Origin of the sequence: Mycobacterium sp. E2479 (assembly GCF_001667925.1) — a bacterium.
Lineage (GTDB): Bacteria > Actinomycetota > Actinomycetes > Mycobacteriales > Mycobacteriaceae > Mycobacterium.
Genome location: NZ_LZJR01000071.1, coordinates 1 through 57,671, shown reverse-complemented (window position 1 = coordinate 57,671; position 57,671 = coordinate 1). Strand labels below are relative to the sequence as shown.

The 57,671-nt window shown below is 68.1% G+C and carries 55 protein-coding genes and 1 pseudogene (1 of these 56 running past the window's edge); 34 read left to right on the top strand and 22 right to left on the bottom strand.

From position 1 onward, the window contains the following. Positions 1–723, bottom strand: partial view of an FAD-dependent oxidoreductase gene (locus A5686_RS09060; protein ID WP_231986327.1) — the 5' portion only. 336 nt of this gene lie to the left of the window's left edge; the window shows 723 of its 1,059 coding nt (coding positions 1–723); the start codon lies at positions 721–723; its stop codon lies off the left edge, out of view. Next, positions 720–1,127, bottom strand: coding sequence for a hypothetical protein (locus A5686_RS09055; RefSeq protein ID WP_067933261.1), 408 nt, complete (start codon positions 1,125–1,127; stop codon positions 720–722). Before A5686_RS09055 ends, A5686_RS09060 begins: the two co-directional genes overlap by 4 nt. Positions 1,128–1,224: 97 nt before the next feature. Between A5686_RS09055 and A5686_RS09050 the strand changes: the two genes are divergently transcribed. From A5686_RS09050 to A5686_RS09035, 4 genes are all read left to right on the top strand, one after another. Continuing rightward, positions 1,225–1,776, top strand: a complete 552-nt coding sequence (locus A5686_RS09050; RefSeq protein ID WP_067933259.1) for a TetR/AcrR family transcriptional regulator — start codon at positions 1,225–1,227, stop codon at positions 1,774–1,776. Between the two features lie 97 nt (positions 1,777–1,873). Continuing rightward, on the top strand, positions 1,874–2,311 hold the full coding sequence (locus A5686_RS09045) for a nitroreductase family deazaflavin-dependent oxidoreductase (protein WP_067933257.1): 438 nt from the start codon (positions 1,874–1,876) through the stop codon (positions 2,309–2,311). Between the two features lie 38 nt (positions 2,312–2,349). Then, the gene (ilvA, locus tag A5686_RS09040) at positions 2,350–3,633 is read left to right on the top strand and encodes a threonine ammonia-lyase (protein WP_067933255.1); all 1,284 of its coding nucleotides are present in this window, start codon (positions 2,350–2,352) and stop codon (positions 3,631–3,633) included. Positions 3,634–3,649: 16 nt separating this feature from the next. Further along, positions 3,650–4,567, top strand: coding sequence for a phosphatase PAP2 family protein (locus tag A5686_RS09035; protein ID WP_067933252.1), 918 nt, complete (start codon positions 3,650–3,652; stop codon positions 4,565–4,567). A 13-nt stretch (positions 4,568–4,580) separates the two neighbouring features. Here A5686_RS09035 and A5686_RS09030 read toward each other — a convergent pair whose 3' ends face one another. Further along, a complete protein-coding gene (locus A5686_RS09030) occupies positions 4,581–5,252 on the bottom strand; it encodes a pyridoxamine 5'-phosphate oxidase family protein (protein WP_067933250.1) in 672 nt (223 codons plus the stop codon). Between the two features lie 40 nt (positions 5,253–5,292). On the opposite strand from A5686_RS09030, the gene A5686_RS09025 reads away from it, so the two are divergent. Beyond that, the gene (locus tag A5686_RS09025) at positions 5,293–6,621 is read left to right on the top strand and encodes an aminotransferase class I/II-fold pyridoxal phosphate-dependent enzyme (RefSeq protein WP_067933248.1); all 1,329 of its coding nucleotides are present in this window, start codon (positions 5,293–5,295) and stop codon (positions 6,619–6,621) included. A gap of 7 nt (positions 6,622–6,628) precedes the next feature. On the opposite strand, the gene A5686_RS27585 is transcribed toward A5686_RS09025, so the two are convergent. The 7 genes from A5686_RS27585 to A5686_RS08995 all read right to left on the bottom strand — a co-directional run bounded on the left by A5686_RS27585 (position 6,629) and on the right by A5686_RS08995 (position 17,033). After that, a complete protein-coding gene (locus tag A5686_RS27585) occupies positions 6,629–6,802 on the bottom strand; it encodes a hypothetical protein (protein ID WP_197520524.1) in 174 nt (57 codons plus the stop codon). 55 nt (positions 6,803–6,857) lie between these two features. Further along, positions 6,858–8,588, bottom strand: coding sequence for a malto-oligosyltrehalose trehalohydrolase (gene treZ / locus A5686_RS09020; protein WP_067933247.1), 1,731 nt, complete (start codon positions 8,586–8,588; stop codon positions 6,858–6,860). Beyond that, on the bottom strand, positions 8,581–10,881 hold the full coding sequence (gene treY / locus A5686_RS09015; RefSeq protein ID WP_067933245.1) for a malto-oligosyltrehalose synthase: 2,301 nt from the start codon (positions 10,879–10,881) through the stop codon (positions 8,581–8,583). Before treY ends, treZ begins: the two co-directional genes overlap by 8 nt. A gap of 3 nt (positions 10,882–10,884) precedes the next feature. Continuing rightward, entirely contained in the window at positions 10,885–13,086 is a 2,202-nt protein-coding gene (glgX, locus tag A5686_RS09010; protein WP_067933242.1) for a glycogen debranching protein GlgX, read from the bottom strand. A gap of 62 nt (positions 13,087–13,148) precedes the next feature. Then, on the bottom strand, positions 13,149–15,320 hold the full coding sequence (locus A5686_RS09005) for an acyltransferase family protein (RefSeq protein ID WP_067933240.1): 2,172 nt from the start codon (positions 15,318–15,320) through the stop codon (positions 13,149–13,151). Positions 15,321–15,420: 100 nt separating this feature from the next. Continuing rightward, entirely contained in the window at positions 15,421–16,230 is an 810-nt protein-coding gene (ripD, locus tag A5686_RS09000; RefSeq protein ID WP_067933238.1) for an NlpC/P60 family peptidoglycan-binding protein RipD, read from the bottom strand. 326 nt (positions 16,231–16,556) lie between these two features. Next, entirely contained in the window at positions 16,557–17,033 is a 477-nt protein-coding gene (locus A5686_RS08995; RefSeq protein WP_067933236.1) for a hypothetical protein, read from the bottom strand. Between the two features lie 62 nt (positions 17,034–17,095). Between A5686_RS08995 and A5686_RS08990 the strand changes: the two genes are divergently transcribed. From A5686_RS08990 to A5686_RS08975, 4 genes are all read left to right on the top strand, one after another. Continuing rightward, entirely contained in the window at positions 17,096–18,406 is a 1,311-nt protein-coding gene (locus A5686_RS08990; RefSeq protein ID WP_067933235.1) for an adenosylmethionine--8-amino-7-oxononanoate transaminase, read from the top strand. A gap of 77 nt (positions 18,407–18,483) precedes the next feature. Beyond that, positions 18,484–19,629, top strand: a complete 1,146-nt coding sequence (locus A5686_RS08985) for an 8-amino-7-oxononanoate synthase (protein ID WP_067933233.1) — start codon at positions 18,484–18,486, stop codon at positions 19,627–19,629. A 9-nt stretch (positions 19,630–19,638) separates the two neighbouring features. Next, entirely contained in the window at positions 19,639–20,319 is a 681-nt protein-coding gene (gene bioD, locus A5686_RS08980) for a dethiobiotin synthase (protein WP_067933406.1), read from the top strand. Then, positions 20,319–20,831, top strand: coding sequence for a 2'-5' RNA ligase family protein (locus tag A5686_RS08975; protein ID WP_067933230.1), 513 nt, complete (start codon positions 20,319–20,321; stop codon positions 20,829–20,831). The genes bioD and A5686_RS08975 overlap by 1 nt, the downstream gene beginning before the upstream one ends. Here the strand turns inward: A5686_RS08975 and A5686_RS08970 are convergent. From A5686_RS08970 to A5686_RS08955, 4 genes are all read right to left on the bottom strand, one after another. After that, complete coding sequence (locus tag A5686_RS08970) at positions 20,828–22,192, bottom strand: hypothetical protein (RefSeq protein ID WP_067933228.1); 1,365 nt, start codon at positions 22,190–22,192, stop codon at positions 20,828–20,830. The genes A5686_RS08975 and A5686_RS08970 overlap by 4 nt on opposite strands. Then, positions 22,189–22,551: a hypothetical protein gene (locus tag A5686_RS08965; protein ID WP_067933225.1), complete on the bottom strand. Its 363-nt coding sequence runs from the start codon at positions 22,549–22,551 to the stop codon at positions 22,189–22,191. Before A5686_RS08965 ends, A5686_RS08970 begins: the two co-directional genes overlap by 4 nt. A gap of 4 nt (positions 22,552–22,555) precedes the next feature. Continuing rightward, positions 22,556–24,388: a hypothetical protein gene (locus tag A5686_RS08960; RefSeq protein ID WP_067933405.1), complete on the bottom strand. Its 1,833-nt coding sequence runs from the start codon at positions 24,386–24,388 to the stop codon at positions 22,556–22,558. Between the two features lie 112 nt (positions 24,389–24,500). Beyond that, on the bottom strand, positions 24,501–24,689 hold the full coding sequence (locus A5686_RS08955; protein ID WP_067933224.1) for a hypothetical protein: 189 nt from the start codon (positions 24,687–24,689) through the stop codon (positions 24,501–24,503). Positions 24,690–24,826: 137 nt separating this feature from the next. On the opposite strand from A5686_RS08955, the gene bioB reads away from it, so the two are divergent. Genes bioB through A5686_RS08940 form a run of 3 tightly spaced genes read left to right on the top strand, consistent with a single transcriptional unit; the run spans position 24,827 to position 26,805 of the window. After that, positions 24,827–25,864: a biotin synthase BioB gene (gene bioB, locus A5686_RS08950; RefSeq protein WP_067933222.1), complete on the top strand. Its 1,038-nt coding sequence runs from the start codon at positions 24,827–24,829 to the stop codon at positions 25,862–25,864. Between the two features lie 30 nt (positions 25,865–25,894). After that, positions 25,895–26,122, top strand: coding sequence for a hypothetical protein (locus tag A5686_RS08945; protein WP_067933219.1), 228 nt, complete (start codon positions 25,895–25,897; stop codon positions 26,120–26,122). Further along, the gene (locus tag A5686_RS08940; protein ID WP_067933217.1) at positions 26,119–26,805 is read left to right on the top strand and encodes a DUF2567 domain-containing protein; all 687 of its coding nucleotides are present in this window, start codon (positions 26,119–26,121) and stop codon (positions 26,803–26,805) included. The genes A5686_RS08945 and A5686_RS08940 overlap by 4 nt, the downstream gene beginning before the upstream one ends. Here A5686_RS08940 and A5686_RS08935 read toward each other — a convergent pair. Next, positions 26,771–28,111: a lipase family protein gene (locus A5686_RS08935; protein WP_067933403.1), complete on the bottom strand. Its 1,341-nt coding sequence runs from the start codon at positions 28,109–28,111 to the stop codon at positions 26,771–26,773. The two genes, A5686_RS08940 and A5686_RS08935, sit on opposite strands and share 35 nt — an antisense overlap. A gap of 159 nt (positions 28,112–28,270) precedes the next feature. Further along, on the bottom strand, positions 28,271–28,996 hold the full coding sequence (locus A5686_RS08930; RefSeq protein ID WP_067933215.1) for an NUDIX domain-containing protein: 726 nt from the start codon (positions 28,994–28,996) through the stop codon (positions 28,271–28,273). A gap of 46 nt (positions 28,997–29,042) precedes the next feature. On the opposite strand from A5686_RS08930, the gene nadA reads away from it, so the two are divergent. From nadA to nadC, 3 genes are read left to right on the top strand one after another with little or no spacing between them, the layout of a single operon-like run. Beyond that, the gene (nadA, locus tag A5686_RS08925) at positions 29,043–30,092 is read left to right on the top strand and encodes a quinolinate synthase NadA (protein WP_067933213.1); all 1,050 of its coding nucleotides are present in this window, start codon (positions 29,043–29,045) and stop codon (positions 30,090–30,092) included. Further along, complete coding sequence (locus A5686_RS08920; RefSeq protein ID WP_067933211.1) at positions 30,089–31,669, top strand: L-aspartate oxidase; 1,581 nt, start codon at positions 30,089–30,091, stop codon at positions 31,667–31,669. Before nadA ends, A5686_RS08920 begins: the two co-directional genes overlap by 4 nt. Beyond that, positions 31,666–32,526 (top strand): carboxylating nicotinate-nucleotide diphosphorylase, encoded by an 861-nt coding sequence (gene nadC, locus A5686_RS08915; protein WP_067933209.1) that lies wholly within the window; start codon positions 31,666–31,668, stop codon positions 32,524–32,526. Before A5686_RS08920 ends, nadC begins: the two co-directional genes overlap by 4 nt. Positions 32,527–32,694: 168 nt before the next feature. Here nadC and A5686_RS08910 read toward each other — a convergent pair whose 3' ends face one another. After that, entirely contained in the window at positions 32,695–33,108 is a 414-nt protein-coding gene (locus A5686_RS08910) for a nitroreductase family deazaflavin-dependent oxidoreductase (RefSeq protein ID WP_067933207.1), read from the bottom strand. Positions 33,109–33,203: 95 nt separating this feature from the next. Here A5686_RS08910 and hisD point away from each other — a divergent pair, with 95 nt between their 5' ends. From hisD to A5686_RS08865, 9 genes are all read left to right on the top strand, one after another. Next, positions 33,204–34,550 (top strand): histidinol dehydrogenase, encoded by a 1,347-nt coding sequence (gene hisD / locus A5686_RS08905; protein WP_067933204.1) that lies wholly within the window; start codon positions 33,204–33,206, stop codon positions 34,548–34,550. Beyond that, positions 34,547–35,689 (top strand): histidinol-phosphate transaminase, encoded by a 1,143-nt coding sequence (locus A5686_RS08900; protein ID WP_067933202.1) that lies wholly within the window; start codon positions 34,547–34,549, stop codon positions 35,687–35,689. Before hisD ends, A5686_RS08900 begins: the two co-directional genes overlap by 4 nt. Further along, entirely contained in the window at positions 35,686–36,306 is a 621-nt protein-coding gene (gene hisB / locus A5686_RS08895) for an imidazoleglycerol-phosphate dehydratase HisB (RefSeq protein WP_067933200.1), read from the top strand. Before A5686_RS08900 ends, hisB begins: the two co-directional genes overlap by 4 nt. Further along, positions 36,303–36,926, top strand: coding sequence for an imidazole glycerol phosphate synthase subunit HisH (hisH, locus tag A5686_RS08890; protein WP_067933198.1), 624 nt, complete (start codon positions 36,303–36,305; stop codon positions 36,924–36,926). Before hisB ends, hisH begins: the two co-directional genes overlap by 4 nt. 81 nt (positions 36,927–37,007) lie before the next feature. Continuing rightward, positions 37,008–37,739, top strand: a complete 732-nt coding sequence (gene priA / locus A5686_RS08885; RefSeq protein WP_067933196.1) for a bifunctional 1-(5-phosphoribosyl)-5-((5-phosphoribosylamino)methylideneamino)imidazole-4-carboxamide isomerase/phosphoribosylanthranilate isomerase PriA — start codon at positions 37,008–37,010, stop codon at positions 37,737–37,739. Positions 37,740–37,745: 6 nt separating this feature from the next. Next, positions 37,746–38,546, top strand: coding sequence for an inositol monophosphatase family protein (locus tag A5686_RS08880; RefSeq protein ID WP_067933193.1), 801 nt, complete (start codon positions 37,746–37,748; stop codon positions 38,544–38,546). Position 38,547: 1 nt separating this feature from the next. Then, positions 38,548–39,336: an imidazole glycerol phosphate synthase subunit HisF gene (gene hisF / locus A5686_RS08875; RefSeq protein ID WP_067933192.1), complete on the top strand. Its 789-nt coding sequence runs from the start codon at positions 38,548–38,550 to the stop codon at positions 39,334–39,336. Continuing rightward, on the top strand, positions 39,333–39,680 hold the full coding sequence (hisI, locus tag A5686_RS08870) for a phosphoribosyl-AMP cyclohydrolase (protein ID WP_067933190.1): 348 nt from the start codon (positions 39,333–39,335) through the stop codon (positions 39,678–39,680). Before hisF ends, hisI begins: the two co-directional genes overlap by 4 nt. Before the next feature lie 189 nt (positions 39,681–39,869). After that, entirely contained in the window at positions 39,870–40,961 is a 1,092-nt protein-coding gene (locus A5686_RS08865) for a calcium:proton antiporter (RefSeq protein ID WP_067933188.1), read from the top strand. Between the two features lie 3 nt (positions 40,962–40,964). Here the strand turns inward: A5686_RS08865 and A5686_RS08860 are convergent, their stop codons facing one another. After that, entirely contained in the window at positions 40,965–41,423 is a 459-nt protein-coding gene (locus A5686_RS08860) for a peroxiredoxin (protein WP_067933186.1), read from the bottom strand. A gap of 128 nt (positions 41,424–41,551) precedes the next feature. Here A5686_RS08860 and A5686_RS08855 point away from each other — a divergent pair, with 128 nt between their 5' ends. The 10 genes from A5686_RS08855 to A5686_RS08810 all read left to right on the top strand — a co-directional run bounded on the left by A5686_RS08855 (position 41,552) and on the right by A5686_RS08810 (position 53,021). Then, complete coding sequence (locus A5686_RS08855) at positions 41,552–43,084, top strand: anthranilate synthase component I (protein WP_067933184.1); 1,533 nt, start codon at positions 41,552–41,554, stop codon at positions 43,082–43,084. Beyond that, complete coding sequence (locus A5686_RS08850) at positions 43,077–43,763, top strand: TIGR02234 family membrane protein (protein ID WP_082947544.1); 687 nt, start codon at positions 43,077–43,079, stop codon at positions 43,761–43,763. Before A5686_RS08855 ends, A5686_RS08850 begins: the two co-directional genes overlap by 8 nt. A 111-nt stretch (positions 43,764–43,874) precedes the next feature. Further along, positions 43,875–44,693, top strand: coding sequence for an indole-3-glycerol phosphate synthase TrpC (trpC, locus tag A5686_RS08845; protein ID WP_067933182.1), 819 nt, complete (start codon positions 43,875–43,877; stop codon positions 44,691–44,693). 70 nt (positions 44,694–44,763) lie between these two features. Then, a complete protein-coding gene (gene trpB / locus A5686_RS08840) occupies positions 44,764–46,026 on the top strand; it encodes a tryptophan synthase subunit beta (protein WP_197520529.1) in 1,263 nt (420 codons plus the stop codon). Beyond that, a complete protein-coding gene (gene trpA / locus A5686_RS08835) occupies positions 46,023–46,838 on the top strand; it encodes a tryptophan synthase subunit alpha (protein ID WP_067933177.1) in 816 nt (271 codons plus the stop codon). Before trpB ends, trpA begins: the two co-directional genes overlap by 4 nt. Then, the gene (locus tag A5686_RS08830) at positions 46,835–48,526 is read left to right on the top strand and encodes a prolipoprotein diacylglyceryl transferase (RefSeq protein ID WP_067933175.1); all 1,692 of its coding nucleotides are present in this window, start codon (positions 46,835–46,837) and stop codon (positions 48,524–48,526) included. The genes trpA and A5686_RS08830 overlap by 4 nt, the downstream gene beginning before the upstream one ends. A gap of 178 nt (positions 48,527–48,704) precedes the next feature. Further along, positions 48,705–49,058, top strand: coding sequence for a DUF2752 domain-containing protein (locus A5686_RS08825; RefSeq protein WP_067933399.1), 354 nt, complete (start codon positions 48,705–48,707; stop codon positions 49,056–49,058). 66 nt (positions 49,059–49,124) lie between these two features. Next, complete coding sequence (gene pyk / locus A5686_RS08820; RefSeq protein ID WP_067933173.1) at positions 49,125–50,543, top strand: pyruvate kinase; 1,419 nt, start codon at positions 49,125–49,127, stop codon at positions 50,541–50,543. A gap of 14 nt (positions 50,544–50,557) precedes the next feature. Further along, positions 50,558–51,475: an acyl-CoA thioesterase II gene (locus A5686_RS08815; protein WP_067933170.1), complete on the top strand. Its 918-nt coding sequence runs from the start codon at positions 50,558–50,560 to the stop codon at positions 51,473–51,475. Positions 51,476–51,617: 142 nt separating this feature from the next. Continuing rightward, a complete protein-coding gene (locus tag A5686_RS08810; RefSeq protein ID WP_197520523.1) occupies positions 51,618–53,021 on the top strand; it encodes a bifunctional lysylphosphatidylglycerol flippase/synthetase MprF in 1,404 nt (467 codons plus the stop codon). Here the strand turns inward: A5686_RS08810 and cydC are convergent. The 4 genes and pseudogenes from cydC to A5686_RS08790 all read right to left on the bottom strand — a co-directional run. Further along, positions 52,968–54,734 (bottom strand): thiol reductant ABC exporter subunit CydC, encoded by a 1,767-nt coding sequence (gene cydC / locus A5686_RS08805; RefSeq protein ID WP_082947542.1) that lies wholly within the window; start codon positions 54,732–54,734, stop codon positions 52,968–52,970. The genes A5686_RS08810 and cydC overlap by 54 nt on opposite strands. Next, positions 54,721–56,334 carry a thiol reductant ABC exporter subunit CydD gene (gene cydD, locus A5686_RS08800; protein WP_067933168.1) on the bottom strand — a complete coding sequence of 538 codons (1,614 nt, stop codon included), beginning with the start codon at positions 56,332–56,334 and terminating at the stop codon, positions 54,721–54,723. Before cydD ends, cydC begins: the two co-directional genes overlap by 14 nt. 62 nt (positions 56,335–56,396) lie before the next feature. After that, positions 56,397–57,437, bottom strand: coding sequence for a cytochrome d ubiquinol oxidase subunit II (gene cydB / locus A5686_RS08795; RefSeq protein WP_067933167.1), 1,041 nt, complete (start codon positions 57,435–57,437; stop codon positions 56,397–56,399). Positions 57,438–57,472: 35 nt separating this feature from the next. Further along, positions 57,473–57,671: pseudogene (locus A5686_RS08790) on the bottom strand (cytochrome ubiquinol oxidase subunit I); the annotation flags it as partial.

Sequence of the window (57,671 nt, the reverse complement as noted above, 5' to 3'; positions counted from 1 at the left end):
GGGCAGCTGATGGCCGCGGTCCCATACCAGGGCCCGGTACCACGAGCCGTCCTCGTCGTGGCGGTTATACGGGGCCAAGAACCCCAGCACGTCGCCGGTGGTGCCCACCACCAACCCGCCGGCCGACGGGCCCTGGGCCAGCTTGACGTCGGCCAGCATGAGCGAGGTCAGCACCGTCTTGCCGGGAAACTCGACGCCCAGCAGCGTTCGGACCGTGCTATGCGCGCCATCGGCGCCGATCACGTACCGGGCTCGCCACGCCTGCCGGTGTGCGGGATCGTCGTCATCCTTGGGCCGGGCGGTGACGGTGACGCCGGCGGCATCCTGCTCGAGCGCGACCACCTCGACGCCGCGCCGGATGTCGGCCCCTTCGGCCATCGCGTAGCGGTGCAGTGCCGTATCGACGTTGGTCTGCGGGGTGATCAAGACGAACGGGTAGGCCGAATCGAGGCGGGTCAGGTCGAGGCGGGCCTTGGCGAACAGTGTCACGTCCGGTCCGCGCGAGCCGAGGGCCAGCAGTTCGTCGGCGGCGTCCCGCGCGTCGAGGAGCTCCAGCGTGCGGGGCATGACGGCGAACGCGCGGCTGGTCGGGTTTTCGGCGGACCAGCGCTCCAGGACGGTAACCGACCGTCCGGCGCGGGCCAGGTCCCCGGCGGCGGTCAGGCCCGTGGGGCCGGCTCCCACCACCAGGACGTCGACATCGCGAACAGCGGTTGTACTCATCGGATCGCTCCCTGCGGGTCGGGGTACCAGCGACGGATGTCGCCGGGCGTGGCTTGCGCTGCCTGGTTGAAGACGAAACGGCAGCCGGGCTGGGTGGCGTGCGCGATGTTGACGATCGACTCGAACAGCAGCGTGTTGCCGGCGACCAGGCGAATTCCGGCCCCGATCAGTACCGCGTCATAGCGCTTGGCGCGCAGCCACTCGCCGGCCTTCTCGGCGCCGGCGGCGCCGAAGTCGATCAGGCAGTTGTCGACCCGGTATCCCGCGGCGCGCAATCCCACGACGTTCTCGTCGTTGGCGGCCCGTAGTACGTCCTTCGACAGGCCCGCGAACTGGGCGAACTCCGGTGACGAGTAGTCGATCAGGTCGGGGTCGAGCCCGATCTGGATGACGGTCACGGTCATGTCGGACCTCCTCGACGACACCATTTCAACAACTGTTGAAATCAACGTAAGCCCCGGCTGGTAGCAATGTCAACAGTTGTTGAACTAGAATTTCGGGATGCCCCCCCGCGACGGCAAAGTCACCCGCGCGACGATCCTCAGTGCGGCACGTAACTTGTTCTCCACCCACGGCTTCGAGCGGACCACCATCCGTTCGATCGCGGCGGAGGCCGGCGTCGATCCCGCGCTCGTGATGCACTACTTCGGCAATAAGGCCGGCTTGTTCGCCGCGGTCTCGCGGCTCGATATCACCTTTCCCGACCTCACCGGTCTCGCCCCGGAGCGCATCGCCGACGTGCTGGTGCCGTTTCTCGTCCGGGTGTGGGATCCGGCCGGATCTTTCCTGCCGCTGCTGCGCGCGGCGGCAACCAACCGGGCCGCCGCCGACGCGCTACTGGAAGTGTTCGTCGAAAAGGTGGCCCCGGCCCTGACCACCATCACTCCCGACCGGGCCGCCGAGCGGACCGCGATGGTGGGATCGCAGGTGTTGGGAATCGCCATGGCGCGCAACGTCGTCGGCGTGCCCGCGCTGGTCGCGATGGATGACGCGACACTGACCGAATGGCTACGCCCGGTGCTCGCCCACTACCTCACCGGCTCGGCGCCGTGAAGGCCGGCCGCGACAACTGGCTGGTGATCGCTGGGGCGGGCAAGCCAATGCGGCAAAGCGGCGCGACCGCGAAAATCGCGCGCCTAGAGTTGACGGCATGCCGCTACAAGGGGAGTACCTGCCGAGCCCATGGGATTGGTCTCGCGAGCAAGCCGACAAGTACGCCGAGTCGGGGGGAACCGAAGCCGCCGACATGAAGGGCAAGCCGATCATTCTGCTGACCACCGTCGGCGCCAAGACCGGCAAACTCCGCAAGACGCCCCTGATGCGCGTCGAGCACGACGGCCAGTACGCGGTGGTCGCCTCCCTTGGTGGGGCGCCGAAGCACCCGGTCTGGTACCACAACATCAAGAAGAACCCCCGCGTCGAGCTGCAGGATGGCCCGGTGACCCGCGATTACGACGCCCGCGAGGTCTTCGGCGATGAGAAGGCGACCTGGTGGGAGCGAGCCGTCGAGGCGTGGCCGGAATACGCCGAATATCAGACCAAGACCGACCGCCAGATCCCGGTGTTCGTCCTGACCCCGGTCGACTGAATTCCGGAGTTGGCAGTCTGTCGTGGCACCATTGACCAGTGTCCGCCGAATTGAGCCATCACCCGAGCGTCTCGCCGTTGTCCGCGGCTGAGATCGACGGCGCGGCCAAGCGGATCGCCGCGGTCGTCACGCCGACCCCGCTGGAGTTCAGCGACCGATTGTCGGCGATCACCGGCGCGCAGGTCTACCTCAAGCGCGAGGACCTGCAGATCGTGCGCTCCTACAAGCTGCGCGGCGCTTACAACCTGCTGGTCCAGCTGTCCGAGGCGGAGCTGGCCGCGGGCGTGGTGTGCTCGTCGGCGGGTAACCACGCCCAGGGCTTCGCCTACGCGTGCCGGATGTTGCAGGTGCACGGCCGCGTCTATGTGCCGGCCAAGACGCCCATGCAGAAGCGCGACCGGATCCGCTACCACGGTGGCGACTTCATCGACCTGATCGTGGGTGGCGCCACCTACGACCTCGCCGCCGAGGCGGCGCTGACCGACGTGGAAAGCACCGGCGCCATCCTGGTACCGCCCTATGACGATCTGCGCACCATCGCGGGCCAGGGCACGATCGCGGCGGAATTGCTCGACCAGCTCGACGGTGAGCCGGATCTGGTGGTCGTGCCGGTGGGCGGTGGTGGCTGCATTGCCGGCATCACCACGTATCTGGCCGAGCGGACCGATAACACGTCGGTGCTGGGCGTCGAGCCGGCCGGCGCCGCGGCGATGATGGCCGCGCTGGCGGCGGGGGAGCCGGTGACGCTGGACAACGTCGACCAGTTCGTCGACGGCGCCGCGGTGCGGCGCGCCGGAGACCTGACCTACGCCGCGCTTGCGGCCGCCGGTGACATGGTGTCGATCACCGCGGTGGACGAGGGCGCGGTGTGCACCGCGATGCTCGACCTCTATCAGAACGAGGGCATCATCGCCGAGCCCGCGGGCGCGCTGTCGGTCGCCGGATTGCTGGACGCCGACATCGAGCCCGGTTCGACGGTGGTCTGCCTGGTTTCGGGCGGCAACAACGATGTGTCGCGTTACGGCGAAGTGCTCGAGCGCTCGCTGGTCCACCTCGGCCTCAAGCACTATTTCCTGGTCGACTTCCCGCAGGAGCCCGGCGCGCTGCGCCGCTTCCTCGACACGGTGCTCGGGCCGAACGACGACATCACCTTGTTTGAGTACGTCAAGCGCAACAACCGGGAGACCGGCGAGGCGCTGGTCGGCATCCAATTGGGATCTTCCGCCGACCTGGACGGCCTGCTGGCACGGATGCGCGCCACGGAGTTGCACGTCGAGACCTTGAAACCCGGCTCACCCGCCTACCGCTACCTGCTCTTCTAGCCCGCGGGCGGCGAACATGCAGCAGCCGTTCGGACCCGGTGCCGGCGGTTTCGGGCTGGTTAGCGCCTTCGTCGTAGGTTCGCTCGTACTGCTTGTGTGGGCGGCGATTTGGGTTGCTCGGCGGGGGCCGCGATTACTGGGACTCGGGCAGCGGATTTCCGAAGTTGCCGCGATCAACAAGACCACGGCATGGGTGCGGCGGCGCATCGGCGAGAAGGGGCGGGCGCTGACCGATCGGCTGCCCACGAGCGAACTCGCCAGCGTCGCATTGCTGCTCGGGCTGGTCGTGGTCGTGTCATTGGCGGTCGGTTTCACCGAAGTGCTCGACGACGTGCTCGAGGGCGACGGCATCGCCGGATTCGACCGGCCGATAACTTCGTGGCTTGCGGCCCACCGCGACCTGTGGCTGACCACCGTCCTGCGGGTGGTCACCCTCGCAGGCGGTCCGCTCTTGCTGGCCGCCCTTGCCTTGCCAATCTCCGTTGCCGCGGCCTGGCGGTGCAGGTCGTGGCGGCCCGTGGTGCTCGCTCTCGTTGGTGGCGGTGGCGTTCCACTGGTGCTCTTCACCGCCAAAGCCTTGGTAGGTCGCGAGCGCCCGCCTTTGCCTTTCGCCCTGGTCGACGCGGACGGGTATTCGTTTCCGTCCGGACACGCGACCGGTACCGCCGCGATCATGTTCATCACTGCGTGGATGCTGACGCGCTGGCTGATCTCCTGGTGGAGCGGGCGCGTGATGGTTTGGACCGCGGCAATCGGTGCGGTGTACGTGATCGGGTTCTCCCGCGTGTATCTGGGAGTCCACTACGTCAGCGACGTGGTCTCCGGCTGGCTGCTGGGCATGGCCTGGGCCGGCGCCGTCATCCTCGCCGGATTCTGGTGGGATAACACCAGGCGGGCGCGCGGCCGGGTCGGCCCCCGGCAGCCGGACGCGTGAGCAACCCGGCTGCTCAGGGGCGGCGGTGGCTGAGGTATGGCGGCACCGAAGTGCCGGGGTTGAGGTCGTCGGCCGGCACCGGTGTTCCGGCGGCCAGGCTCAGCGGCACCACGCCCGCCCAGTGAGCCAGCGCAACGTCCTGGGGATCGTCGGCCGGGGGGCCGTTCCGCACCTTCGCCGACACCTCGACGAGGTCGAGGGCGAGCACCCCGGTCGCTGCGAGCTCGCGGGCATTGGGGGACCTGCAATCGTCGGCGCGCCCCGGCGCGATGTGGTCCAGCAGGCAGTGCAACGCCTGCGACTTCTCCGCCGGATCGTCGACGATGCGCGCATCGCCCACCACGACCACGGAACGGAAATTCAGCGAATGGTGCATCGCGGACCGGGCCAGCACCAGGCCGTCGACCAGGGTGGCGGTGACGCAGACGGGCAGACCCACCCCCGCTCGGTTGGCCGCCTTGGCCGCCAGCAACGGGCCGCTGCCAGTCGAACCGTGCAGGTAGAGCGTTTCACCGAACCGGGCATGCGTCGTGGGCAAGACCACTGGCCGCTGCCCGCTCGAGTAGCCCACATGGCAGATCAGCGCCTCGTCGAGGATGGCGTGAATGGTGCGGCGGTCGTAGTGGGCGCGCTCGCGGTACCGGGTGGGGGTAGTGCGTGCCGTCGGCTGATATCCGGTCTCCACGAAATTGCCCTCTACATTGTCCTAGTACATAATTCATTGCGTGCCAGTACAAAGCAGCATAACGGGAAGCGGCGCGGAATCCATAGCCGGCAGCATCGAAGCGGCGATCTCGGCCGGCGCCCTGGCGCCCGGTGACGCGCTCCCGCCGGTTCGCGAGCTGGCCGCCCGGCTCGGCGTGAACGCCAACACCGCCGCCGCGGCCTACCGCCTGCTGCGTCATCGCGGCGCCGTCGAGACCGCCGGCCGGCGCGGCACCCGCGTGCGCCGCCGCCCGGCGACGACTCCGCGCTCACTGCTCGGCCTGGACGTGCCCGCGGGCGTGCGCGACCTGTCGACCGGCAACCCGAACCCGGAGCTGTTACCCATCGCGGGCGCCTCGCCGGCCGGTTCGGGCGCCGGTCGGGTGGTGCTCTACGGCGAGCAAGCCGTCTCGCCGAGGCTGGAGGAGTTCGCCCGGCACGCGCTGGCCGCGGATGGGGTCCCCGCAGATCGCCTGGCCGTGACCAGCGGTGCACTGGACGGCATCGAACGCGCGCTCACCGCGCATCTACGCCCCGGCGATCGCGTCGCCGTGGAGGATCCGGGCTGGGCCAACCTCTTCGATCTCCTTGCCGCACTGGGGCTTTCGGCCGAGCCGGTGCGGGTCGACGACGACGGTCCGCTGACCGACGACCTGGCCCGGGCCTTGCGGAGCGGGGTGCGCGCTGTCGTGCTCACCAACCGCGCGCAAAACCCAACGGGCGCTGCGCTTTCGGCGGATCGTGCCGAGTCGTTGCGTGAGCTGTTGACACAGCGGGCGGGCGACCTGCTGTTGGTCGAAGACGACCACTGCGCGGGCATCGCCGGTGTACCGCTGCACGCCTTGGCCGGCTGCACCGCGCACTGGGCGTTCGTCCGCTCGGCTTCCAAGGCGTACGGCCCCGATCTGCGGGTGGCCGTCCTGGCCGGCGACCACCGTACCGTCGAGCGGGTGCATGGCCGGTTGCGGCTTGGGCCTGGCTGGGTCAGCCATTTCCTGCAGCGGCTCGCCGCCGACTTGTGGTCCGATCAGGCGGCGGCGGTGCTGGTCGCGACGGCCGAACGGCATTACGCCGCCAGCCGTCAACGGCTGTGCAGCGCCTTGGGCGAGCGCGGCCTATCGGCGCACGGGCGTTCCGGGCTCAACGTGTGGGTGCCCGTTCCCGACGAGGCGGTCGCAATTTCCCGGCTGCTCGGCGCGGGCTGGGCGGCCGCGCCGGGCAGCCGGTTCCGGATGACCACGCCGGCGGGCATCCGCATCACGATCTCGGATCTGACCCTCGATGAGATCGATCCGCTCGCCGACGCGGTGGCACGAGCGGTGCATCCCGCCGGCCGCGCGATCGTGTAGCCGCGACTCAAGCGCCCTCGTCGTCGCTGGCACCGGGGCGGGGACCGCTCCATAACGGCTCGCCGCCGGCAGAAGGCGCGATGTCGTGGCGCACGGTGCGCCGGTCCGACGCCGTGTTCGGGGCGCGGTGGCTTGGCTTGCGCAGGCAGATCCGTCGGGGACGGAATTCAGATGGACTCATGGCGACATCATCGGGCGTGGGCCGGCCGGCCGCCAGTCAGTTATCCACAGTCCGCTCAGGTTGACAGGATGGCGAACGAATGACCTTGTAGCACAGTGCTGTCCGCGTCGACGGTTGGCTCGTCCCAAGCAAGGACGACATCACCGCCGACCGGGATCCTGACCTGCTCGCCGCCCAGGTTGCACGTGATGCGCAACCGGCCCCGACGCACGATGATCCAGCGCTCGTCCTCGTTGTAGTCGACCGTCAGGTGGTCCAGCCAGGAGTCGGCCATGTCGGGGTGGCTGCGCCGCAACGCGATCAGGTCCCGATACAGGCGGTGTAGCCGGGCGTGCTCGCCCGTGCCGACCTCGGTCCAGTCCAGTTTCGAGCGGGCGAACGTCTGAGGGTCCTGCGGGTCGGGGATCTCGTCGGCGTCCCAGCCGTGTTCGGCGAACTCGGCCTTGCGTCCTTCGGCGGTGGCGCGGGCCAGCTCCGGTTCGGGGTGCGAGCTGAAGAACTGGAACGGCGTCGAGGCCCCGTATTCCTCACCCATGAAAAGCATGGCGGTGTAGGGGGATCCGAGCGCCAGCGCGGCTTTGACCGCCAGCTGGCCAGCGGTCAGGTTCTGCGACGGACGATCTCCCAGGGCGCGGTTGCCGACCTGATCGTGCGTGCAGGTGTAAGCGACCAGCCGGGTCGCCGGGATCCCGGATTCCTCACTGGTATCCAGCGGCCGCCCATGGCGGCGACGCCGGAACGACGAATAGGTGGCGGCGTGGAAGAAACCCTGGCGCAGCGTCTGCGCCAGGGTGGCCACGCTGCCGAAGTCGTCGTAATAGCCCTGGCGTTCGCCGGACACCGCAGTGTGGATGGCGTGATGAATGTCGTCGGCCCATTGGCCGGTCAGGCCGTAGCCGCCACGGTCGCGCGGGGTGATCAACCGCGGGTCGTTCAGGTCGCTCTCGGCGATCAATGACAGCGGACGCCTCAACTGCTTTGCCAGCCAGTCCGTTTCGGTAGCAAGCTCTTCGAGGATGTGGATCGCGGTGGTGTCCACCAAGGCGTGGACGGCGTCCAGCCGCAACCCGTCGGCGTGGAAGTCGCGCATCCAGCGCAGCGCGCACCCGATGATGTAGCGGCGCACCTCGTCGGAATCGGCGTCGGCGATGTTGATGCCCTCGCCCCACGGGTTGCTGGCCGACGACAGGTAGGGCCCGTAGCGCGGCAGGTAGTTGCCCGAGGGGCCGAGGTGATTGAAGACCGCGTCGATCAGCACTCCCAAACCCTTGGCGTGGCAGGCGTCGACGAAGCGCACCAGCCCGTCGGGGCCGCCGTAGGGCTCGTGCACGCTGTACCACAGCACACCGTCGTATCCCCAACCATGGGTGCCGGCGAAGGAGTTCACTGGCATCAGCTCAACGAAGTCGATGCCGAGATCGACCAGATAGTCCAGCTTCTCGATGGCGCCGTCGAAGGTTCCGGCCTCGGTGAACGTGCCCAGGTGCAGCTCGTAGATCACCGCGCCTTCGACCGAGCGGCCGGCCCACCCGCTGTCGGTCCACGCCGCGGCGACCGGATCCCACAATTGCGAGCGCGCGTGCACTCCCTCGGGCTGCCGCGGTGAGCGCGGGTCGGGCAGCACGGTGGGATCGTCGTCGAGCAGGTAGCCGTAGCGGGCATCCGCCGCGGTATCCACGGTCGTGTGCCACCAGCCGCCGGCCGAACGTTTCATGGCGTGCACCTGGCCCTCGACGTCGAGTTGAACCTGCGCGGGTTTGGGCGCCCAGACCCGGAATTCAGTCATGGTGGCGCTCCAGCAGAACAACGGGCAGGTCGGCGAACAATTGGCCGGTCGACGTCGGACCGTCGGCGATCACCCCGGTAAGGGCGTCCTTCCAGGTCCCATCCGGCAGCGGTAAAACCGTGTTCCCCCAGCCGGTTTCGGCCAGTCGGGCGGTCCAGCGGGTCACCGCCACCACGATGTCCTCGCCGCGGCGGAAGGCTAGGACGTGATCGCTGGCGTCGCCGTTGGCGAGTAGCGGGACGTAGTCGCCGTGCAGGAAGGTGTCCGGATGTTGACGGCGCACGCGTAGCGCGGTGGTGACGACCCGGATCTTCGGATGCTGCAGGTCTTGTAGGGCGGCGCGGCGGGCGGCATAGTCGACGGCGCGGCGGTTGTCCGGGTCGACCAGGCTGTCGTCCCACAGCTCGGTGCCCTGATACACGTCCGGAATCCCGGGCACGGTCAACGCCAGCAGCTTCTGGGCCAGCGCATCGCTGGCGGCGTGCGGATTGAGTTGGGCGACGAGCTCGGTCAGTTGGCCGGCCACCGGGCCGTCGAGCACGGTGTCCAGCCATTGATGCACCGCGCCCTCGAATTCGGCGTCCGGGTCATTCCACGAGGTATGCCAGGCCGCTTCCCGGATGGCCTTCTCGGTGTAGCCGTGCAGCCGTTCCCGCAGCGCGGCGGTGACCTCGCCGTTGACGGGCCATACGCCGAAGATGTTCTGCCACAGGAATTGTCCCGTCGCCGGATCGGGGGAGGGCGCGCCGATCTCCCAGTGGGCGAGGAATTCGGTCCACAGCGAGGGCACCTGTGACAGCACCGAAATGCGGGCCCGCACGTCCTCGCCGCGCTTGGTGTCATGGGTGGTCAGCGTCGTCATGGTCTGCGGCCACAGCCGGGCGCGGGTGGCGGCGCTGTGATGAAATTCGGCCGCACCGACACCGAAGCGCTGTGGTTCGCCGCCCACCTCGTTCAGCGAAACCAGCCGGGCGTCGCGGTAGAACAAGCAGTCCTCGACTGCCTTGGCGGTGACCGCGCCGCAGAGCTGCTGCAGTCGGGTGGCGGGTTCCCCGCCGCGGGCCAGCGCCGCGGCCAGCACCTGCAGCGCCGGGCCGAATTGTGGCGCGGCCGCCTCGGTTTCGGCCAGTGCGGTGGGCAACAGCGCGACCAGGCCGGGGTAGTCGCTGCGATAGACCTCGATGTGGCTGAGCAGCGCTGCCACCGCCTCGGGCAGCTGCGGGTGGTCGGCGCCTGCGGTCGCCACGATGCTGCGGCGCAGGCGGCGCAGCTCACTGGCCAGCGTGTCGGTGGCCGAATGGATTTTCAGTTTCGCCAGCATGTCCGGCATCGCGGAGTAGTCGACGCCGGCGGATTCCACCAGCGCGGTCAGCGCAGGCGCGCCGTTGGGATCGACCAGAACGCCGCCGATTTCACGCAGCACGTCATAGCCGGTGGTGCCGCCCACGGGCAGGGTGGGCTCCAGTGCCTCGTCGACGGCCAGGATCTTCTCGATCACGATCCAGGCTTTCGGGCCGGTCAGTTCGCGCAGCCACGCCAGATACCCGCACGGGTCGGACAGACCATCGGGGTGGTCGATGCGAATGCCGTCGACCAACCCCTCCGCGAACCACCGGCCGACCTCGGCGTGGGTGGCGTCGAAGACCGCGCGATCCTCCTGACGCAGCCCGGCCAGCGAGGTGATCGAGAAGAAGCGCCGGTAGCCGCACACGCCGTTGCGCCAGCCCACCAGCCGGTAGTGCTGGCGATCGTGCACCTCGGGCCCGCCGCCCCCCGCGGTACCGGGCGCGATCGGAAACGCCAGGTCGCCCAGGCGCAACAGGTCCCCGTCGACCGTGAGGTCGGCCGTGTCGTCGTCGGAACCCAGCACCGGCAGCACGATGCGGCCGTCGTCATCGAGGTCCCAGTCGATATCGAAATACGTTGCGTAGGCCGAAGAACGCCCGTTCCGCAGGACATCCCACCACCACGGGTTCTGCTGCGGCTGATCGATGCCCACATGATTGGGCACGATGTCGACGATCAGCCCCATGCCGCGCGTCCTGGCCGCCGCCGACAACCGCGCCAGGCCGTCGGAGCCGCCGAGCTCGGGTGACACCGTCGTGGGGTCGGTGACGTCGTAGCCATGGCTGGACCCCGTGGTCGCGGTCATGATCGGAGACAGGTACAGGTGCGACACCCCGAGGTCGCTCAGGTAGTCGAGCAGGTTTTCCGCGTCTGCGAAGGTGAACGCGAAGCCACTCGATTCACCACGAAGTTGGAGCCGGTAGGTGGAGACGACGGGTAAAGCCATGCGTCACTGCGTCTTACGCAATACCAACAATGAGCGCGAGGGAAGCGACACCTTCTCCTCGGCGGTCACCGGCTGATCGGCCCCTTCTTTCCGGCCGGCGGGTTCGTTGGTGTCGAGTTCCACGGTCCACTCTTTCGCATAGTCGCTGTTCGGCATCACGAACTCCACCGGATCTTCACTCGCGTTGAAACACAACAGGAACGAGTCATCGACCACCCGTTCGCCGCGGGCGTCGGGGGCGGTGATGGCCTCGCCGTTGAGAAACACCGCCACGCACTTGTGGAAGCTCTCACCCCAATCCTCGTGCGTCATCTCCGCCCCGGCCGGCGTCATCCAGGCGATGTCGCGCACTTCGTCGCCGCTGCGGATCGGTTCGCCCTCGAAAAACCGCCGCCGGCGAAACACCGGATGGCGCTTGCGCAGCGTACTCACCTTGCGGGCGAATGCCAGCAGGTCGGCATTCTTGTCGACCAAAGACCAATCCATCCAGGACAATTCGGAGTCCTGGCAGTACACGTTGTTGTTGCCGTTTTGGGTGCGCCCGAACTCGTCGCCGTGGGCGATCATCGGTGTTCCCTGGCTGAGCATCAGGGTCGCCCAGAAGTTGCGCATCTGGCGGCAGCGTAACTCGGTGATGTCGGGATCGTCGGTGGGTCCTTCGACGCCACAGTTCCACGATCGGTTGTGGCTCTCTCCGTCCCGGTTGTCCTCCCCGTTGGCCATGTTGTGTTTCTCGTTGTAGGACACCAGGTCGGCCAGCGTGAATCCGTCGTGTGCGGTGACGAAGTTGATGCTGGCGCTGGGACGGCGACCGGTCGCCTCGTAGAGGTCCGACGACCCGGTCAGCCGGGAAGCGAACTCGCCCAGTGTTGCGGGCTCGCCCCGCCAGTAGTCGCGCACAGTATCGCGATACTTCCCATTCCACTCGGTCCACAAACCCGGGAAATTTCCGACTTGGTAGCCACCCTCGCCGACGTCCCACGGTTCGGCGATCAATTTGACCTGGCTGACGATCGGATCCTGCTGAACCAGATCGAAGAACGCGCTCAGGCGATCTACGTCGTGCAGTTCGCGGGCCAGCGTGGCGGCCAGGTCGAAGCGGAAACCGTCCACGTGCATCTCGGTCACCCAGTAGCGCAGCGAGTCCATGATCAGCTGCAGCACGTGCGGGTGGCGCGCATTCAGGCTGTTGCCGGTGCCGGTGTAGTCCTTGTACAGCCGCAAGTCGGTGTCGACGAGCCGGTAGTACGCGGCGTTGTCGATGCCCCGGAAATTGATGGTCGGTCCGAGGTGGTTGCCCTCGGCGGTGTGGTTGTAGACCACGTCGAGGATCACCTCGATGCCGGCTTCGTGGAAGCTGCGCACCATGGATTTGAACTCGGCGACGCTGGACGTGCGGTTGGCCGCGTACTGATTGTGCGGGGCGAAATATCCGAAAGTGTTGTAGCCCCAGTAGTTTCGCAGACCCAGGTCCAGCAGGCGCGAGTCGTGCATGAACTGGTGCACCGGCATGAGCTCGATGGCCGTGACCCGCAGCGACTTGAGGTGGTCGATGACGGCCGGGTGGGCCAGGCCCGCGTAGGTGCCCCGGAGTTCCTCGGGGATGCTGGGATGGGTCTGGGTCATGCCCTTGACGTGGGCCTCGTAAATGACGGTCTCGTGATATGGGGTGAGCGGTGCGCGGTCGGATCCCCAATCGAAGAACGGGTTGCTCACCACGCTGGTCATCGTGTGGCCCAGCGAATCGACCATGGGGGGAATGCCCGGGTCGGCTCCATCGGCGTTGGGCCCGTCTGGGTCGACCGCCTTCATGTCGTAGGAAAACAGCGCCTGGCCGAAAGTGAAGTCGCCGTGAAAAGCCTTGCCGTACGGGTCGAGCAACAGCTTGCTGGGATCACAGCGGTGACCGGCTGGCGGGTCGAACGGGCCATAGACGCGAAAGCCGTAGCGCTGGCCGGGGTTGATGTTCGGCAGATAGGCGTGCCAGACGAATCCGTCCACCTCTTCCAAGGGAATCCGCGACTCGCTGCCGTGATGGTCGATCAGGCACAACTCGACCTTCTCGGCGATTTCGGAGAACAACGAAAAATTGGTTCCCGCGCCGTCGTAGGAGGCCCCGAGCGGATACGGGTTGCCCGGCCACACGGTGGCGAGTTTGGGTTGGTGGTTACCGCCTGGTTCTGAAGCGGGACTGTTGGTTGACACCCTTTGACCCTATCCGCGCCCCGTTGCGTTCACGCGCGCTGGAGGCCGGGGAGTAGGGCGCGTCACCACCAGCCGGTGGCCTCGGCGATCTGGCGGCCCAATTCGGGGGCCATGGTCCGTACGTAGGTAGGGGACAGGTGGTGGGCGCCGTGATAGATCAAGATATTTCCCTCGACCGGGCGGCACACGTCGGTGCGGCAGATCGCGTCCGTCATGTCGAGCACCTTGAGCTGCGGGAACTGCGTGACGAAGTCGAGCGTCTGGTTGCGGTCGGAGAGCATGTCGGAGCGCTTGATCGCACAAGACTGGGCGGTGCCGCCGCGTTTGGCCAGGCAGTCCGCCGGGTCGAACGGTTGACCGTTTTTGACCAGCCACGGCGTGTCTCGCATGCCGAGAATCGGAATGTTGTTGTCGGACAAGGTTTGCCAGATCCCGATATAGGTGGCAGGCATCACATCGCCGGTCTTGATGTTCCATGGCCGGGTGGTGGTGGTGAAGACGTAGTCGGGCCGGTCGGTGACCAGTTTGGTCATCGTTCGTTGCACCCATTCCCGGCACTGGGGGTAGGGGGCGTTGTTGCCCATGATCAGCGGGACCTGCTCGGTCGACAGCGGGCAGCCCATCTTGAGGTAGGTGACCACCTTGAAGCGGTGCAGCTTGCCCAGGATGTCCAGCGCGGGCAGCCAGTGCTCGGCATGTGACCCACCCGCCAGCGCGATGGTCCGGTTGGCGGCCACATCACCGTAGGTGCAGGTGACCACCGCGGGGTTGACGAAGTCGCTGATGCACCCGTCGCGGGTCGAAACGGGCAGGTCCTGTTTGACCTCTAAGACCGTGGGCCGCATGGGCAACGCGGGGACGCGCACGTGTTCGGTGAGGGCTCGGGCGCCGGGATAGTCCTGCGGGTTGAGGACGCTGAGCTCCTTGCCGGCCGACCGCAAGACCGTGACGTGCTGGCGCCAGGTGAAGGAGGTCGCGGTCAGCGTCACGCCAAGTAGCACGATGGCCGATCCCAGCGCCATCGTCGGCCGGGCCAGCCGCGTCGGCCAGGGAATGGTCGGCGCCGGCGCAGCGGGCTTCGCGGAGGCGCGGTAACGCAGCGGGTCTTCAACGAGCCGGTTGGTCAGATACGCCAGCACACCGGACACCAGCAGCAGCACCGTGCCTTCGAGGAAGCCGGCGTGTTTGTGTCCGCTGTAGGACAGCCAGAAGATGAGCAGCGGCCAGTGCCACAGGTACAGCGCATACGCCATGGCTCCCAACTCGACCAGCGGGCGCGTGGCCAGCAGCCGATTCGGCAGCGGCAGCCCGCCACCCGTTCCGCTTCCGCCTTGCAGGTTGGCCCCGACGAGGATGAGCAGCATGGCGGCGCCGACCGGTACCAGGGCCCACGGGCCGGGGAATTCGTGCACGCCGTCGATCAGCGCCCCGCAGGACAGCACCGCGCCCAGCGCAACCGTCGCCAACGCCGTCCGCAACCACATCGGCCAGCGGACGCGGGTGACCAGCGCGCCAACCAGCGCGCCCAGTAGCAGCTCCCAGCCTCGCGCGAAGCTGTTGTAGTAGGCGGCCGTCTGGTCCTGCTGGTGCGCGACGATCGCGTAGCCGAACGACGCGACCGTCAACGCGGTCAGCACCGCCAAGAACACGGTGCGTAACCGGGCGCCCAACCGGCGCCGGAACAGGTAGGCCAGGCCGGCGATCAACAGCAGGAAGCTGACGTAGAACTGGCCCTGCACCGACATCGACCAAATGTGCTGCAAGGGGCTGACGGCTTCGCCCGCCCGCAGGTAATCGGATGCGGTGTTGGCCAGCTCCCAGTTCTGGTAGTAGCCGAGGCTGGCTAGGCTTTGATCGGCGAACGTCTCCCAGCGGGTCTCCGGTTGAACCAGGATGGTCAGCACCGCGCATCCGGCCAGCACCACGACGAGGGCGGGAAGAAGGCGCCGGGCCAGCCGGATCACCTCGGACACCGGCGACAGTTGCACAGCCGGGTTCAGCGCGGCGCGAATGACCTTGCCGCCGAAGAAGAACCCGGACAGCGCCAAGAACACGTCCACTCCGCCGGAGACCCGGCCGAACCAGATGTGGAAGACGGCGACCAGCGCGATCGCGATGCCGCGCAAGCCGTCGAGGTCGTAGCGATAGAACCTCTCTGACCCCGCCTTGTGCACCCCCGTGGCCCGCGGATCGGCGATGGCGTCCGGCGCAGGAGACGGTGGCGGAGTCTGCATGATCGATAGTCAATTTACCGAAAACCCGCCACCGGCTCCCGACAGCACGGGCGGGGGGAGCAGGTGGCGGGCGTCGGACGGCTGCGACTCGACCGGGAAATTACCTGCCGATGCCGGCGCCCGTCGGCTGCAACGGCGACTGCTGGGTCGGCAGCTGCTGCACGGGAGCTTGCTGCAGCGGTGCCTGCTGAGCTGGTGCCTGCTGTAGCGGTGCCTGCTGGGTGGGCAGCTGCTGTGGCGTTTGCTGGTATGGCGACTGCTGCAGCGGTGCCTGCTGGGTGGGCAGCTGCTGTGGCGTTTGCTGGTATGGCGACTGCTGCAGCGGGGCCTGCTGGGTGGGCGGCTGCTGCGGGGCCGGCTGGGCGGGCAGTTGCTGCGGCGCCTGCTGCGCCGGCGCCTGGGGCACCGGCGCGGACGCACCGAGCACCCGCACCAGGTACGGCGTCATGCCGTTGGCCCGCACCGGCGAGACCTGCACGACGTCGCCGACCTCGAGCATCTGGTTGTTGCCCAGATACATCGCGACGCTCTGCGTGCCCTCGGGCCCATAGAAGATCAGGTCACCCTTGCGGGCTTGCTGCGGCAAGATCTTCTGGCCGACCCGGTAGATCGCGCCGGACGACCGCGGCAGCTTGATGCCGGCGCCGGCGTACGCGTACTGCATCAGGCCGGAGGCGTCGAAACCGACGGTGTTGATGCCGGTGCCGGTGCCGCGGGTGGGGCCGTTGATGCCGCCACCGGCCCAGGAGAACGGCACACCGCGCTGCGACAGACCGCGAGCGATCACCACGTCCGTGGCCTGCTGGTAGTCCATCGACCTGGCGCCCGGGTCGGCGGTCGCGATGGCGGGAACCACCATCGGCGCCCCGAGCAGGGCCAAGCCGATCGCGAAGGCGTAGATGCGTTTCATTTTTCTGGCCTCTCAGGCGCTCAATGAGCTCGGCGCGGTGACTTCGCGCGTCCGCCCCCCGGTTCATGAACCAACCCGTGCCCCCGCGCTGGGACGGACTCGGTCCATGGCACTTGCGAAGTGAATCGGCGGTCAGGGCGCCGTATTCACATCAGTCACACAAGCAACTTTGACAACAAATGGTGTTAACCGCCAGGTCCGCGCGGGATTTTTTGTCGTACCGTGACCGGACGGTGACGGGCGCGCCCAATCCCCTGTGCGCAGTTGTGATTTCGGTCTCAATTGGCCACCAATCCGCATGTCGCCGCCCGCGGGTTAGCGGGCGATCAGAGCCAGTAGCGTTGGCTGAACATGGTCAGCAGCGATCCGGCTATCGAACTGACCATGACCAGCGCCAGCGCCAGCACCGGCCAGAAGGACATGTACCAGCCTTTCAGCAGGGAAACGACCGGCCCGATGACCGCTGCGGTTATGGCCGCGCCGATCCCGCCCCACACCACCGGGTGGATGTACAGGTCGAGCCCATAGGGAACCGGCCCGCACGTCTCGTCCTCGCAGACGTTCGCCAAGAAGCCGAATAGTCGCGTCGGCCAGGTCGTCGCCGTGGCCAGCACCGCGAGCAGGACCAGCAGTGCGACGGTGCACGCGATGTCCCAGGGCGCCACCCGCACGCGAAGCACCCGGGGCGCTTCGTCGTCGTACTCGAGCAGCGGGTCGTCGATGTCCCTCGACCAGCCGGGCCCCGGCGTGGACCCGTCCGCGGGTCCGGGCGCTGCGCTGTTGGGCTGCTGCGGCATGGCCATGCTGTCTCATGCTTCCCGACGTCCCGGTTTTGCGCGAATCGGCTGCTTTACCCTCGATCACTATGCCCGCGGCGAACGCCGGGCTGACGCCCGAGCAGATCAGCGCGATCGACACCGCGCACCTGTGGCATCCCTACAGCACCATCGGCGCCGAAGCCGTCGCCCCGGTGGTGGCGGTGGGCGCCCGCGGCGCCTGGCTCACGCTGATTCGCGACGGCACCGCCATCGAGGCGCTTGACGCCATGAGCTCCTGGTGGACCGCGATCCACGGCCATGGCCACCCTGCGCTGGATGCGGCACTGTCCGCCCAGCTCGGCACGATGAATCACGTCATGTTCGGCGGGCTGACCCACGAGCCCGCGGCGCGTCTGGCCCAGCTGCTGGTCGACATCACCCCAGCGGGACTGGACACGGTGTTCTTCAGCGACTCCGGATCGGTGTCGGTGGAGGTGGCGGTCAAGATGGCGCTGCAGTACTGGCGCAGCCGCGACCGGCCGGGCAAGCACCGGCTGATGACCTGGCGCGGCGGCTACCACGGCGACACCTTCACCCCGATGAGCGTCTGCGACCCCGACGGCGGCATGCACTCGCTGTGGACCGACATCCTGGCCAAACAGGTGTTCGCTCCGCAGGTGCCGCGGCACTACGACGCCGGCTATAGCGCGGCGTTCGAGGAGCAACTGGTCCGCCACTGCACCGAGCTCGCCGCCGTCGTCGTCGAGCCCGTGGTGCAGGGCGCCGGCGGCATGCGCTTCCACGACCCGCAATACCTGCGCGACCTGCGCGACATCTGCCGCCGACACGAGGTGCTGCTGATTTTCGACGAGATCGCCACCGGCTTCGGGCGCACCGGCGAGCTTTTCGCCGCAGACCACGCCGGGGTAAGCCCGGACATCATGTGCGTCGGCAAGGCGCTGACCGGTGGATATCTGAGCCTGGCTGCCACCCTGTGCACGACCGACATCGCCCACACCATCAGCGGCGGCGAGGCCGGAGCGTTGATGCACGGCCCCACGTTCATGGCGAACGCGCTGGCCTGCGCGGTGTCGGTGGCCAGCGTCGAGGTGCTGCTCGGGCAGGACTGGCGCAAGCGGGTGAACGAGATCGGCGCCGGCCTGGCGGCCGGCCTCGAGCCGGCCCGGGCGCTGCCCGGCGTGAGCGACGTACGGGTGCGCGGTGCGATCGGCGTCATCGAATGCGAGCGCCCGGTCGACCTGGCCGTCGCCACCCCGGCGGCGCTGGACAACGGTGTCTGGCTGCGCCCCTTTCGCAACCTCGTCTACGCGATGCCGCCCTACATCTGCACGCCCCACCAGATCGCCCAGATCACCTCGGCGATGGTGCAGGTCGCCCGCCTCGTTGGCCGGCGATGACGGCCCGCCCCCGCAAGCGGGAGGTACCTTAGCGCCCGGCTCCGCCGCGCCGGCGACCGCCACTAGGCTGAACGCCGATGAAGGCACCGATCGAGGTTTCCCCGCTGGCCTGGCTGGAGGCGGTGGAACGGCAGCGCCGCGAGGCCGGGCTCCGCCGCTCGCTGCGGCCGCGTCCCGCCGTCGCCACCGAGCTGGACCTGGCCTCCAATGACTACCTCGGGCTCTCGCAACACCCCGACGTGATCGATGGCGGGGTCGCCGCGCTGCGCATGTGGGGTGCGGGGGCGACCGGGTCCCGGCTGGTCACCGGTGACACCGAGTTGCACCAGCAGTTCGAGGCCGAGCTGGCCGACTACGTCGGCGCCGCATCCGGACTGCTGTTCTCCTCCGGCTACGCGGCCAACCTGGGCGCCGTGGTCGGGCTCTCGGGCCGTGGTTCGCTGCTGGTCTCCGATGACTATTCGCATGCGTCGCTGGTGGATGCCTGCCGACTGTCTCGCGCGCGGGTTGCGGTGACCCCGCATCGTGACGTCGGCGCCGTGGAAGCGGCGCTGCAGGCGCGCGACGAGGAGCGCGCGATCGTCATCACCGAATCGGTGTTCTCCACCGACGGCGCGCTGGCGCCGCTGCGGGAATTGCACGAGGCGTGCCGCCGCCACCGCGCCCTGCTCATTGTCGACGAGGCGCACGGTCTCGGGGTGCGCGGCGGCGGGCGCGGGCTGCTGCACGAGGCCGGGCTGGCCGGTGCGCCCGACGTGGTCATGACCACCACGCTGTCCAAGGCGCTGGGCAGTCAAGGCGGCGCGGTGCTCGGGCCGGCGTCGGTGCGCGCCCATCTCATCGACGCCGCGCGCACGTTCATCTTCGACACCGGCCTGGCCCCGGCGGCGGTGGGCGCCGCGCGGGCCGCGCTGGCGGTGCTGCGGTCCGAGCCCTGGCGACCGGACGCGGTGCTGCGCCACGCCGCCATTTTGGGCGAGGCCTGCGGCGTGCTCGCCGCGCCGCAGTCGGCGGTGGTGTCGGTGATCCTGGGCGACCCCGACGTGGCGGTGGCCGCGGCGGGGGCCTGCCTGGATGCCGGCGTACGGGTGGGCTGCTTCCGGCCCCCGACGGTGCCCGTCGGGACGTCGCGCCTGCGGCTGACCGCGCGCGCGTCGCTGGACGACGCCGAGCTCGAGGTCGCGCGCCGTGTGCTGACCGATGTGCTCGCCAAGCATGGCTGAGGCGTGCCGGTGACGGTCCTGGTCGTCACCGGCACCGACACGGGAGTAGGCAAGACGGTCGCCACCGCGGCGCTGGCCTGTCACGCCCGTCAGGCCGGCCTCGACGTCGCGGTGTGCAAACCGGTCCAGACCGGCACCGACGCCGGGGACGATGACCTCGCCGAGGTGGCCCGGCTGTCGGGGGTGAGCGAGCTGGCCGGGTTCGGCCGGTATCCGCGGCCGCTGGCGCCGGCGGCCGCCGCCGAGGCGGCCGGAATGCCGTTGCCGACCGGCGAGCAGCTGCTGGCGCTCATCGGGGAGCTGGACCGGCCGGGCCGACTGACATTGGTGGAGGGCGCCGGGGGGCTGTTGGTCGAGCTCGGTGAAAACGGCGTCACCGCACGCGATCTCGCCGTCGCGCTGGGTGCCGCGGTGCTGGTCGTCGTCAGCCCGTCGCTGGGCACGCTCAACCACACCGCGCTGACCCTGGAATCGATTGCCGCGCAGAACCTTTGCTGCGCGGGACTGGTCATCGGCAGCTGGCCGCGCCGGCCCGGGGTAGTGGAGACGACGAACCGGTCGGCGCTGGCCCGGCTGGCCGCCGTGCGCGCAGCGCTGCCGGAAGGGGCGGCGTCGTTGGACGCCGCCGAGTTCGCGACGCTGTGCGCCCAGGCGTTCGACCGCGACTGGGTCACCTCGCTGGTGGCCTGATGGTCCACTCCATCGAGCTGGTCTTCGACCGCGACACCGAGGTGGCCATCAGGCACATCTGGGAAGTGTTGGCCACGGCCGGAATTCCCAGTCAGGCACCGGCCAGCCGGCCACACGTGACGCTGGCCGTGGCCGAAGCCATCGAGGCCGACGTTGACGAGCTGCTGCGCCCGGTGAGCGAACAGCTGCCGCTGCGCTGCCTCATCGGTGCGCCGGTGTTATTCGGCCGCGCCAGCGCGGTTTTCGCGCGGCTGGTGGTGCCCACCGGCGAGCTGCTGGCCCTGCACGCCCAGGTGCATCGGGTCTGCGCGCCGCACCTGAAGCCCGCTCCGATGCCAAACAGCCTGCCCGGTCAATGGACCGCGCACGTGACCCTGGTGCGCCGGGTCGGCGGCGCGCAGCTGGGGCGGGCGTTGCGCATCGCGGCCCGGCCGACCCAGATCGACGGCAGCTTCGCGGCGTTGCGCCGCTGGGATGGCAACACGAAGCTCGAGCGCCTGATCGGCGGTTAGCCCCCGAAGAGCAAATACAAACCGGTGAAGGTGTAGCCGACCATGACCAGCATCATCGTCAGCTGTCCGGTGAGCTGATGGCCGGCGGGCAGCAGGCGCAGCGCTTTATCGTGGGCCGCGATCACCGCGACGATGTGCCCAGTGACCACGCAGGTCACCTTGACCGCGGCCAGCACCGGCGGATGCATGGACAAGACGTAGGCCACGTGCAAATGCGCCAGCCCGAGCAGATTCCAACCGCGGCCGAACGGATCGGCCAGCGCGAACACCGCCTGCTGTCCACGCTCGACCAGGTAGGACAAATAGTGCGCGAAGATGTAGCCAACCACGATCGGAATCAGCGAATGCGCCATCTCGCCAGGCAATTCGTGGCGCTGCTCCGCGGTGACCCCACCGGCGGCACGGGCCGCGAGTGAAAACGTCACTGCCACAACGCAGATGAAGACGATCAATCCGACCGTGCGCAGCACCGACGACGCCAATGACGGGGGCGCGCCGAATTCGCGGGTGAGTTGGTCGGAGAAGCCGCGCCAGGTGGGCGACGACGCGAAACTGTCGAACGCCGTCGAGCCGAGCAGCACCGCGAGCAGTACCACGACACCCGGCCGCACCGGCAACGACGGCAGATGGTCGAGCGGGTTCCCGATGACGACCTTCCCGGTCTCCCGACTGCGCCGAAATGCCGAGAGCCGCGAAACGGCCACGCTGTAGACGCCGAACGGGTCGGCGCGGGCCAGCCAGCGCTGCCCGCACAGCCAAGCGCCGACCAGCATCAGCACGGCGTAACCGCCTATCCACGTCATGACCCACGGCAGTGATGCGGGATTCGGGCTGGCCAGCTCCATCCAGACAAAGGCGAATAGGCCCACCGCGGCGGGTCGATAGCCCCAGCCTTCGGGATAGGACAGCCGCGGCCGGGCGAGCCGCTCCGGCGCGATGCGCCGCAGCAGCAAATACACCGAGCGCATCGGCGAGATCACCCGCCACACCGGCCCGATGGCCAACGACAGAGCCACCAGCCCGACCCACAGCAGCACGTAGAAGGCGCCGAGCAGCGCGTTGGAGTCCGAGTCGGGACCCCACACCCCGGCGGCCACCGCCCACGCCGCGAACACCAGGGCCACCGCGGCCGCCGAGTACCGGGTCACCCGCGAGTCGACAAACGTCGTCAGCGCCGTCGGCAAGGGTCGGCCCGGCTTGAGCGGATCGAACCGCGGCCGCCGCCACGCGAACGCCACCAGGGCGAAGGTGAAGGTCAGTGCCCAGGCGGCCCCGACCATCGCGTAGGCGTAGGGAACCGGAAGGTCAGCCGACCCACCGAGACCGTGCGCCAGCACCACCGCCGCGGCGGCGGAGCTCACGACTGCACTTGGATGGTTGCGATGGTCCTGTCCAGATGGTGCAACTCCACCGCGACATTGCCGGGAACGTCGACGGCGAAATTGAACGTCTGGTTGGGTGCGGCCGCGACCTGGAACTTGTGATCCGGTGTCGAATGCACATGCAGCTCGTCGGTGACGTCGCTGGTCACCCGCAGGGTGATTTGCTGATGCACCTTGGCCTGCAGCGTGGCGTTGGTCGGCGTGACCTGCCCGTTGGCGATGGTCACGTCGATCGTCAGCGGTGCGGCCGGAGACTTACTGGTGGAGCCCCCGCATGCGACCAGCCCACAGACCAGCGCCGCCGCGCACGCCCCTACGAGAGTGCCTCGAAGTGACATGGCCCTACGCCGCCCGCGGAATCGGCTGCTTGTCTTCCGCCGGTTCCGGCTCGGCGAGGGAGTTGTTGAGCCGGCCGGCGCCCCAGGTCAATCCGGCGATCACCATGAGCGTCAGGAACAGCACCACGATCCCGCCCGCGGTGAACAACCAAGCCGGCGCGCTTTGGTCGCGTTCACGCTGCAGGATGGTGACTTCCAGGACGAACGGCCGCGTGCTCGATGCCAGCGCGGGGACCTCGGGGGCCGGAATGGCGGCGTCCGCCGGTTCCCAGATCGGCACGGCCGTCATCATGCGGCCGTCCTGGACCCGGAGCAGAGTCTTCCAATCGCCCCACACCGGAACCGGCTGGGTGGAGCGGTAGTGCCCCGGCCCGACCTTGGCGAGCCGGTCGATGACCAGGCCGCGATCGTTATTCATACGCCCCTGCCAGGACAGGATCGTGAGCCAGTCGGGATTGTCGCTGACCATATCGGCGGGTAGCAGTTGCACGTCGGCCGACACCATGCGCTGCCCCGGTGCACTGGGCAGATCGGTCAACGTGATGGTGGCGTTGTTCTTGCTTGGCACCGCGATGTGCAAGCCGTTGGCCACCGCGCCGCCGATCACCAACACCGTCACCACGATTACCGAAATGCCGATGGCGCGCCCGGGGAGCCGCTGCCCGGTCAGCACCATGCCGAACATGGCCCCGCACATACCCATCAGGACCGCTACCGGCACGGCCATGGCCAGAGCCTCGCCCCACATGCTGATCGGCCAGGGGTAGTGGTACACCGCCGCGATCCACAGCGACTCCAGCCAGAGCCCGACCGTGCCCACGCCCAGCCCGGCGACGGCACCAAACACGATGGGACGCTTGAAAACCGGAGTCAGCGCGATCAGCTCGACCACCAGCGCGGGGCCGAGGTAGAGCGGGAACCAGTTGATCGGGGCCCCCAGTATCGGCCCGACCAGCAAGGCGACCCCACCACGCAGGGCAATGGCGAAAACGGCACCAATCAGAGCCGCGCCTCGCCCCATCGTGGTGCGCGCCGCGACCGCCGCCAGGGCCGCCGCGCCCGCGATCAGCATGGGTTGGAACACAAGGCGGAACTGCGGGACGCCGAAATCGAACTCGATTTGATAGACCGACAAGCCGATGAACAACCCGCCGAAGGACAGGTAGCGCAGGAAGGTGATGAAGACTCCGTGGTAGACGTCTTCGCCTTCTTCGGCCTCACCTTCGCGCTCCAGCATCAGCACCGCGAACAAGGAGAAGCAGGCGCCCCCGATCATCATCAAATGTGTTGGGCCCCAAAGTGTTACGTCTTGGCCAAAGATGCGGTGCCAGATGTCGTCGAGCGGGAACCCGATCATCGCGTACAGCCCGCAACCGGCCATCAGCACACCGCCCACCGGTGCGCGCCAGTTTTGGGTGATCCGCACCGCCGCCGGACCGGGCTGGTCGTACGGCAGCACGACCGCCGTCATTCCTCCGAGGAAGATTCCGAACAATCCGATGATGATGAAGTAGTGCGCCGGGTTGGCCAGCGGTCCGGGGTCGCGGCCGTTACCGATATGCCAGCTGACGTCCCAAATGAAACCGAACAGGGCGCAAATGATGGATGTGGTGAACACCAGAACCGGCAGGGCAACCCAGCCGGGCCGGTGGAATTTATTGCCGACTCCGTCGGCCGCGCGGGTCAACCATTGAATGCGATGGGTGCGATGGGCATAGCCCACCCATAGCAACAGCAGGGTGATCACCACCGCGGCGACCGACAGCCCGATCACCTGATTGAGCCCCGCACCGCGTGCAGGCGCCTCAGCAACAATCGTCAGTCCATCCGACCGCATCGTCATGCCTCCCAACCGCGCCGGGCTGCCCCGGAGGATCCGATTCCGTCAACCGCTTATTACCGCCAAGTAGGTTCGTGATTGTTTGTTTAATGCCCCAAGACATCGCTCGTCAATCACGCTTTTCGTCCGGTGTGTCGGGACGGGAGGCGTCGGTTCCGGAATGAGTCGCGTCGCGACCCGCGCGGCGGTCGCGCAAGGCGATGTACAAAATCACCCCAACCACGATCACCGCAGGCAGGAACGCCGGCGCCGCCAGCAGGAGGTAGTGGTGCGCCAGGAATTCGACGTGCGGAGTCACCCCGGTCGTATACCCATAGATGGGGCGTGTCCCTCGGCCGTTACCCTACTTTGAACACTTTTCATTTCGAGCTGCCATCACAACGTGGCAGGCGTGTCCCCACGCGCGGACACGAAAAAGAGGCAGGGGAGTACCTGGTGACGCAAGCGGCAACGCGACCGGCGGCCGAAACCGGCAACCACGAGGACATCCTGGCGGTGGCCCGGCAGCAGGTGCTCGAGGGCGGCCAGGGATTGAGCCGGGAGCAGGTGTTGCGGGTGCTGCAGCTGTCCGACGACCGCCTCGATGAACTGCTGGCGCTGGCACACGAGGTGCGGATGCGCTGGTGCGGACCCGAGGTCGAGGTAGAGGGCATCATCAGCCTGAAGACCGGCGGCTGCCCGGAGGACTGCCACTTCTGCTCGCAGTCCGGACTCTTCGCGTCGCCGGTGCGCAGCGCCCGGCTGGACATTCCCAGCCTGGTCGAGGCGGCCAAACAGACCGCCAAGTCCGGTGCCACCGAATTCTGCATCGTGGCGGCGGTGCGCGGTCCCGACGAGCGGCTGCTGGCCCAGGTCGCCGCCGGTATCGAAGCGATCCGCAACGAAGTCGAGATCAACATCGCCTGCTCGCTCGGGATGCTGACGGCCGAGCAGGTCGAGCAGCTGTCCGAGATGGGCGTACACCGCTACAACCACAACCTTGAGACCGCCCGCTCGTACTTCACCAACGTGGTGACCACCCACAGCTGGGAGGAGCGTTGGGAGACCTTGTCGATGGTCCGTGACGCCGGGATGGAGGTCTGCTGCGGCGGCATCCTCGGTATGGGTGAGACCCTCGAGCAGCGCGCGGAATTCGCCGTCGAGCTGGCCGAACTCGGCCCGGACGAGGTCCCGCTGAACTTCCTCAACCCGCGGCCCGGCACCCCGTTCGGCGACCTGGAGGTCATGCCGGCGAGCGAAGCGCTGAAGTCGGTGGCCGCCTTCCGTCTGGCGCTGCCGCGCACCATGCTGCGGTTCGCCGGTGGCCGCGAGATCACGCTGGGGGATCTGGGTGCCAAGCAGGGCATCCTGGGCGGCATCAACGCCGTGATCGTCGGCAACTACCTGACCACACTGGGTCGTCCGGCCGAATCGGACCTGGAATTGCTGGACGATCTGCAGATGCCCCTCAAGGGGCTCAACGCCAGCTTGTAAGACGGCTGCCGCGGCTAGGGTTAAAGACTTGTGATTGGCGATCTGGGCGCTGCGGTCGGTGCCGGCGTCTACAACGTCTACACCGGGGAACTAGGGGGCACCTCAGTGCCGACAGCGGCTCAGTTGGGTCTCGAGCCTCCCCGCTTCTGCGCGGCGTGCGGTCGCCGGATGGTGGTGCAGGTTCGCCCGGACGGCTGGCGGGCGCGCTGCTCGCGGCACGGTGAGGTCGATTCCGGCGATCTGGAGACGCGGCGTTGACCGAGCCGGCCGAGGCGGATGCCGCCGCCGTCGCCGCCGCTGCCCGCCGGACCCGGGCGATTTTGGTCGTGGCCCTGGGATCGGCGGTGACCGGCCTGGTGATCGGCGGGGTGTGGGCCTGGATCGCCCCGCCGATCCACGCGGTGGTGGCACTCACCCGCTCGGGCGAGCGCGTCCACGACTATCTGGGTAACGAGTCCGAGCACTTCTTCGTCGCGCCGGCCCTGATGCTGGGGCTGTTGACCGTGCTGGCGGCGGTGGCCTCGGTCGGGGTGTGGCAGTGGCGCGAGCACCGCGGGCCGGAGATGATGATCGCGCTGGCGGGCGGCATGGTGGCGGCGGCCGCCGCCGCCTCGGCGGTGGGGGCCGGGCTGGTTCGGCTGAGGTACGGCGCCCTGGACTTCGATGCGGTACCGCTGACGAAGAGCCCGTCGGTCGCATACGTCGTGCAGGCGCCGCCGGTGTTCTTCTCCGACGGCCCGCTGCAGATTGCGGTGACCCTGGTGTGGCCGGCCGGAATCGCGGCCCTGATCTACGCCGTGCGTGCCGCCGCGGACGCCCGCGACGACCTGGGCGCACTGCCGCCGCAGCCGAGACCCTCCGAGGCAGTGCCGGCGGCAGGCGCAGGCGCCGCCGGAAACGTCGAGGTCAGAGCGGACGACGGCCAATCTTGCGACCCGTGATGACTTTCGCCGCGATCTTCATCAGCCGCGCCATCCCAACGTAGGTCATCGGGTTGAACATCGTCGGCCACGTGGTCCGGATGAGGTGTTCGGTCAGTGGGCGGTTTTCGAAGCGATCCGTCAGCCAGCGCAGCGTCATCGGCGCCGACAGCGGATGCAGCATCATGTGCTCGTTGAAGGCGTCGCGGTGGTAGGTGACGCGCGCGCCGCCGGCCGAATACGCATCGGCGAGCGCGTCGATGTCGTGCACGTCGATCAGGTAGTCGTGCACGGCCTGCACGATCAGCACCGGCGGCGTCGGGACAGCGGCGCCCAGCTTGATGTGGTCGAAGACGTAGGTGACTTCCGGGGTGGACAGGATCTGTTCGAGCGGCTCGTCGAGGTAGTCGCCCATGTTCTTGCCGGCCATCCGCACCACGGCTTCCACCGTCGTCATCTTCTCCAGCGAGTCGAGCAGGGCGCGCCCCTCCTCGTTGGTGTGCTCTCGGATGACCCGGTCCAGATCCGGATAGATGTGCGCGAGCGCGGCAACCACCAGCGCGGGAAGCCCCGACAGAAAGCTGCCGTTGAGGCGGCGGAACGTGTTACCGAGGTCCCCGACGGGTGAGCCCAGCACCGCCCCGACGATGTCGAGTTCGGGCGCGTATTCCGCGCACATCTCGGCAGCCCATGCGCTGGCCAGTCCGCCGCCGGAGTATCCCCAGAGCCCGACGGGGGCCGGGGCGGACAGGTTGAGGCGCTCCGAGCTCCGCGCGGCCCGGATGCCGTCCAGGACGCGGTAGCCGGGTTCGTACGGCGCGCCCCACAGGCCGCGGAGGCCCTCGTGGTCGGGCACCGACACGGCCCATCCCTCGGCGACGGCGGCGGTGATCAGGAAAAGCTCGAACTGCCCGATGGCGCCTAGCGCCTTTGCCCTGCGCCGCAGCGCGTAGGACGGAAAACAGCGCGACGAGACGGCGTCGATCGCACACTGATACGACAGCAGCGGGCACGGCTGACCCGCAGCGAGGTCGGTGGGGACGATCACCGTCGTGGCCGTGGCCTCCGGATCGCCTTTCATGTCCATGGTCCGGTAAAGCAGCTGGACGGCTTTGATCGGTTGGGGGATCAGGCCGAGAAACGCCAGCTCCACGTCCCGAGTGCGCAGCACAGTGCCGGGCTCGGCGTGCTGGAAGCCCAGCGGCGGCTGGTAGAACGGGTCGTCCGAGGGCAGCAACGGACGCACCTTGCGCTGCAGTTCCTCGTGTGGCGGCCGGGCGATCCATTCCGCGCCGTGCGTGCCTGCCAGGTTGCCGAGCTCAGCCATTGAGGCTCCCTTCGTGGCCACCCGGGATTCTCGCGCACGAACCGCAGGTAACCAAAACGTAAACGCCGCAGTGTGAGCGACTTCTCGTCACGCCGGCCGGGTCGCGGCGCTACTGAGTCGACTTGCCCCCGCGCCGCCCGATGACGCCTTCTTGCCAGCCTAGCCTGGCAGACCCGGCGGCCTGAGCGCGGCGAATTCGTCCGTCACCCGCAACGCGGCGTCGGTGAACCGATACAGCGCGGCCGGCCGTCCACCGCTGCGCCCGGATTGAGCGATGCTGCCGGTCGCGGTGATCACGCCGCGCCGGGCCAGCACTCGCTGCAGGTTCGTCGCGTCGACCTGATAACCCAGCGCGGCACCGTAGATGTCGCGCAGCGTGGAAAGCGCGAATTCCCTTGGTGCCAAAGCGAATCCGATATTGGTATAGGACAGCTTGGCGATCAGTCGGGTACGGGCGTTCTCCACCATCTGGCCGTGGTCGAAGGCCATCGGCGGCAGGGAGTTCACCGGATGCCAGCGAGTATCCGGCGGCAGCTCGGGGCTGGCGGGTGAGGGCACCAGGCCCAGGAAGGTCGACGCGATCACGCGGGTGTCCGGCACCCGGTGCGGGTCGGAGAACACCGCGAGCTGTTCCAGGTGTGCCAGTTCTTTGAGGTCGACCTTCTCGGCGAGTTGCCGCCGGACGGAGGTGATCATGTCCTCGTCATTACGCAGCTGCCCGCCCGGCAGCGACCACGTGCCCTGTTGCGGCTCCCTGGCGCGCTGCCATAACAGCACGTTCAGCTGCGGTTTCGTCGTGTGGCGTCCCTTAGTAACCTGTTCGGTCACTCCGCGAACCTGGAACACGACCGCGAGCACTTCGTGGGCGGTGCTACCATGGGCCATGTTTTCGATTATAAGTCGAAAACCTCCCGGGCTGAAAGGAGCCGCCATGACGGTTATCAATCGCATGGACACGCTCGCCGAAAGCATGGTTGCCGACATCACCAACTCGCCCACCGGGTACGCCGGTGTGGCCGGTGATGAGCAATGGGCTGCCGAGGTTCGCCGCCTGGCCAGGCTGCGCGGCGCCACCTTGCTGGCGCACAACTATCAGCTGCCCGAGATCCAGGACGTCGCCGATCACGTGGGCGACTCACTGGCGCTGTCGCGGATCGCCGCCGAGGCGCCCGAGGACACCATCGTGTTCTGCGGCGTGCACTTCATGGCCGAGACGGCCAAGATCTTGAGCCCCAACAAGACCGTGCTCATCCCGGACCAGCGAGCCGGGTGCTCACTCGCGGACTCCATCACCGCCGACGAACTGCGCGCCTGGAAGGACGAACATCCCGGCGCGGTCGTCGTCTCCTACGTCAACACCACGGCGGCGGTCAAGGCGCTCACCGACATCTGCTGCACCTCGTCCAACGCGGTCGAGGTCGTCGAGTCCATCGACCCGGACCGCGAGGTGCTGTTCTGTCCGGATCAATTCCTCGGCGCCCATGTGCGTCGGATGACCGGTCGCCAGAACCTGCATGTATGGGCCGGCGAATGCCACGTGCACGCCGGGATCAATGGCGACGAACTGGGCGATCAGGCCCGCGCCAATCCCGACGCCGAGCTATTCGTGCATCCCGAATGTGGTTGCGCCACATCGGCGCTGTATCTCGCGGGCGAGGGCGCCTTCCCGTCGGACCGGGTGAAGATCCTGTCCACCGGCGGCATGCTGGAGGCCGCCAACCAGACCAACGCACGCAAGGTGCTGGTCGCCACCGAGGTCGGCATGCTGTACCAATTGCGCCGGGCCGCACCCCAAGTCGACTTCCGCGCGGTCAACGACCGGGCCTCCTGCAAGTTCATGAAAATGATCACCCCGGCCGCGCTGCTGCGCTGCCTCGTCGAGGGGGCCGACGAAGTCGATGTCGACCCCGATGTCGCCGCCGCCGGACGGCGCAGCGTGCAGCGAATGATCGCGATCGGGCAGCCGGGCGGCGGCGAATGACCGCCCGTCCCCGGTGGACGCACAGCGCCGACGTCGTCGTCGTCGGCACCGGCGTCGCGGGACTGGCCGCCGCGCTGGCCGCGCATCGCGCCGGGCGCAGCGTCGTCGTGCTGAGCAAGGCCGACCAGGCTCGGGGGGCGACCGCGACGCACTATGCGCAGGGCGGCATCGCGGTGGTGCTGCCCGACAATGACGACTCGGTGGAAGCCCATGTCGCCGACACCTTGGTCGCGGGAGCGGGCCTGTGCGATCCCGAGGCGGTCTACTCGATCGTCGCCGATGGATACGCGGCGGTCGCCGAATTGGTCGGCGACGGAGCACGATTCGACGAGTCGGCACCCGGCAAGTGGGCGTTGACCCGCGAGGGTGGACATTCCCGGCGACGCATCGTGCATGCCGGCGGCGACGCCACCGGCGCGGAAGTGCAGCGCGCCCTCGACACTGCCGCGCGCATGATGGACATTCGCACCGGCCATGTGGCGCTGCGGGTCCTGCACGACGGTGCCGCCGTGACCGGTGTCCTGGTCGGCACCCCGGACGGGTGCGGCATCATCAGCGCACCTTCGGTGATCCTGGCATCCGGCGGCCTCGGGCACCTGTACGGCGCGACCACCAACCCCGACGGCTCTACCGGCGACGGACTCGCGCTGGGCTTGTGGGCCGGTGTCGCGGTCAGCGATCTCGAGTTCATCCAGTTCCACCCCACGATGCTTTTCGCGCCCGATGCCGCCAGCGGAAGGCGTCCGCTGGTCACCGAGGCCATCCGCGGTGAGGGCGCGAAACTGATTGACCGTCAAGGCGATTCGGTGACAGCCGGTATTCATCCGATGGGAGATCTGGCGCCCCGCGACGTCGTCGCCGCGGCGATCGACGCCCGGTTGAAGGCTACCGGCGACGCCTGCGTCTTCCTCGATGCGCGCCACATCGACGACTTCGCCAACCGGTTCCCGACGGTGACGGCCGCCTGCCGGGCCGCCGGGATCGATCCCGTCCGGCAACCCATTCCGGTCGTCCCCGGGGCGCATTACAGCTGTGGCGGCATCGTCACCGACGTGTACGGGCAAACCGAGCTGCCCGGGTTGTACGCCGCGGGCGAGGTGGCACGCACCGGACTGCACGGAGCCAACCGGCTGGCGTCCAACAGCCTGTTGGAAGGTTTGGTGGTCGGCGGCCGGGCCGGCAGATTGGCGGCCACACACGCCGCGACCACCGGGCGCGTGCACGCCGCCGCGCCCGAGCAGGTCGTGCACACCGCGCTCGAGCGCGCCGAACTGCAGCGCGCGATGAGCCGGGACGCTTCGGTGGTGCGGGACGCCGCGGGGCTGACCCGGCTATCCACCGCGCTGTCCCAGGCGCAGATGCGCCAGGTGTCCGGCCGCCGCGACTTCGAGGACGTTGCGCTGGCCGTCGCCGCCCGCGCGGTCACGGCCGCCGCCCTGGCCCGCACCGAGAGCAGGGGCTGTCACCATCGCGAGGAATATCCGCAGACCGCGTCCGAGCTGGGGCGCAGTAATGTGCTGCGCTTGGCCGACGACCAGAATACGGTGCTGGTGGAGGCGTTGGCGGCGGCCGTATGACCACGATGTCCGACCGTGAATTGACCGCCGCGCGCGAAATTGTCAAGCGCGGGTTGGCCGAGGACCTGCGCTACGGCCCCGACGTCACCACCCTGGCGACGGTGCCCGCCGAGACGGTGGCGACCGCATCCATGATGCCGCGCGAGCCCGGCGTGATCGCGGGTATCGACATCGCTTTGCTGGTGCTCGACGAGGTGTTCGGTGCCCGCGGCTACGAGGTGGTCGACCGCGTCGAGGACGGGGCCCACCTGGAGCCGGGTGAGCCGGTGCTGACGTTGCGAGCCGAAGCCCGCGGCCTGCTGACCGCCGAGCGGACTATGCTCAACCTCATCTGCCACCTGTCCGGGATCGCCACCACGACGGCGCACTGGGTCGCCGCCGTAGCCGATACGAAGGCCAAGGTGCGCGACACCCGTAAAACCCTGCCCGGCCTGCGCGTTTTGCAGAAATACGCGGTCCGGGTCGGCGGTGGCGTCAACCACCGGCTAGGGCTCGGCGACGCCGCCCTGATCAAGGACAACCACGTGGTGGCCGCGGGATCGGTGGTCGACGCGCTGCGGGCCGTGCGCGACGCGGCACCGGATCTGCCGTGCGAGGTGGAAGTGGATTCACTCGAGCAGCTGGACGAGGTGTTGCCCGAGAAGCCCGAGCTGGTGTTACTGGACAACTTCCCGGTGTGGCAGACGCAGATGGCCGTGCAACGTCGCGACGCGCGTGCGCCCGCCGTGCTGCTCGAATCGTCGGGTGGACTCAGCCTGGACAATGCGGCCGCCTACGCCGCGACCGGGGTGGACTACCTGGCCGTCGGCGCGCTGACTCATTCGGTGCGGGTGCTCGACATCGGCCTGGACATGTAGCTGGAAGTGGTGTGCTGCTTCGCCGCGCACCCCAAGCCCCGAGTGTGCATCATGGGCGGCACTTCTCGGCGTTTCGCCGCCGCGGACGCACACTGAGCGCCGCCAGCGCACACTCAACGCGGGCATAGGGACGCCCTGGCACCAAAATCACCCCGGAAGCGAACGGCCTCAGGCGATGTCGGCGACGAATACCCCGATCCGGCGCAGTTGCATGCGTGCCATCGCGGGCAGGCCCTCCCCGTCCGATCCGGCGGGCAGGATCCGTGGATTGATCACGTGCACGGTGCGATTGCGGCTGAATTCCACATCCGCCTCCCCGGCGGCAAGCACATTCCTCACCCAGTTCGTCTTGCCGTGGCCCAGGGCGATCGCCAGGACATTGCCCTTGCGGTAGGGCGTAACGATGGTCTCGTACGGCTTGCCGGAGGTGCGACCACGATGCTTGATCGTCGCTGTCCCGGGCAGAAAGCGGGCAATCGGCTTGAGCGCCGGGTTGAAGTATTTGATCTGGAGGCGCTCAAACCAGGGTGGGAACACCATCGGGACGCCCGGGGCATTGTTGGGATGATCCTTGGCGGACATGGCGGCTCCCTGGTGGGCTCGTCTTTTCAGCGCCGGGTACGGCCTCGATACCGGCACTGTACCGGTCGGATATCGACTTGAGTTCCTCTGGGACAATGGACACCGTGAGCACCATCCAACCGTCGCCGATGGCCCGCATCGACCTGCGGGGCGCGGAGTTGACGGCTGCCCGACTGCGGGCGGCGCTGCCCCGCGGCGGCGCCGACGTGGAGACGGTGCTGCCCAAGGTCAGGCCGATCGTGCAGGCCGTCGCCGAGCGCGGCGCCGAAGCCGCCTTGGAGTTCGGCGCCACCTTCGACGGGGTCCGGCCCCCGGTCGTCCGGGTGCCCGATGCCGCGCTCGAGAAGGCCCTGGCCGAGTTGGATGCCGGGGTTTCCGACGCGCTGCGGGTGATGATCGAACGCACCCGCGCCGTGCACGCCGACCAGCGTCGCACCGACGTCACGACCACCCTCGGTCCTGGTGCGACCGTCACCGAGCGGTGGGTGCCGGTCGACCGGGTGGGGCTCTACGTACCCGGCGGAAACGCCGTCTACCCCTCCAGCGTGGTGATGAACGTGGTGCCGGCCCAGGCCGCCGGCGTCGCGTCGCTGGTGGTGGCCAGCCCGCCGCAGGCCCAGTTCGACGGCCTGCCGCACCCGACCATCCTGGCCGCCGCCCGCCTGCTGGGGGTCGACGAGGTGTGGGCGGTGGGCGGCGCGCAGGCGGTCGCGTTGCTGGCCTACGGCGGGACCGATCTCGATGGCGCCGAGCTGGCGCCCGTCGACATGATCACCGGACCCGGCAACATCTACGTCACGGCCGCCAAGCGGCTGTGCCGGTCGCGCGTCGGGATCGACGCCGAAGCCGGCCCGACGGAGATCGCCATCCTGGCCGACCACACCGCCGATCCCGCGCACGTGGCCGCCGACCTGATCAGTCAGGCCGAGCACGACGAGATGGCCGGCAGCGTGCTGGTCACCCCCAGCGCGGACCTGGCCGCCGCCACCGACGCCGAGCTGGCCGCCCAGCTGCAGACGACCGTGCACCGCGAGCGGGTGACGGCAGCGCTCGGTGGACGCCAATCGGCCATCATCCTCGTCGACGACCTGGACGCCGGAGTCGAAGTCGTCAACGCCTATGCCGCCGAACACCTGGAGATCCAGACCGTCGACGCGGCCGTCGTGGCGGGCCGAATCCGTTCGGCCGGAGCAATTTTCGTCGGCCCGTACGCGCCGGTAAGCCTGGGTGACTACTGCGCCGGGTCCAATCACGTGCTGCCGACCGCCGGCAGCGCCCGGCATTCCAGCGGCCTGTCCGTGCAGACCTTCCTGCGCGGCATCCATGTCGTCGACTACACCGAGGCGGCCCTGAAAGACGTGTCCGGGCATGTGATCGCGCTCGCCGAGGCCGAAGACCTGCCGTCACACGGCGAAGCGGTGCGCCGGAGGTTCGAGCGATGAGCGGACAGTCGGAGCCCACGCTGGACGACCTGCCGCTGCGCGACGACCTGCGCGACAAATCGCCCTACGGCGCACCGCAATTGGACGTCCCGGTGCGGCTGAACACCAACGAGAACCCACACCCGCCCAGTAAGGCACTGGTGGACGACGTGGTGCGGTCGGTGGGAGCGGTCGCCGGCGAATTGCACCGCTACCCCGACCGCGACGCGGTGGCCCTGCGCACCGACCTGGCCGCCTACCTGAGCGCCCAGACCGGCGTCCAGCTGGGAGTCGAAAACCTCTGGGCGGCTAATGGTTCCAACGAGATCCTGCAACAGCTGCTGCAGGCGTTCGGGGGTCCGGGGCGCACTGCCATCGGGTTTGTCCCGTCGTACTCGATGCATCCGATCATCTCCGACGGCACCCGCACCGAGTGGCTGCAGACCACGCGTGCCGGCGACTTCAGCCTGGATGTCGACGCCGCCGTGGCCGCCGTTACCGATCGCCGGCCCGATGTGGTGTTCGTCGCCAGCCCGAATAACCCGTCCGGGCAGAGTGTTTCGCTGCCGGACCTGCGCCGGCTGCTCGACGCGGTGCCTGGCATCGCGATCGTCGACGAGGCCTACGGCGAGTTCTCTTCGCAGCCCAGCGCGGTGGAACTGGTGGGGGAGTATCCGACCAAGCTCATCGTCTCGCGCACGATGAGCAAGGCGTTTGCGTTCGCCGGTGGCCGGTTGGGCTACCTGATCGCCACCCCTGCGGTGATCGACGCGATGCTGCTGGTGCGGTTGCCGTATCACCTGTCGGTGCTCACCCAGGCCGCCGCACGCGCCGCGCTGCGGCACGCCGATGACACGCTGGGCAGTGTGGCGACGTTGATCGCTGAACGCGAGCGTGTCTCGATGGCTCTGTCCGGCATGGGTTTTCGCGTGGTTCCCAGCGACGCGAACTTCGTACTGTTCGGGGAATTCGCCGATGCACCGGCGACCTGGCAGCGCTATCTGGATGCCGGCGTGCTGATCCGCGATGTCGGCATCCCGGGTTACCTGCGCGCCACCATCGGGCTGGCAAAGGAGAACGACGCCTTCCTGCACGCCAGCGCCCAGATCGCCGCCACCCAACTCGCACCAACTACCCCCAGCCCCGTAGGAGCACCGTGACAGCGACCGCTACCCGCCGTGCGCGCATCGAGCGCCGCACGAAGGAATCCGATATCGTCATCGAACTCGACCTCGACGGCACCGGACGCGTCGACATCGACACCGGTGTGCCGTTCTACGACCACATGCTCACGGCCCTGGGCACTCACGCCAGCTTCGATTTGACCGTGCGCACCAAGGGCGACGTCGAAATCGAGGGCCACCACACCATCGAGGACACCGCCATCGCCCTGGGGCAGGCGCTCGGTCAGGCCCTCGGCGATAAACGTGGCATCCGCCGGTTCGGTGACGCTTTCATCCCGATGGACGAGACGCTGGCACATGCGGCGGTCGACGTGTCCGGGCGCCCCTACTGCGTGCACAGCGGAGAACCGGATCACCTGCAGCACACCACCATTGCCGGCAACTCGGTGCCCTATCACACCGTCATCAACCGGCACGTGTTCGAATCGCTGGCCATGAACGCGCGCATCGCGCTGCACGTGCGCGTCCTGTACGGGCGCGACCCGCACCACATCACCGAAGCGCAGTACAAGGCGGTTGCCCGCGCGCTGCGCCAGGCGGTCGAGTCCGACCCTCGGGTCTCGGACGTGCCGTCCACCAAAGGGGTCCTGTGACGGCACTCAAGAAAGTTGTTGTCCTTGACTACGGCTCGGGCAATCTGCGGTCGGCTCAGCGCGCGCTCGAGCGCGTCGGTGCGTCGGTCGAGGTGACAAGCGACGCCGACGCGGCCGCCGCCGCCGACGGATTGATGGTGCCCGGCGTCGGCGCCTACGAGGCCTGCATGACGGGGCTGCGCAACATCGGCGGGGAGCGCATCATCTCCGAGCGGCTCGCCGCGGGCCGCCCGGTGCTGGGCGTCTGCGTCGGCATGCAGATCCTGTTTGCCCGCGGTGTCGAGTTCAGTGTCGAGACGCAGGGATGCGGTCAGTGGCCTGGCTACGTCACGCGACTGCAGGCGCCGGTCATTCCGCACATGGGCTGGAACGTCGTCGAACCCGGGGCCGGCACTGTGCTGTTCAAAGGACTCGATGCCGACACCCGGTTCTACTTCGTGCACTCCTACGCCGCCCAGCAGTGGGAGGGTCCGCCCGAGGCGGTGCTGACGTGGGCCACCCACGAGGGTCCCTTTCTGGCGGCGGTCGAGGACGGACCGCTGTCCGCCACCCAATTTCACCCGGAGAAGAGCGGCGACGCCGGCGCGGCCGTGTTGAGCAATTGGGTCCAGGAATTGTGAAGGACCTCGCGAAAGCCTGGTAGAAAGCATGAGCCGGGGAATGCGCGTAACCCGTTGCAATCTCGGCATACAGGAGGGAATGTGTTGATCTTGTTGCCCGCGGTCGACGTGGTCGACGGCCGCGCCGTGCGTCTGGTGCAGGGCAAGGCGGGCAGTGAAACCGAATACGGCTCGGCGCTGGACGCCGCGCTGACCTGGCAGCGCGACGGGGCCGAATGGATCCATCTGGTCGACTTGGACGCGGCGTTCGGTCGCGGCTCCAACCGCGAACTGTTGGCCGAGGTGGTCGGCAAGCTCGACGTGCAGGTCGAGCTGTCCGGCGGGATCCGCGACGACGATTCGTTGTCGGCCGCCCTGGCCACCGGCTGTGCCCGGGTGAACCTGGGCACGGCGGCCCTCGAGAACCCGCAGTGGTGCGCCCGGGCGATCAGCGAACACGGCGACAAGGTCGCCGTGGGTCTGGACGTGCAGATCGTCGACGGTGAGCACCGGCTGCGTGGACGGGGCTGGGAAACCGATGGGGGTGACCTGTGGCAAGTGCTGGAACGCCTTGACGGGCAAGGATGTTCGCGGTTCGTGGTCACCGACGTGACCAAGGACGGCACGCTGGGCGGCCCCAATCTGGACTTGCTGGCGTCCGTCGCCGAACGCACCGACGCGCCGGTGATCGCCTCCGGTGGTGTGTCCAGCCTCGACGACCTGCGGGCCATCGCCACCCTCACGGACCGCGGCGTCGAGGGCGCCATCGTGGGCAAGGCCCTGTACGCGGGGCGATTCACCTTGCCGCAGGCGCTCGCCGCGGTGGCGGAGTAGAACCGGATGGACGTGCACACGTTGGTGGCGCAGGCGTCGGCGATTCTCGACGACGCATCCGAGCCCTTTCTTGCCGGTCACCGCGCCGACTCCGCTGTCAGCAAGAAGGGCAACGACTTTGCCACCGAAGTCGACCTCGCGATCGAGCGGCAGGTGGTCGCCGCGCTTGTCGAGGCGACCGGGATCGGGGTGCACGGGGAGGAATTCGGCGGGTCGGCCGTCGACTCGCCATGGGTGTGGGTACTGGATCCCATCGACGGCACCTTCAACTACGCGGCCGGATCGCCGATGGCCGGCATTCTGCTGGGCCTGCTGCGCCACGGCGAACCGGTGGCGGGACTGACCTGGCTGCCGTTCATGGACCAGCGCTATACCGCGGTGGCGGGCGGTCCGTTGCGCAAGAATGGGGTGCCGCAGCCGCCGCTGACCTCCATCGACCTGGCCGACGCCTTGGTCGGTGCAGGGTCGTTCAGCGCGGACGCGCGGGGCCGATTCCCGGGACGCTATCGAATGGCGTTGCTGGAGAACCTCAGCCGGGTCTCGTCACGGTTACGCATGCACGGCTCCACCGGAATCGACCTTGCGTTCGTGGCCGACGGAATACTCGGTGCGGCACTGATTTTCGGTGGCCACGTGTGGGACCACGCCGCCGGGGTCGCGTTGGTCCACGCCGCCGGTGGCGTCGTCACCGATCTGGCGGGTGAGCCATGGACTCCCGCATCGGATTCCGCGCTGGCCGCCGGCCCCGCCGCACACGCCGAGATCCTCGAAATCGTCCGCGCCACCGGCCGACCGGAAGACTACTGAGATGCCCCCGGACCCGAACGGCCTCGCGGTTCGAGTGATCCCGTGCCTGGACGTCGACGGCGGCCGGGTGGTCAAAGGCGTCAACTTCGAGAACCTCCGTGACGCCGGCGATCCCGTGGAGCTCGCGGCCGCCTATGACGCAGAAGGCGCCGACGAGTTGACCTTTCTCGACGTGACCGCATCCTCGTCGGGACGGGCCACCATGCTCGATGTGGTGCGCCGCACCGCCGAGCAGGTCTTCATCCCGCTGACCGTCGGCGGCGGGGTACGCACCGTCGCCGACGTCGACGTGTTGCTGCGCGCGGGAGCCGACAAGGTCTCCATCAACACCGCCGCGATCGCCCGCCCCGAGTTGCTGGCCGAGATGGCGCGGCAGTTTGGCTCGCAGTGCATCGTGCTGTCCGTCGATGCCCGCACCGTCCCACCGGGCGCGGTGCCGACACCGTCGGGTTGGGAGGTCACCACCCATGGCGGGCGCCGCGGCACCGGGCTGGACGCGATCGAGTGGGCCTCGCGCGGAGCCGATTTGGGGGTGGGAGAGATCCTGCTGAACTCGATGGACGCGGACGGCACCAAAGCCGGATTCGACCTGGAGATGCTGCAGGCAGTGCGGTCGGCGGTCACGGTGCCGGTCATCGCCAGCGGTGGCGCCGGGGCAGCCGAACACTTCGCGCTCGCCATCGCGGCCGGCGCCGATGCGGTGTTGGCGGCCAGCGTGTTTCACTTCCGCGAGCTGACCATCGGTCAGGTGAAGGCCGCCATGGCCGCCGAAGGGATCCCCGTGCGATGACGCTCGACCCGCAGATCGCCGCCCGGCTGAAGCGCAACGCCGACGGCCTGTTCACCGCCGTCGTGCAGGAGCACGGCAGCGGCGACGTGTTGATGGTCGCCTGGATGGACGATGCCGCGCTGGCCCGGACCCTCAAAACCCGTGAGGCAACGTATTATTCGCGATCCCGCGACGAGCAGTGGATCAAGGGAGCGACGTCCGGTCACACCCAATATGTCCACTCGGTACGCCTGGACTGCGACGGCGACGCCGTGCTGCTGACGGTCGACCAGGTCGGCGGGGCCTGCCACACCGGCGACCACAGCTGCTTCGACGCCGACGTGCTGCTGGCACCGGAGCGCTGAGCCGGCGAATCAGCTCGGCAACACCTCCGCCGTCGGACATGTGAGATGCTACTGACGCCGTCGCGGCCGGCTATCGCCCACCGAATCGGACCGGGCAGCGGCGGTGCGGGACCCGGCAAGCGTGGCCAGGCGTGTCGGGGGTCACTTTCCGCAGGCGTTGGCGCACGCCTTCGACAAGAATGGCAGTCAATGTCGAAATGGTTGTCCTGGAACAGCGTTGTGCCGGTGGTTGCCGTCGTCGTGCTGGCAGTGATCTGGGGCGAGAAGCTGGGACCGGTACTTGTCGCGGTGGCTGCGCTGTTTCTCGTCGGCGCCGTGATCGCCGCGGTACATCACGCGGAGGTGGTCGCCCACCGGGTCGGCGAGCCCCTCGGGTCGCTGATACTCGCGGCCGCGGTCACCATCATCGAGGTGGCCATCATCGTCACCCTGATGACATCCGGCGGCAACGAGGCCGCGACGCTGGCCAGGGATACCGCTTTCGCGGCGCTGATGATCACCACCAACGGGATCGCCGGTTTGTCGCTGCTGCTCGGCTCCCGGAGTTACGGCGTGACGCTCTTCAACGCCGAAGGGGCCGGAGCCGCCCTGGCCTCGGTCACCACGGTGGCCACGTTGAGCCTGGTTTTGCCCGCTTTCACCACCGGGCACCCGGGCAGAGAGTTCACTCCGAGCCAGCTTGCCTTCGCCGCGATCGCCACGCTCTTGGTGTACCTGCTGTTCGTGTTCACCCAGACCGTGCGGCACCGCGATTTCTTTCTGCCGATCGCGCAGCGGGGCCAAAAGCGCGTGTTCGAGGACGAAAGTCACGCGGATCCACCCACCAGGCGCCAAGCGCTGAGCAGCCTGGTTCTCCTGCTCTGCGCCCTGGTGGCGGTGGTCGGCCTGGCCGAGGAGGAATCACCGGCCGTCGAGCACGCGGTGGTGATGGCGGGCTTGCCGCAGTCGTTCGTGGGTGTGATCATCGCGGCGCTGGTGCTGCTGCCCGAGACGCTCGCGGCGGCGCGGTCGGCGCGAAAGGGCCGCATCCAAATCAGCTTGAACCTGGCGTACGGCTCGGCGATGGCCAGCATCGGGCTCACCATCCCGACGATCGCGCTGGCGTCGATCTGGCTCAAAGGACCGCTGGTGCTCGGCCTCGGCGCGATCCAGCTGGTCTTGCTTGCCCTGACGGTCGTGATCAGCATGCTGACGGTGGTGCCCGGGCGGGCGACCCGCCTGCAGGGCGAGGTGCATCTGGTGCTGCTGGCCGCCTACGTATTCCTGGCGATCAACCCCTGACAGTTACACGCGGGCCCGCAGCGTTGCCAGCGCCTTGTCGGCGTGGCTGTCCATGTTGAACTCGCTGGAGATCACGTCGAGCACCGTGCGGTCGGTGTCGATGACGAACGTCGTGCGTTTGACCGGCATCAGCTTGCCGAGCAGGCCGCGTTTGACGCCGAACTGGGTGGCGACGGTGCCGTCGGTATCCGACAGCAGCGGGTAGTCGAACTTCTGCAGGTCGGCGAACTTGGCCTGCTTCTGCACGGCGTCGGCGCTGATCCCGACCCGGTTGGCCCCGACCGCGGCGAATTCGGAGGCCAGGTCGCGGAAATGGCACGCCTCCTTGGTGCAGCCGGGCGTCATCGCGGCCGGGTAGAAGAACAGCACGACGGGCCCCCCGGAAAGCAGTTCGCTGAGCTTGCGCGGCGTGCCGGTCTGATCGGGCAATTCGAAGTCCGCGACGGTGTCACCAGGTTTCATGGCGGACACGCTACGCCGCCCGCGGCGTCAGGCTGGGTCTGATTGCCCGACTCTGCGGACCCCGCCCCGGGCCCGCTCCGTCGTCAGGCTGGGCCGGTGCACAGCGACGCGTCTGGGAGAATGATTCGGTGCACGCCCACCTGGCCGCGACGACCTCGCGAGAAGATTTTCGTCAGCTGGCAGCCGAGCACCGCGTGGTCCCGGTCACCCGCAAGGTGCTGGCCGACAGTGAGACGCCGTTGTCGGCCTACCGCAAACTCGCCGCCGACCGCCCGGGCACATTTTTGCTGGAGTCGGCCGAGCACGGCCGTTCCTGGTCGCGGTGGTCGTTCATCGGCGCCGGAGCGCCGTCGGCGCTGACCGTGCGCGACGGCGAAGCCGTCTGGCTGGGCGTGGTGCCACAGGACGCACCCACCGGGGGCGACCCGCTACAGGCGTTGCGGGCCACGTGCGAGCTGCTGGCCACCGGCCCGCTCCCGGGGCTGCCGCCACTGTCGGGCGGCATGGTCGGGTTCTTCGCCTACGACATGGTCCGGCGCCTGGAACGACTGCCCGAGCTGGCGGTCGACGACCTGCAGCTCCCCGACATGTTGCTGCTGCTGGCCACCGATGTGGCGGCGGTCGATCACCACGAGGGCACCATCACGCTGATCGCCAACGCCGTGAACTGGAACGGGACCGACGAGCGGGTGGACGAGGCCTACGACGACGCGATCAACCGCCTGGACGTGATGACCGCGGCGCTGGGCCAGCCGTTGTCGTCCACCGTCGGCACGTTCGGGCGGCCCGAGCCCCGCTACCGTGCGCAGCGCAACGTTGAGGAATACGGGAAGATCGTCGATTACCTCGTTGACCAGATCGCCGCGGGCGAGGCCTTCCAGGTGGTGCCGTCGCAGCGGTTCGAAATGGACACCGACGTCGATCCGATCGACGTGTATCGGATGTTGCGGGTCACCAACCCGAGCCCCTACATGTATCTGCTGCACGTTCCGAATGATGCTGGCGGAATTGACTTTTCGATCGTCGGCTCCAGCCCCGAGGCGTTGGTCACGGTCGCCGACGGCACCGCGACCACCCATCCGATCGCCGGAACGCGATGGCGCGGAGGCACCGACGAAGAGGACCAGCTGCTGGAGAAGGAGCTGCTGGCCGACGAGAAGGAACGCGCCGAGCACCTGATGCTGGTCGACCTGGGCCGCAACGATCTGGGCCGGGTCTGCGCGCCGGGCTCGGTGCGCGTCGAGGACTACAGCCACATCGAACGCTATAGCCACGTCATGCACCTGGTGTCGACGGTGACCGGCGTGCTCGGCGAGGGCCGTACCGCGCTGGATGCGGTCACCGCGTGCTTCCCGGCCGGCACACTCTCGGGCGCACCGAAGGTACGGGCCATGGAGCTCATCGAAGAGGTGGAGAAGACGCGCCGCGGCCTCTACGGCGGCGTGGTCGGCTACCTGGACTTCGCCGGCAACGCCGACTTCGCGATCGCCATCCGCACCGCCCTGATGCGCGACGGTGTCGCTTACGTGCAATCAGGTGGTGGGGTGGTCGCGGACTCCAACGGACCCTACGAGTACACCGAGGCGACCAACAAGGCGCGCGCCGTGCTGAGCGCGATCGCCGCCGCCGAGACGCTGACCGAACCCGTGGGCGATGAGTGAGGCCGGCGCTGACACCGGACGGCCGAAGAGCCGTTGGCTGATCCGAGTTGCCCAGGCAGTGCTGGTGGTTGCCGCCGGGACGTTGTGGGTGGCCTCGCGCCTGCCCTGGGTCGTCATCCGGTCGTTTGACGGGCTGGGGCCACCCAAACAGGTGACCTTGGCCGGCGCGACATGGTCGACGGCGCTGCTGCCGTTGGCGTTGCTCCTGCTGGCCGCGGCCGTTGCCGCCATTGCCGTGCGGGGCTGGTCATTGCGCGCGCTTGCGGGCCTGCTGGCGGTGATCAGCCTGGCGGTCGGCTACCTCGGAATCAGCCTGTGGGCGCTGCCCGACGTGGCGATCCGCGGCGCGGAGTTGGCGCACGTCTCGGTGATGTCGCTGGTCGGAAGCGAACGGCGGTACTGGGGCGCCGGCGTCACGGTGGTGGCCGCGGCGTGCACGCTGGTTGCCGCCGTCTTGCTGATGCGGTCGGCGTCGGACTCGGGGTCGGCCCGGTCGAGCGCGATAAGGTACGCCGCTCCGGCGACGCGCCGGTCGATTGCGCGACGCAAACAGGCCGACGGCGCGATGCTGGAGGAGCCGGAGACGCCGGGAATGTCGGAGCGGATGATCTGGGACGCGCTTGACGAGGGACGCGACCCGACCGATCGACCAGGTGAGTCTGACACCGAGGGTCGGTGACGGGCCGCGAGCCGCGGGCCGCTACCCTTCATTGACGTCGTCGCAATCGGCTGGGGACACGAAGTGGCCGTGGGATGACTAGGGACGACAGGGCGAAGGGAAACGACAGGCATGAGTCCGGCAACCGTGCTTGACTCCATCCTCGAGGGAGTCCGGGCCGACGTTGCCGCGCGTGAAGCGCTCATCAGCCTGTCAGAGATCAAGGCCGCCGCGGCGGCCGCGCCACCGCCACGCGATGTGATGGCCGCCTTGCGCGAGCCTGGAATCGGCGTCATCGCCGAAGTCAAGCGCGCCAGCCCATCGGCGGGTTCCCTGGCAACCATTGCCGATCCGGCCAAGCTGGCCCGCGCCTACGAAGACGGCGGCGCCCGCATCATCAGCGTCTTGACCGAGGAGCGACGTTTCCACGGCTCACTCGATGACCTCGACGCGGTTCGCGCCGCGGTCTCGATACCCGTGCTACGCAAAGACTTTGTCGTGCAGCCTTATCAGATCCACGAAGCGCGTGCGCACGGCGCCGACATGCTGTTGCTCATCGTCGCCGCGCTCGAGCAGTCGGCGTTGGTCTCGATGCTGGACCGCACCGAATCGCTGGGCATGACAGCGCTCGTCGAAGTGCACACCGAAGAGGAAGCCGACCGGGCGCTCAAGGCCGGCGCCAACGTAATCGGCGTCAACGCCCGCGATCTGGCGACACTGGAGGTGGACCGGGATTGCTTCGCGCGCATCGCGCCCGGGCTGCCCAGCAACGTGATCAGGATCGCCGAATCCGGGGTGCGCGGTACCGGAGACCTGCTGGCGTATGCGGGTGCGGGTGCCGACGCCGTCTTGGTGGGTGAAGGGCTGGTCAAGAGCGGTGATCCGCGCGCCGCGGTTGCCGACCTGGTGACCGCGGGCACCCATCCGTCCTGTCCGAAACCGGCTCGCTAGTCACTACGTCACTCCAAAAACCCCTGCGCTGATACGTTGAACCCATGAGCCATCCTCAAGTGAAGCCTTGGTGATGGTGGACCTGTCCCGCCCGGACCTTCCGCTCCCGAGCGCCGCCATCGCCGAACCCACCCGCCACGAACCCGATGCGGGTGGCCATTTCGGCGTGTACGGCGGGCGCTACGTCGCCGAGGCGTTGATGGCGGTGATCGAAGAGGTCACCGCCGCCTACGAGAAGGAACGTGTCAACCAGGATTTCTTGGACACCCTCGATTACTTGCAGGCGAATTACGCGGGCCGGCCGTCGCCGCTGTATGAGGCGCCCCGGCTGTCCGAGGAGGCCGGCGCGCGCATTTTTCTCAAGCGAGAAGACCTGAACCACACCGGTTCTCATAAGATCAACAACGTGCTCGGCCAGGCGTTGCTGGCCCAGCGGATGGGCAAGAAGCGGGTGATCGCCGAGACCGGGGCCGGCCAGCACGGCGTGGCGACCGCCACCGCGTGCGCCTTGCTCGGCCTCGAATGCGTGATCTACATGGGCGCCGTCGACACCGAGCGTCAGGCGCTCAACGTGGCTCGGATGCGCCTGCTCGGCGCCACGGTCGTCTCGGTCGAAAGCGGTTCGAAGACATTGAAGGACGCCATCAACGAGGCGTTTCGGGATTGGGTTACCAATGCCGGCAACACCTTCTACTGCTTCGGCACCGCGGCCGGCCCGCATCCCTTCCCCGCGATGGTGCGCGACTTTCAACGCATCATCGGCCTCGAGGCGCGGGCCCAGATTCAGGCCCAGGCGGGCCGGTTGCCCGACGCCGTGGTCGCCTGTATCGGCGGCGGTTCCAATGCCATCGGCATCTTCCACCCATTCATCGACGACCCGAACGTGCGGTTGATCGGATTCGAGGCGGCCGGTGACGGTGTCGAAACTGGAAGGCACGCTGCGACATTCACCGGTGGCTCACCCGGTGCGTTTCAGGGATCGTTCTCGTATCTGCTGCAGGACGAGGATGGGCAGACCATCGAATCCCACTCCATCTCAGCGGGTCTCGATTATCCGGGAGTGGGTCCAGAACACGCGTATCTGCGCGAGACTGGGCGCGCCGAGTACCGTCCGATCACCGACTCGGAGGCAATGGATGCATTCCGCGTCCTGTGCCGAACGGAGGGGATCATCCCGGCGATCGAATCGGCGCACGCGGTGGCCGGTGCTCTGAAATTGGGCCCCGAAGTAGGGCGGGGCGCAATCATTGTGGTGAACCTGTCCGGGCGCGGGGATAAGGACGTCGAGACTGCCGCGAAATGGTTTGGGCTGTTGGGATCCAGCGATCGATGACGGTCAAACACGGCGAAACGGACAAGCTCGAATCGATCTTCGACGGCTGCCGCAACGACAACCGCGCGGCGCTGATCGGCTATCTGCCCACTGGTTACCCCGACGTGCCGACGTCGATGAAGGGGATGACGGCACTGGTCGAGTCGGGTTGCGACATCATCGAGGTCGGGGTCCCCTATTCGGATCCAGGCATGGACGGCCCGACCATCGCCAGGGCCACCGAGGTCGCGTTGCACGGGGGAGTGCGCGTTCGCGACACCCTTGCCGCGGTCGAGGCGATCAGCGCGGCCGGCGGTTGCGCCGTGGTGATGACCTACTGGAACCCGGTGGTGCGCTACGGGGTTGACGCGTTCGCACGCGATCTGGCATCGGCAGGCGGGTACGGACTGATCACCCCCGATCTCATCCCCGATGAGGCCGGGCAGTGGTTGGCGGCTTCCGACGAGTATGGGTTGAACCGGATTTTTCTGGTCGCGCCGTCCTCGACACCGCAGCGGTTGGCGATGACCGTCCAGGCGTCGCGCGGCTTCGTCTACGCGGCTTCGACGATGGGGGTGACAGGGGCGCGTGATGTCGTGTCCAACGCTGCGCCCGAATTGGTGAGCAGGGTCAGGGAGATATCCGACATACCAGTCGGCGTCGGTCTCGGGGTGCGGTCGCGAGAACAGGCGGCCCAGATCGGCGGCTACGCCGACGGTGTCATTGTGGGGTCCGCGCTGGTGTCGGCGCTGGGAGACGGAGGGTTGACTGCATTGCGTGCACTGACTGAGGAACTCGCCGCCGGTGTTCGTCAGAGGGTGGCCGCCTCGTGACGAAGCTACTGGCCTATTTTCCGAGCCCGTCGCAGGGTGTGTGGCACCTCGGGCCGCTGCCGATCCGGGCCTACGCACTGTTCATCATTGCTGGGATCGTGGTGGCATTGCTGATCGGTGACCGGCGCTGGGAAGCCCGCGGCGGCGAGCGCGGCGTGATCTACGACATTGCGCTGTGGGCCGTGCCGTTCGGGTTGATCGGTGGTCGGCTCTACCACCTGGCCACCGACTGGCGCACGTATTGGGGCCCCGGCGGCGCGGGACTCGGGGCGGCCGTGCGGATCTGGGACGGCGGCTTGGGCATTTGGGGTGCGGTGGCGCTCGGAGGTGTCGGCGCCTGGATCGGATGTCGCCGGCGTGGGATTCCGCTTCCGGCCTTCGCCGACGCGCTGGCTCCGGGAATCATTCTGGCGCAGGCCATCGGTCGGCTCGGCAATTACTTCAACCAGGAGCTCTACGGCCGCGAGACCACCCTGCCGTGGGGCCTGGAGATCTTCAACCGCCGAGACGCGTCGGGATTTGAGAGCCCGCATTTGCTGGACGGTGTCTCGACGGGCCACGTCGCATTCGTGGTGCAGCCCACGTTTCTTTACGAATTGATCTGGAATGTGCTGGTTTTCGTGGCGCTGATCTACGCCGACCGGCGCTTCAATCTTGGCCACGGCCGACTGTTCGCTCTATACGTCGCGGGCTACTGCGTGGGGCGGTTCGGTGTCGAGCTGCTGCGCGACGACACCGCCACCCTCATCGCCGGCATCCGGATCAACTCGTTCACATCCACTTTCGTGTTCATCGGGGCCGTGGTGTATCTGATGGCGGCGCCGAAGGGCCGCGAAGATCCCACCAGCCTGCGCGGCAACGAGTTCGAGGAGGAAGCGGCCGACGCCGAGTCGGAGGATGAACCCGCAACCGTGGCCGCCGCGACGGCCGCGGCGGGCGCTGCGGCGGCGACCGGCGCGTCGGCAGGCTCGGCGGAGACGGCGGAGGCTGACGACACCACCGCCGCCGGCGCGGAAGCCGAAGAACCGGTGGCAGACTCGACGGAAGCGGCCGCCGAGGTGGAGCCGAGCGAGGCCGGGACAGACGAGCTCGAGTTCGAGACGGACGCCGAGCCCGAAACCGAGGCCCTGGCCGAGGGCTCCGAGTCGGGCGAGCCGGTAGCCGAGGCTGAAGAGCTCGAAGCGCAGCCGGAAGGGGCAGAAGGGGAAGAGCCCGAAGCCGCCGCCGACGAACCTGAAGCCGGAGCCGCGGAGTCCGAGGAGTCCGCAGCGGAAATCGAGGAGCCGGAAGCGGAAGCCCGAGCGGCAGCAGAGGATTCCGAGGCCGAGGGGTCCGGAGTCGACGAGCCCGAGGCCGAATCCGACGAACCGGCCGCAGAGGCCGAAGCCGAACCGGCCGCAGAGGCCGAAGCCGAAGAACCGGCCGAAGAACCGGAAGCCGAGCCCGAAGCCGAAGAACCGGAAGCCGCAATGGAAGACGGGCTCGTTGAGGAGGAGTCGGACGACGAGCCTGTTTCCGAGTCAGCCGAAACACCCGACGCTGAAACGCCCGACATCGATTCGACGGCGCCCACCGAATCCGAAACTGAAAAGGCCTCCGCTGAAGAACCTGCCGAAACACCGTCGGCCCAGCGGGAACCCCGTCGGCGATGGGGTTCGCGACTGAGAAACCGGTTGTCGGGTCGTTAACCGCCGCCGTGGCCCCGTTTGGCACGGTGGTCCGCAACGGATCTGGCATGCTGAAAAGCGTGACCAAGACAAGGTCAGCGGACGAGTGATGCAACCTCATCCACCCGCGCATGCTCCGGGACAGCCTCATCCGCGCGGCCCGTGGCGGCAGCGCCTTGTGATCGGGGCCGGTACCGCCGTGGCCCTGGGTGGCGCCCTCGGCTATGTCGCGCTGGCCGACCCACACAGCCCCAGTTCGGTCTACCCCGCATGCCCGTTCAAGTGGCTGACCGGCTGGAATTGCCCGTTTTGCGGTGGCCTGCGGATGACGCACGACCTGTTGCACGGTGACTTGATGGCCGGCATCCACGACAACGTCTTCCTGCTGGTGGGGATCCCACTGCTGGCCGCATGGATGATGGTGCGCCGCGCCCGCGGCAAGGGGCTGCCGCCCACGGCCGCGTCGCTGACGCTCGTGGTCGCGACGATCGCCTGGACGGTGCTGCGTAACCTGCCCGCCTTCCCGTTGTTTCCCACCGTTCTTGGTGGGTAAAAGCACACTGCGCCGCCGCGCTTATGTGCGGGCCGCGGGGGTTACACGCGACTATGCTGGGTCGGCGTGAGTAGGCGCGGAAAGATCGTCTGCACCCTTGGCCCTGCGACCAGTTCGGATGAATCGATTCTGGCCCTGGTTGGGGCGGGAATGGACGTCGCCCGGTTGAACTTCAGCCACGGCGACTATTCCGATCACAAAGCCGCCTACGAGCGCGTCCGCTCCGCGTCCGACGCCACGGGCCGCGCCGTCGGCGTGCTCGCTGACCTGCAGGGCCCCAAGATCAGGCTGGGACGTTTCGCCACCGGGCCCACGTACTGGGCCGACGGTGAAACGGTGCGGATCACCGTCGCCGACTGCGAAGGCGACCACGACCGGGTGTCGACCACCTACAAGAAGTTGGCCGAGGACGCCGCCGTCGGTGACCGGATTCTGGTCGACGACGGCAAGGTCGGACTGGTCATCGACGCCATCGATGGCGACGACGTCGTCTGCACGGTCGTCGAGGGTGGACCGGTCAGCAACAACAAGGGCATCTCGCTGCCCGGCATGAACGTGTCCGCACCGGCTTTGTCGGAAAAGGATGTCGAGGACCTCACCTTCGCGCTCGAACTCGGTGTCGACCTGATCGCGCTCTCCTTCGTGCGTTCGCCATCCGACGTCGAGTTGGTGCACGAGGTGATGGACCGCGTCGGCCGGCGGGTGCCGGTGATCGCGAAGCTGGAGAAGCCGGAGGCCGTCGACAATCTGGAAGCCATCGTGCTGGCCTTCGACGCGATCATGGTGGCCCGTGGCGACCTGGGCGTCGAACTGCCCTTGGAAGAGGTTCCGCTGGTGCAGAAGCGGGCTATCCAAATGGCCCGGGAGAACGCGAAACCGGTGATCGTGGCGACCCAGATGCTCGATTCGATGATCGAGAACTCGCGACCGACTCGCGCCGAGGCGTCTGACGTCGCCAATGCCGTCCTCGACGGCGCCGACGCGGTGATGCTGTCCGGGGAAACCTCGGTGGGGAAGTATCCGCTGGCGGCGGTTCGGACGATGGCGCGCATCATCTGCGCGGTCGAGGACAATTCCACGGCCGCGCCGCCGCTGACACACGTGCCGCGCACCAAGCGCGGGGTGATCTCCTACGCAGCCCGTGACATCGGCGAGCGGCTCGACGCCAAGGCGCTCGTCGCATTCACCCAGTCCGGCGACACGGTCAAGCGACTGGCGCGCCTGCACACCCCGCTGCCGCTGCTCGCCTTCACCGCGTGGCCCGAGGTCCGCAGCCAGCTGGCCATGACCTGGGGCACCGAGACGTTCATCGTCCCGATGATGACCTCTACCGACGGCATGATCCGCCAGGTCGACAAGTCGCTGCTGGAGCTCGGCCGCTACAAGCGTGGCGACCTGGTCGTCATCGTCGCCGGTGCGCCACCTGGCACAGTAGGGTCAACCAACCTCATCCATGTGCACCGGATCGGGGAGGATGACGTCTAACTAGAGGAGAACGTGTGGCGGCCGGCTGTGAGTCTCGAGAGCCCCGAGAAGCCGCGCCACCGACCCACTCGGACTTCGCCGAGCTGCTGGCGACGCTGGACCTCGATCGTGTCGACGACGACCTGTTCATCGGCTCGCATCCGAGCAAGAACCCGATGCGCACCTTCGGTGGCCAGCTGATGTCGCAGTCGTTCGTCGCGAGCAGTCGCAGCCTGGTTCGCGGCGACCTGCCGCCGAGCGCGATGTCGGTGCACTTCATCAACGGGGGAGACACCACCAAGGACATCGAGTTTCGCGTGACCCGGCTGCGCGACGAGCGCCGCTTCGCCAATCGGCGCGTCGATGCGATGCAAGCCGGCACGCTGCTGTCCTCGGCGCTGATCTCCTACATGGCCGGCGGCCGCGGCCTCGAGCACGGCGTCGAGGCGCCGAAGGTGGCCGAGCCGCACACGCAGCCCACGATCGGCGAGCTGTTGCGTGGCTACGAAAAGACCGTTCCGCACTTCGTCAATGCACTGCAGCCCATCGAATGGCGTTACACCAACGATCCGGCCTGGGTGATGCGCACAAAGGGCGACCGGCTTCCGCACAATCGCGTCTGGGTCAAGTCACTCGGGGATCTTCCCGACGATCCTTTATTGCACACGGCAACAATGGTGTATTCGTCGGATACCACGGTATTGGACTCGGTTATCACAACGCACGGTCTTTCCTGGGGATTCGACCGCATATTCGCCGCGTCGGCCAATCATTCCATTTGGTTTCACCGGCAGGTCAACTTCAACGACTGGGTGTTGTACTCCACATCGTCGCCGGTAGCGGCCGATTCGCGCGGGCTGGGCACCGGGCACTTCTTCGATCGGTCCGGGCAGCCGCTGGCCACGGTGATGCAAGAGGGCGTACTCAAATACTTCCCGTCATCCCGCCGGTAAAAACGTGATGGAATAGCTGCGAAATCTCCCGCCCGAATTCGGCCCCGAAACTGTGGTGTCCGGGCGTAGCTTTGACGTAGCCGGGTATTCGGTGCAGCGGCGGCAATCAAGCCACCAGGCTTTGGCAGCGCATCGGGAGGTGATGGTGAACGGCTCAGTGGCGGACTTCACGGTAGCAAGGCCCCGCGTGCGCGAACGCGTTGTGGTTTCGGTCGATTCACTCGCGGCCCGCTTGATCGCCGCTTTGGCGCTGTTCTGCGCCGCATGCTGGTTCATCGGCGTACTCGCTCGGCACCACACTCAGCCGAACTGGGAATACAGCGACCGGTTGGCGTGGTCGCTGACTGTGCTGGTGGCGGTGGCCTGGATGGCTCGTGGCATCTTCCTGGGGCGGCCGGTCACGACGATGCATGCCACCGCTGCCGCCCTTTTCGTGCTGGCCGGCCTCGGCCTCCATGTGCTGTCGTTCGACCTGTTGGGCGACCTGGTGATCGCCAGCTCGGGCATGGTGTTGATGTGGCCGACCACTTCCTATCCGCGGTCCGGTGACCTGCCGCGAGTGTGGAAGTTGGTCAATGCCACCGCCGGCGACGCGCTCGCGCCGTTCACCATGCAGACCGGCAAGAGCTATCACTTCACCGCCGACGGCACCGCGGCGTTGGCGTACCGCACGCGGATGGGAATCGCCGTGGTCAGCGGTGACCCGGTCGGTGACGAGGCTCGCTTTCCGGAGCTGGTCGCCGATTTCGCCGCCACGTGCCACACGCACGGGTGGCGCATCGCCGTGGTGGGCTGCGGTGAGCGGCGTCTGAGCCTGTGGAGTGATTCGTCGGTGTTGGGACAATCGTTGCGGCCCATACCGATTGGCCGTGACGTGGTGGTCGACGTGTCCGGCTTCGATATGGTGGGCCGCAAATTCCGCAATCTGCGGCAAGCGGTGAAACGCACCCACAACTGCGGTGTGACAACCGAAATCGTGTCGGAGCAGGAACTCGACGACAAGCTGCTGGCCGAGCTGACCGAGGTGGTGCGCGAGTCATCCAAGGGGGCCCGCGCCGACCGCGGATTCCACATGAACCTCGACGGCGTTCTGGAAGGCCGATTCCCCGGCATCCGGCTGATCATCGCCAGGGACAAGGCGGGCACCGTGCAGGCGTTTCACCGGTATGCCACGGCCGGTGCGGGTAGCGACATCACCCTCGACGTGCCGTGGCGCCGGCGCGGTGCGCCCAATGGACTTGACGAGCGCCTCAGTGTCGACATGATCATGGCGGGCAAAGCGACTGGGGCGCAGCGGGTATCGCTGGCGTTCGCCGCGTTCCCCGAAATTTTCGATGACAAGAACCGGGGCTGGATCCAGCGCGTCTTCTATCGGTTGACCCACGTTCTGGACCCACTTATCGCCCTCGAGTCGTTGTACCGGTATCTCCGCAAATGGCATGCGCTTGACGCGCGGCGCTACGCGCTGATCTCGATGACGCAGATCGTCCCGCTACTGTTCGTGCTGTTGTCGCTGGAATTCATGCCGCGCCGGCGACACCTCTGAGTGCGCTCGGGTCTGTTCATCGACGATCAATTGCCGACAGCCCAGCCCCTCGGGCAGGTGGTGAGTGGCCACCACCACCGTCCGCTGCGGGGACATCAAGCCACCGTTCGGGGCCAGCAGATCTCGCATAATCTGTTCCCCGTCGGTGACGTCGAGGTGTTCGGTGGGCTCGTCGAGCAGCACGATCCCCGCGGGCGAGATCACCGCCCGGGCGAGCAACAGCCTTCTGCGTTGGCCAGCCGAAAGGGCTTGCGCCCCACCCGTTAGCACCGTGGACAAACCGTCGGGCAGACCGGCGACCCACGCGCCCAGGCCAACGGCTTCCAGCGCTGAAGCCAAGTCGTGGTCTGGGCAGTCGCCGCGCGCAACCAACAAGTTGTCGCGGATGGTGGTGGCAAAGATATGGGCGTCCTCAGCGAAGAACCCGATCGCCCCGCGCAAATCGACTTCGTTGAACTCGCTCACGTCGGTATCGTTCAGCCACACCTGCCCGTCCAGTGGCGGCAGCAGGCCGGCGAGCGTCATCAGTAGGGTCGTCTTCCCGGAACCGCTGGCGCCGGTGACGGCCAGTCGCGAGCCCGGTGGCAGGTGCACATTGATGCGGGTCGAGCGCGCCGCGCCATCGTGGCCCGAACACACGTCGGCGGACAATTCCGCGCAAGCGCGCGACTGGCCCGAGCCGATGGGCGCGCTCGCCGTCGCGTTCTCGGGGCCGGGCGGAGTCAGTTCGAGCAGTCGGCGCGCGGCGATCCGCGACCGCGTCAATTGAACGGCGGCGGCCGGCAACGGCGTCATCGCCTCGAAGGCGGACAGTGGCAGCAGCATCAGCACGGCCAGCGTGGTGGGCGCCACAGCATGCGCCAACCCGATTCCGGACACCACCGCGCCTAGCACGCTGGCTCCGATCGCCGCGGTGTGCATCGCCTCGGCGATCGCGGCCGGCTTGGCTGCGGTGTCCAGCGCGTCGCCCCACGCGCGTTGACGGCGTTGTGATTCGGCGACGACATCGGGAAGCAACCCAGCCACCCGAAGCTCGGCCGCGTGTTCGAGGGCGATCATCGCCGAGGTGTCACGCTCAGAATGATGCTGCCGCGCAACGTCTTCCTGCGTAGCGGCGGCCCGACCTGCGAGTTGGGGGGCCACGAAACCGGCGACCAGCAGGCAGATGGCCAGCACGACGGCCGCCGACGCTGAAATGGCGGCGACGGCCGCTGTTGCGGCCAGCGCCAGCACCGCTGCGACGCCGATCGGCACCAGGGCGCGCACCAGGACGTTGGCCAGCTCGTCGACGTCGGCGCCGACCCGGGCCACCAGTTCACCGCTGTGCAACCGGGCGGTGGCCGCCGCCGGCCCGCGCGCCAGCCGCTGGTAGAGCTGTACCCGCGCGGTACCGGCCGCGCGCAGGGCAGCGTCGTGGGTGGCCAGTCGCTCGCAGTAGTGCAGCACGCCTCGCGAAATTGCGAACATGCGGACGGCGACGGCCGCCACCGACAGATCCAGCACGGGCGGCATCTGCCAGGCCCGTGTGATCAGCCATGCCGAAACGCCGGCCAGGGCCAGCGCACTACTCAGCGAGAGCACCCCGAGCGCAATCGCCGCCAGGACGCGGGGTAGCCGCGGGCGCAGCAGATCGGCGGCGGCCAGCAGAGGCTCATCGCGGCGCCCCACTGCGGCCTTGTGGCTGCGACGTGACGCGGAATCAGGCCGGGACATAACGCACCGTCCGGTCGGCGACGACCTCGACGACCTGGTCGCCGATGGCCAGGACGGGCGCACGGTGGCCGACCACGATCACGGTCGCACCGGCACGCGCCCGCTCGACGATGGCCCGCAAGACGCGTTGCTCGGTGCTTGCGTCCAGGTGTGCCGTCGGCTCGTCGAGCAACAGCACGGCGGCTTTCGAGCCGAGCGCGCGGGCCAGACCCAGCCGTTGTCGTTGTCCGAGTGACAACCCGACACCGCCGCGCCCGATCACGGTGCTGCCCGCAGCTGGCAGCTCGGCCAGTACCGCGTCGAACCCCGAATCGGCACAGGCCTTTTCGGCATCATCAAGGCATCCGAGCAGCGCCAGGTTCTCATCGACGGTGCCCGGCACGAGCACCGGGCGTTGCGGAAGCCAGGACAGCTGCGCCCACCATGCGGCCGGCTCGAGGTCGGCGACGTCGACACCCCCGACGACGACCCGGCCCGACGAAGGCACGCTGATGCCGGCGATCGCCTGCAACGTGGTGCTCTTGCCGGCGCCGTTGGGCCCGGTCAACACCGTGACCGCGCCGGGTTGGATGACCGCGCTCAGATCGCGGGGCGCCTGGCCGTCGCGGCCATCCACCGTCAGTTGATCGAGGCGAATCAGCGCGCCGCGTGCGGTAACCGTGTGAGTCCCGGCCTTTGGCGCGCTCAGCTCGCCGATGAGGGCGAACGCCGCACCGGCGGCGGTCCTGCCGTCTTGTGCGGCGTGAAACTCCACGCCGATGCGGCGCAGCGGCCAGTACACGTCGGGCGCCAGTAGCAGGACGGTCAAACCGGTGGTCAGGGTCATCTCACCGAACACCAATCGCAGGCCTATCCCGACGGCGATCAACGCCACCCCGAGCGTGGCCAAAAGCTCCAGCACCAGGGCCGACAAGAACGCAATCCGCAGCGTCGCCATGGCCGAACGGCGATGCGCGGCAGCCAGTTCGGCGATGCGGTGCTCGGGCCCCGAGCAACGCCCGAGCGCGCGCAGGGTGGGGATGCCGGCGATCAGGTCCAGCAATCGGGCCTGCAGCGTCGTCATCGCGGCCAGCGCCGCGGCCGATCGGTCGGCCGTTGCGAGTCCGATCAGCACCATGAAGATCGGTATCAGCGGCAGCGTGATCGCCACGACCACCGCCGATTTCAGATCGTAGGCCGCGATCACGGCGACGGTGGCCGGGGTCAGGATCGCGGCGAGGAGCAACGTCGGCAAGTAGCCGGTGAAATAGGGACGCAAGCCATCCAGCCCCCGGGTGACCACGACGGCGGCGGAGTCGCGTTGTGTTGCGAGCTCACTCGGTTGGCGGGCGGTCACCGCGGCAAGCACCTGCCCGCCCAGATCGGCGATGACCGCGCTGGCTCCGCGTTGCCCCAGCCGCGCCTGCAGCCAATGCGCCAACGTGCGGATTATCCACAGCGCCAACATTATTGACAGCGGGCCCAGGAAGACGCGCACGCTCCGGGCGGCGGGATCGCCGACGGCCCGGGCGACGACGCCAGCCAACACGATCGCCGAGCCGATCGCGCAGCCGGAGATCAGGCCGCCGCAGCCGACCACGCCGACCAGGTAGCGACGCACCGCCGCCGACGCCCGCCACAATCGGGGGTCTAGCGGCGCCCGGCCGGCGCGGTCCGTACCGCTCAGGACACGCGCCTTGCCAGGCCGATGGGCGCGGGTATCCGGTCGGCCGAGATGCGTTGCCGGAATATCCAATACGACCAGGCCTGGTAGATCACCGTCAGCGGAGCCATGAAAGCCGTCACCCACGTCATGACTTTGAGGGTGTAGTTGGTGGACGAGGCGTTGTGGATGGTCAGGCTCCACTGCTTGTCCAGCGTCGAGGGCACCAGGTTCGGATACAGCGCGGCGAAGAGCAGGATCACCACGGCCGCGACCACCAGGGCGACGCAGGTGAATGCCCACCCGTCGGAGGTGCGCCGCCACACCAGCAGCACGGCCGCCAGTTGCGCCAGCACCGCTGCGCCCAGCACCACCCAGCTCCAGTCCTTCCCATGAGCCAGCTGCGTCCAAAGTCCAAAGGCCGCTACCAGTCCGGTGACGGGAAGGGATAACCATACGCCGAAGCGGTACGCGTCCTCGCGGATTGCGCCGGATGTCTTCAACGCAACGAACGTGGCTCCGTAGAACAAGAACAATCCGGCGGTGGCCAAGCCACCCAGCACCGTGTAAGCGTTGAGCACATCGGTGATCGAGAGGTGAATGTGGCCGTTCGCATCGACCGGGAGCCCGCGCACCAGGATCGCGAACGCGACGCCCCACAAGATGGCCGGCAGCCACGACCCGGCCGCGATGCCGACATCGGCCCAGCCGCGCCATTTGGTGTCATCGATCTTGCCGCGCCACTCGATCGCCACCGCGCGCACGATCATCCCGAACAGGATCGCCAACAGCGGCAGGTAAAGCGTGGAGAACACGGTGGCATACCAGCCGGGAAAGGCCGCGAACATGGCCGCGCCGCCGACGATCAGCCATACCTCGTTGCCGTCCCACACCGGTCCGATGGTGTTGAGCGCCGTGCGGCGCAGCGGTTCGGGCTCACCGATGCCGACGCGCGCGAACGGTTCCATCAACATGCCGACGCCGAAGTCGAAGCCCTCGAGGATGAAGAATCCCAGGAACAGCACCGCGATGATGCCGAACCACAGCTCTTGCAATCCCACAGTCTCAACTCCTTTCGTCGTCGGGTAAGCCCTCGTCAGTACGCGAAGGACAGAGGTGCCACCTCGTCATCGCTGGGCGCCCGCGGGGGAGCGGGTTCCGCGTCGTGTTCCAGCGGCCCTTCGACGACGTAGCGTCTGAGCAGGAAGAACCAGAGGACCGCGAGCACCGCGTAGACGAGGGTGAAGGTCGCCAGTGAAGTGATAACCATGCCGGGCACATGGTTCGACACCCCT

Excerpts from the sequence above, each read along its gene's own strand:
- A5686_RS08935 (WP_067933403.1), bottom strand. The coding sequence starts at position 28,111 with ATGGCTGAGCTCGGCAACCTGGCAGGCACGCACGGCGCGGAATGGATC.
- A5686_RS08910 (WP_067933207.1), bottom strand. The coding sequence starts at position 33,108 with ATGTCCGCCAAGGATCATCCCAACAATGCCCCGGGCGTCCCGATGGTG.
- A5686_RS08920 (WP_067933211.1), top strand. The coding sequence starts at position 30,089 with ATGACCGCCCGTCCCCGGTGGACGCACAGCGCCGACGTCGTCGTCGTC.
- nadA (WP_067933213.1), top strand. The coding sequence starts at position 29,043 with ATGACGGTTATCAATCGCATGGACACGCTCGCCGAAAGCATGGTTGCC.
- A5686_RS09035 (WP_067933252.1), top strand. The coding sequence starts at position 3,650 with ATGCAGCAGCCGTTCGGACCCGGTGCCGGCGGTTTCGGGCTGGTTAGC.
- trpC (WP_067933182.1), top strand. The coding sequence starts at position 43,875 with ATGAGTCCGGCAACCGTGCTTGACTCCATCCTCGAGGGAGTCCGGGCC.
- A5686_RS08990 (WP_067933235.1), top strand. The coding sequence starts at position 17,096 with ATGCCCGCGGCGAACGCCGGGCTGACGCCCGAGCAGATCAGCGCGATC.
- A5686_RS09045 (WP_067933257.1), top strand. The coding sequence starts at position 1,874 with ATGCCGCTACAAGGGGAGTACCTGCCGAGCCCATGGGATTGGTCTCGC.
- A5686_RS08900 (WP_067933202.1), top strand. The coding sequence starts at position 34,547 with ATGAGCGGACAGTCGGAGCCCACGCTGGACGACCTGCCGCTGCGCGAC.
- A5686_RS09005 (WP_067933240.1), bottom strand. The coding sequence starts at position 15,320 with ATGCAGACTCCGCCACCGTCTCCTGCGCCGGACGCCATCGCCGATCCG.
- A5686_RS08860 (WP_067933186.1), bottom strand. The coding sequence starts at position 41,423 with ATGAAACCTGGTGACACCGTCGCGGACTTCGAATTGCCCGATCAGACC.
- A5686_RS08960 (WP_067933405.1), bottom strand. The coding sequence starts at position 24,388 with ATGCGGTCGGATGGACTGACGATTGTTGCTGAGGCGCCTGCACGCGGT.
- trpA (WP_067933177.1), top strand. The coding sequence starts at position 46,023 with ATGACGGTCAAACACGGCGAAACGGACAAGCTCGAATCGATCTTCGAC.
- A5686_RS08965 (WP_067933225.1), bottom strand. The coding sequence starts at position 22,551 with ATGTCACTTCGAGGCACTCTCGTAGGGGCGTGCGCGGCGGCGCTGGTC.
- ripD (WP_067933238.1), bottom strand. The coding sequence starts at position 16,230 with ATGAAACGCATCTACGCCTTCGCGATCGGCTTGGCCCTGCTCGGGGCG.
- A5686_RS08865 (WP_067933188.1), top strand. The coding sequence starts at position 39,870 with ATGTCGAAATGGTTGTCCTGGAACAGCGTTGTGCCGGTGGTTGCCGTC.
- A5686_RS08880 (WP_067933193.1), top strand. The coding sequence starts at position 37,746 with ATGGACGTGCACACGTTGGTGGCGCAGGCGTCGGCGATTCTCGACGAC.
- hisF (WP_067933192.1), top strand. The coding sequence starts at position 38,548 with ATGCCCCCGGACCCGAACGGCCTCGCGGTTCGAGTGATCCCGTGCCTG.
- A5686_RS08975 (WP_067933230.1), top strand. The coding sequence starts at position 20,319 with ATGGTCCACTCCATCGAGCTGGTCTTCGACCGCGACACCGAGGTGGCC.
- treY (WP_067933245.1), bottom strand. The coding sequence starts at position 10,881 with ATGGCTTTACCCGTCGTCTCCACCTACCGGCTCCAACTTCGTGGTGAA.
- nadC (WP_067933209.1), top strand. The coding sequence starts at position 31,666 with ATGACCACGATGTCCGACCGTGAATTGACCGCCGCGCGCGAAATTGTC.
- cydC (WP_082947542.1), bottom strand. The coding sequence starts at position 54,734 with ATGTCCCGGCCTGATTCCGCGTCACGTCGCAGCCACAAGGCCGCAGTG.
- hisD (WP_067933204.1), top strand. The coding sequence starts at position 33,204 with ATGGACACCGTGAGCACCATCCAACCGTCGCCGATGGCCCGCATCGAC.
- A5686_RS08850 (WP_082947544.1), top strand. The coding sequence starts at position 43,077 with ATGAGTGAGGCCGGCGCTGACACCGGACGGCCGAAGAGCCGTTGGCTG.
- A5686_RS08810 (WP_197520523.1), top strand. The coding sequence starts at position 51,618 with ATGGTGAACGGCTCAGTGGCGGACTTCACGGTAGCAAGGCCCCGCGTG.
- A5686_RS09055 (WP_067933261.1), bottom strand. The coding sequence starts at position 1,127 with ATGACCGTGACCGTCATCCAGATCGGGCTCGACCCCGACCTGATCGAC.
- hisI (WP_067933190.1), top strand. The coding sequence starts at position 39,333 with ATGACGCTCGACCCGCAGATCGCCGCCCGGCTGAAGCGCAACGCCGAC.
- A5686_RS08985 (WP_067933233.1), top strand. The coding sequence starts at position 18,484 with ATGAAGGCACCGATCGAGGTTTCCCCGCTGGCCTGGCTGGAGGCGGTG.
- A5686_RS08930 (WP_067933215.1), bottom strand. The coding sequence starts at position 28,996 with ATGGCCCATGGTAGCACCGCCCACGAAGTGCTCGCGGTCGTGTTCCAG.
- A5686_RS27585 (WP_197520524.1), bottom strand. The coding sequence starts at position 6,802 with ATGAGTCCATCTGAATTCCGTCCCCGACGGATCTGCCTGCGCAAGCCA.
- A5686_RS08995 (WP_067933236.1), bottom strand. The coding sequence starts at position 17,033 with ATGGCCATGCCGCAGCAGCCCAACAGCGCAGCGCCCGGACCCGCGGAC.
- A5686_RS09050 (WP_067933259.1), top strand. The coding sequence starts at position 1,225 with ATGCCCCCCCGCGACGGCAAAGTCACCCGCGCGACGATCCTCAGTGCG.
- treZ (WP_067933247.1), bottom strand. The coding sequence starts at position 8,588 with ATGACTGAATTCCGGGTCTGGGCGCCCAAACCCGCGCAGGTTCAACTC.